The organism is Actinomyces bouchesdurhonensis, from assembly GCF_963540955.1.
GTDB classification, from domain to species: domain Bacteria; phylum Actinomycetota; class Actinomycetes; order Actinomycetales; family Actinomycetaceae; genus Pauljensenia; species Pauljensenia bouchesdurhonensis.
In genome coordinates, this window is the sequence record NZ_CAUTSL010000003.1 from 1 (window position 1) to 57,671 (window position 57,671).

Sequence of the window (57,671 nt, forward strand, 5' to 3'; positions counted from 1 at the left end):
AAGTGCGCGAGGTCTTCCACCAAGACACACCCGCCCAAGGCCAACGCCTGGCCGCTCGTCTCATCCAGCGCCTACCAGCCTGCCCCATCCCCGAGATCGCTCGCCCGGGCCGAACCCTACGCAAGTGGAAGGACACACTCGACGCCTACTTCGACACAAGCGGAGGCAGCAACGGCCCCACAGAAGCCATCAACGGACATTATCGAGCTGGGCAGACGCACCGCCAGAGGCTACCGCAACCCCACCAACGACCAACTCCGAATGCTCCTCATCGCAGGAGGCCTAGACGCCTCCACCCACACCCAACTATGAAGAACCCCAAAATGCGAAGAGCCCCTTTAATCCGAAACCGACGGGATTCGCGGGGTACAACCACAAGAAAATGGCCCCCACACGAAAGCGGGGGCCAAAGCACGACGTCTTGAACGATGAACGGATTAGGAGCCGAACTTCGCGAGCAGCGCGAAACTGATGATACACACGAGCCACACCAGCAAGGTCCCCAATGTAATGCGATTCAGGTTGCGCTCGGCAACGCCGGAGGAACCCGCCGATGAAGAAATACCGCCACCGAACATATCCGACAAGCCGCCGCCCTGTCCCTTGTGCATCAGGATGGTCAGGGTCAGCAAGATGCTGGTCAGGAAAATGAGCACGATCAGCACGTTATTCAGAATGGTCACGGTGGGTCCAACTTCTATCGCGGTCACGCCCCGATCCGGGGCACGTACATAGCAAGTGTAACGGAGAATGACGGCGGGGCCAACCGGCACTCGCCGGATGGCCCCGCACCACGTCTGCTTGGCAGCCCAGTTAAGGTGTGCCAACTAGAACGTTGTCACCACTCAGGCATAGAAGTTCGCCATCGCGGCGAAGGAATCAGCCTTCAGGGAAGCGCCGCCGACGAGACCACCGTCAACGTCGGGCTGGGCCATGAGTTCCTTGATGTTACCGGGCTTCGCAGAGCCGCCGTACAGAATGCGGGTCGCCTCGGCCGTCTCGGTGCCGAAGTCCTCGGCGAGCGCCGCTCGGATGGCGCCGCACACTTCCTGTGCGTCCTGCGCAGAGGCAGTCTCGCCTGTGCCAATAGCCCAAATGGGCTCGTAGGCGATGACGATCTTTGCTACCTCTTCGGCCTTCCAACCGGCGAGTGCGGCGCGGATCTGGCCGAGCACGAACTCGACGTAGGTGCCAGCCTTACGGACCTCGAGGGCCTCGCCGCAGCACAGAATCGGAGTCATGCCAGCGTCGAAGACCTTACGCGCCTTCGCGCCAACCAGCTCGTCGGACTCATTGTGGTACTCACGACGCTCAGAGTGACCCATCACGACGTAGGTCACACCAAGCTTGCTAAGCATCTCAGTGGAGATTTCACCGGTGTATGCGCCGTTGTCGTGGATCGACACATCCTGTGCACCATACTTGATGCCCAGCTCGTCGGCGTCAACGATGGTCTGGACGGTACGAATGTCGGTAAACGGCGGGATGACCAGGACCTCGCACTTGGAGTAGTCGTGTCCCGCGTCGGACAGCGCCATTGCCAGGCCCTGGACGAGATGATTGGCCTCGAGGTGATCGAGGTTCATCTTCCAGTTGCCAGCCATGAGGGGGGTACGTGCCATGAGTCAGTCCTCCAGAACTGCGATACCGGGCAGGACCTTGCCTTCGAGGAGTTCGAGGGAGGCGCCGCCGCCAGTGGAAATATGGGAGAAGGTGTTCTCGTCGAAGCCGAGGAGGCGCACGGCCGCAGCGGAGTCACCGCCGCCGATGACGGAGAACATAGAACCCTTCGAGAGGGCTTCAGCGACCGCGCGGGTACCGCCGGAGAAGGCGTCGAATTCGAAGACGCCCATGGGGCCGTTCCACGCAACAGTCTTCGCGGTTGCCAGTTTGTCGGCGAAAAGCTTCGCGGACTTCGGGCCGATGTCCAGACCCATCTGATCGTCGGGGATCGCATCCACCTCAACGACAGTGGCAGGGGCATCCGCCGCGAACTCGGGGGCTACGACGACATCGATGGGGAGCACCAGGTCAACGCCGCGTTTGGCAGCCTCAGCAATGTAGCCCTTGACGGTATCGATCTGGTCAGTCTCGAGCAGGGACTTGCCAACAGAGTAGCCCTGTGCGGCCAGGAAGGTAAAGGCCATGCCGCCACCGATGAAAAGCATGTCGGCTTTCTTCAACAGGTTAGCGATGACGCCGAGCTTATCGGAGACCTTGGAGCCACCAAGGACAACGCCGTAGGGGCGCTCGGGATCGCCGGTGACCTTGGACAGGGACTCGATCTCCTTGAGAACCAGAAGACCAGCGGCCGAGGGCAGAAGCTTGGCGATGTCGTAGACGGAAGCCTGCTTGCGGTGCACCACACCGAAGCCATCGGAGACAAAAGCGTCGCCGAGCTTGGCGTACTCACGGGCGAGTTCTTCGCGTTCCTCGTCGACCTTGGAGGTCTCGCGGGGATCGAAGCGAACGTTTTCGAGCAGGGCGATCTCGCCATCACCCAGGGCGGCGACCGTCTCAGTAGCGGAGGGGCCAACGGTATCGGCGGCCAGGGTAACTTTCACGCCGGAGAGCTCAGCGAGGCGCGCGGCGACAGGGGCCAGCGAGAAAGCGGGATCGACCTTGCCCTTCGGGCGACCGAGATGGGCCAGAATAACGACCTTGGCACCGGCATCGGTCAGGGTCTTCAGGGTGGGCAGAGCCGCGCGAATACGGCCATCGTCGGTGATGACGCCGTCCTTAAGCGGAACGTTGAAATCAGAGCGAACCAAGATGCGCTTACCGCGCAGGTCGCCGAGGGTGGAGATAGTCCTCATCGAAGGATCCTTTCGATTGGATAAAGGCGGTAGTGATGTGCGAGATGCCCGTGCACGTGCGTGCACGGGCATCTCACTATCAGCTCATGGCTGGTTTGTCAGCACGCTCAGGCGAGCTTGGAGCCAACGAGAGCGGTGAGGCGAACGAGAGCGTTCGAGTAGCCCCACTCGTTGTCGTACCAGGACAGGACCTTAACGAGGTTGCCGATGACCTTGGTCTCGGTGGCATCGAAGATCGAGGTGTGCGGATCGCCCATGATGTCGGTGGAGACGATCGGATCCTCGGTGTACTCGAGGACACCCTTGAGTTCACCCTCGGCGGCGGCCTTAACGGCAGCCTTAACGGCCTCGACGGAGACCTCCTTCTTCGCGATGAAGGTGAGGTCGGTCAGGGAGCCGGTCGGAGTGGGGACACGGACGGCGAGGCCATCGAACTTGCCCTCAAGCTCGGGCAGGACCAGGGCGACGGCCTGGGCGGCACCGGTCTTGGTGGGGATCATGTTCAGGGCAGCGGCGCGGGCGCGACGCAGATCCTTGTGGGGAGCGTCGAGGACACGCTGGTCACCCGTGTAGGAGTGGATGGTGGTCATAATGCCACGCTCGATGCCGAAGTTCTCTTCGAGGACCTTGGCGAGGGGGGCGAGGCAGTTGGTCGTGCAGGAGGCGTTCGACACGATGTTCATCGTAGCGCCATCGTACTTGTCCTCGTTCACGCCCATGACGAAGGTGCCGTCGACGTTCTTCGCGGGAGCGGAGATGACGACCTTCTTGGCGCCAGCGTCCAGGTGAGCCTTGGCCTTCTCACCGTCGGTGAAGAAGCCGGTGGACTCGACGACGACCTCAACGCCGAGTTCGCCCCAGGGCAGATCGGCGGGGTTACGCTGAGCGAGCACCTTGATGTGCTTGCCGTTCACGACGATACCCTCATCGTCGTAGGAAACCTCACCGTTGAAGCGGCCCGTGATCGAGTCGTACTTCAGCAGGTGAGCGAGGGTCTTGTTGTCGGTCAGGTCGTTAACGGCGACGATCTCGATGTCCGCGCCCTGCTCGAGGGCGGCGCGGAAGAAGTTACGGCCGATGCGGCCGAAGCCGTTGATGCCAACGCGGGTGGTCACTATGGTTCCTCCTGCTCGTGCCCCTCACAGGGCACGGTTTTCGATGCAACCGGGCGTGCGGGTTGCCAGCCCGGCCCGCAGGTTTCTGCGGTTCCAGCAGTTCCTAATCTACACCCGAAAGCGGACTCTGTCACACCCCAATTTCGAAATTTGTACGTGGGCTAATTCTCGTTTGAACTGGGACGAACGTAACAGGCGCGGAAACTTCAATCTTCTTCAAGCATCTCGAGAGTCAAGGCCGATTCCGTATCTGGAATTCCGCGTTCGTGCGCAACCTTGTCTGCGAGTGCGAGGAGACGGCGAATACGACCTGCGACGGCGTCTTTCGTCAGAGGAGGGTTCGTGTGTTTACCCAGTTCTTCGAGCGATGCCTGCTTGAACTGCAGGCGCAAGGTACCGGCCTCGAGCAGGTGAGATGGAACATCATCTCCCAGAATTTCGAAGGCACGCTCGACGCGAGCTCCGGCCGCAACGGCTGCTCGTGCAGAACGACGCAGGTTCGCGTCATCGAAGTTAGCCAAGCGGTTTGCACTGCCACGTGCCTCGCGACGTTCACGTCTCTCCTGCCATGCCTCGAAGGTGTGAGGTGCCCCCATTGCGGCGATGAGTGTGCCGATTGCATCGGAGTCGCGCACAGAGACCCTGTCTGCGCCGCGCACCTCTTTGGAACGGGCGAGCGCACCAAGCTTGCGCGCGCAGCCAACCATCGCCAGCGCAACCTCGGGACCTGGGCAGGTGATTTCGAGGGAAGAAGAACGACCGGGCTCCATGAGTGATCCGCGAGCTAGGAAGGCGCCGCGCCAGATGGCTGCTGCCTCAGCGGTTCCAGAGGCGACAAGCACGGGGGGAAGCCCACGGACCGGACGCCGCATGGAGTCAACCAGGCCGGTCAGGCGCGCCAAGTCGTCTGCCTTATGAACGACGCGCACGACGTAGCGCTTGCCGCGACGCAGAGAAGAACCCGAGACTACGACGACGGTGGATTCCGCGTTGTAAAGAGCATGAAGGTAGGTGCGTAGCCGACGTGCGGCAACGGGAGAGTCGAGCTCCGCCTCCACGAGAATGCGTCCGCCAACAAGGTGCAGTCCGCCCGCGAAGCGAAGCATTGCGCTCACTTCGGCGGCCACCACTGATGGCGTGGTGATGACAGCGCGCGCAAGCTCGTCCTTCATGTCTGATGTCAGGGACACAGGTTCTCCCTATGGTGTGATGTCGTTGGTCAGCGTGCAACAGGTTCTAAGGTAACCACGTTTCGGTCTGGCCGACCTCACCAAGGAAGCCGTCAAATGCGTCACGCAGTGCGGCGGCGAGGCGCAGCGGGTCGTGGTGAGGGGCACCGTCTCCGGTACGGACCTGACGCAGAAGCACGCGGGCGCCGAGTTCCTCGGCGGCCACAATGAGATCGTCGATGTCATCGCATGCTGTGGGATCGGCGACGACCACATCGAGTTTGAGTGCCGGGGCATACTCGCGCAGCACCCGCACGTGGTCGGCGGTCGACATCGTGTCGGTTTCACCGCGCTGGCGCGCAAGGTTGAGCACGAGCGCGCGGTGCGCATCGGTCGTTGCCAGCGCACGGTTGATGTCAGGGACCAGCAGGTGCGGAATGACGGAGGTGTACCACGAGCCAGGGCCGAGCACGACCCAGTCTGCTTCGGAGATTGCATCGATGACGGCGCTGGGAACCGCTGGCGTTTCCGGCGTGATACGCACATATTCAACGGTTCCGGGTGCAACGGCAACCTTGGATTGCCCGGCGACGACGTAGCGTCGGCCCCCGTCGTTCATTTCTGCTTCGATGTCGATCGGCGTGGTTGACATGGGTAGGACACGCCCCTGCGCACCGAGCAGGCGTCCCACCCAGTCGAGGCCTTCGACAGGATCGTCAAGAAGCTGCCAGAGTCCGGAAATCAAAAGGTTGCCCAGCGCGTGCCCGTTGAGGGGGCCGCTCGTATCGAGGCGCAGCTGCATAACGTCACGCCAGGTCAGTCCCCATTCTGATTCTTCGCACAGAGAGGCCAAAGCCATGCGTAGGTCGCCTGGGGGGAGGATCGGCATTTCTTGGCGCAGACGACCGGAGCTGCCGCCGTCGTCTGCGACGGTGACGATAGCTGTCAGGGCGCGGGTGATGTGGCGAAGTGCCCGCAGGGTGGCGGACAGGCCGTGCCCGCCACCTAGGGCAACGATGGACTGGCCGGATTCTCCTCGTTGGACCCAGCCAGCTGCATCAAGATAGGGCATTATTCTCTCCCAATGTCGCGGTGCATGACGCGCACCGAGTGTCCGTGCTCGCGCAGGCGTTGCGCGATGGCTTCGGCGCATGCAACGGAGCGGTGTTTTCCGCCGGTGCATCCGATGGCGATCGTGACGAATGGCTTCAATTCTGCCAGATAGCCGGCGAGCATGGGGGCTAAAAGGTCGGCATAGCCGAGAGCGAAGTCACGCGCACCCGGCTGGGAGAGCACATAGTCCGCGACGGCCTGGTCTTTGCCGGTCAAATGCCGCAATTCGTCGACCCAGTAGGGATTCTTCAGGAAGCGCACGTCGACGACGTGGTCAGCGTCGAGGGGAAGCCCGTGTTTGAATCCGAAGGATTCGACGGTCACCTGCAGCGGTCGCTTCTCCCCCGCGACGATGTCGCGGATGCGGCGGGTCAAGTCGTGCACGCTCATCGTGGAAGTGTCAATAACTTCATCGGCGGTGCGGCGCAGCGGCGCGAGCAGGCGCATCTCTGCTTTGATGCCGTCCATCAGTGTGCCAGCGCCCTGGAGTGGGTGGGGGCGGCGGTTGGATTCGTATCGTCGCACGAGGGTTTCGGGGCTGGCCTCTAGGAAGATGATGCGGTAGACGATGCCAGCTCCTTTGAGCTGTTCGAGGGTCACGTCCAGGGTGCGAAAGAAGGTACGTGAGCGCATGTCGACGCCGACAGCGAGACGGTGGACGCCTGCCGCGGGGTCGTTGGACATCATGCCGACCAGGGCGGGCAGCATCGACGGGGGCAGGTTGTCGACGACGTACCAGTCGAGGTCTTCGAGGGCTCGCGCAGCGCCGGTGCGGCCCGCTCCCGAGTAGCCGGTGATGATGAGGACTTCGTTGGAGGCGCGGGGCTCGTACTGGACGCGCATCATGTCGCGCACGGGGATGCCCTCGGGGAAGGTGCGCGGGTTTTCCTCCCCCGTGGACGAGGCCGGGGCATCGGTCGCGCGGGGCGCACCGTGGGGTGCATGGTCGGTCATAATGTCCTCCTTGGGAGCGGGCTCTTCGCGTGCGGGGGTTGTGTTAGACGCTGGCGGAAGCAGCGTCGTTGATTGTGATGGCGGCTGCGGCGCGTCGGGCGATGACGCGCGATTCCTTGGGGGTGGTGGCGGTGGCGGCGACAACTCCGACGCGCCTGCCGACGCGGCTGATCGGTTTGCCGAAGAGGCGCACGATGTCGGCGGTTGCCAGAGCGGTGGCGACGCCCCGGTAGGCCGGGGATTCGATGGCCCGCACGGACTTGATGACGGCGGAGGCGCCGGGGCTGGCCAGGGCCGTGGAGGTGGGTAGGCCGAGGATGGCGCGCGCGTGGAGCTCGAACTCGGATTGGCGCTGGGTGACCATGGTGACCATGCCGGTGTCGTGGGGGCGGGGCGAGAGTTCGGAGAACCAGACCTGGTCGCCACGCACGAAGAACTCAACGCCGAAGACGCCCAGGCAGGGGCCGTTGCCGTGCTCGGCGAGGGCGTCGGTGACTTCCTTGGCCATCTGCCGGGCGGAGGCGAGCGCCTCCTCGCTCATGGCCATCGGCTGCCAGGACTCGACGTAGTCGCCGTCCTCCTGGCGGTGGCCAATGGGCACGCAGAAGGAGGTGAGGACGCTGGAGCTTGCTGCGTCCCACGAGCGCACGGTGAGCAGGGTGATCTCGTAGTCGAAGTCGATGCCCTCCTCGACGATGACCACACCGGTTGTCGCACGCGCATCCTCCTCGGCGTGCGCCCACGCGGCCTGCGCCTGCTCGGGGCCTCTCACGCGAGACTGCCCGTGGCCGGATGAGGACATCGTGGGTTTGACGAAGGCAGGGTAGCCGACCTCGTCGAGAGCCTCCGCCAGCTCTGCCTCGCTGAGCGCGAAGCGGAATGCGGAGGTACGCACGCCGGGCAGGGCAGCCGCCAGGGTACGGATGCGCTGACGATCCATGGTGGCCTGGACGGCGAAGGCGTTAGGGACCACACGCACGCCGCGCTCCTCCGCGGCGGACAACTCATCCGTGGCGATGGCCTCGACTTCGGGAACGATCAGGTCGACCTCGACCGCATCCAGGACCTCGCGCAAGGCTCGCCCGTCGCTCATGTCGAACACCAGGGAGGAGTCGGCGACCTGCATCGCGGGCGCACCCTCGTAGGAGTCTGCGGCAATCACCGTGCAACCGTAGCGCTTCAGGGCGATCGTCACCTCCTTGCCGAGCTCGCCGGAGCCCAGGAGCAGCACCCGCGCAGGAAGCGGCATCGGAAGCATCGTGGTCATGGTGTGTCCTCCCTTGACGATGCTGCAAGCCTATCGCGGATCGAAGCCGCGAGGGCGGGTCCCACGCCCTTGACCTCGGCAATCTGCTCGAGACTCGCCTCCCTCATGCGCTTCACGGAGCCGAAATGCTTGAGCAGCGCCGCCTGGCGGGCGGGTCCAAGCCCCGGGATGGAGTCCAGCACCGAACGCCGCTGCGCCTTCGATCGCCTCTTGCGGTGCTTGGTGATCGCGAAGCGGTGGGACTCGTCGCGCAGATACTGGAGGAGATACAGAGCCTCCGAGGTACGCGGCAGGATGAGGGGGAACTCGTCGCCGGGGATCCACACTTCCTCCAGGCGCTTGGCCAGGCCTACGACGGGCACGTCCGCGCCCACGGCGTCCAGGGCGGCGCGCGCGGCGTTGACCTGCGGGAGGCCTCCGTCGACGAGCACCAGGTCGGGCCTGTACGAGAAACGCTTGGGACGCCCGGTCGTCTCGTCGATCGGACCCGAGGCGAAGGCGACGCCATCCTCGTCCTCACCCTCAACGCCCGCCTCCTCGGCGAGCAAGCGCGAGAAGCGACGGGTGAGGACCTCGTTCATCGCGCTCGTGTCATCGGGCGTACCGCTGCCGTCCTGACCGCGAATATTGAAGGTGCGATACGCGTCCTTACGAGGCATCCCATCCTCGAAGACCACCATGGAAGCCACCTGATTCTCGCCTCCCGTGTGCGAGACGTCGTAGCACTCGATGCGCAGGGGCGCACCCGGCAGGTCCAGGTTCTCGGCCAGCTCCTCCAGCGCCTTCGAGCGCGCCGTGATGTCGCCCGCGCGTTTCGTGCGATGCAGGGCGAGTCCCTGGCGCGCGTTCTCCGTCACCGTTGCCATAAGCTGGGCCTTCGGACCGCGCCTGGGCACGTGGATCGACACGGACACGCCGCGCACCTGTCCCAGCCAACGCGCGATCGTCTCGGCATCCTCGGGCACGACCGAGACCAGTACCTCGCGCGGGATCGCCGAGGTCGGGGTGTGCGCGACGTCGTCCACGCTCACCGCCGCCACCTTCGCCGCACTCCCCGCCCCGGCCTCGTCCATCGACGCCGAGGAATACACCTGCTCGAGGAGGCGGGACATGAGCGCCTCCTCCCCCGCCCCGTCCACGCGCTCAATCACCCAGCCGCGCGTGCCGCGGATGCGCCCGCCGCGCACGTGGAAGACGTAAACGGCCGCGTCCAGGTCGTCGCTGACGAGAGAGAACACGTCCGCGTCCGCCCCGTCGTCGAGCACGACCGCGTTACGCTCGAGCACCGTGCGCAGCGCCTTGACGTCATCGCGCAGCTTCGCGGCGCGCTCGAAGTTCAGCTCCACCGACGCCTGGCGCATCTGCTCCTCCAGGTCTCGGATCACCGGGCCCGTGCGCCCCTCCATGAACTGGCACAGCCCCTCGGCGAGCTCGCGATGCTCCTCCATCGAGATGCGCCCCACGCACGGCGCCGCGCACTTGTCGATGTAACCGAGCAGACACGGACGCCCCTGAGCCTTCGCACGCTGGAACACGCCCGCCGAGCACGAGCGCATCGGGAAGACGCGAAGGAGCTGATCGATCGTGTCGCGAATCGCCCACACCTGAGTGTACGGGCCGAAGTAGCGCGACCCGGCCCTCTTGCGCTCACGCGTGACCTGCACGCGGGGGAAGCGCTCCCCCATCGACACCGCCAGGTAGGGATAGGACTTGTCGTCCTTAAACATGACGTTGAAGCGCGGATTGAACTCTTTAATCCACGTGAACTCCAGCGTGAGGGCCTCTACTTCGGAGCGCACGACGGTCCACTGCACGGCGCTCGCGGTCGTCACCATCTGCTGGGTGCGCGGGTGCAGATTCGCCAGGTCCTGGAAGTAGTTGGTGAGGCGGTTGCGCAGGTTCTTGGCCTTGCCGACGTAAATGACGCGCCCGTCCGGGTCGGAGAATCGGTAGACGCCCGGCGAGGTCGGAATGTCTCCCGTGCGGGGCCTGTACGTCGAAGGATCTGCCACGTTTCCAGGGTACGAGGCCGTGGCTGTGTGCGCCCGATGCCCAGTGTGCGCGTGCTCTATGTCATGAATCCTTTGAATGGTGAAACTAATACGCGAAGCGGCCACCCGAGGGCTTATACTGTATTTGGTTACGAGTTGACTAATTCTTGACCAATGAGTAGAACCCATTCCCACAAAGAAGGACGTTCATGTTCACCTCCAACGAAGAGGTCGCAGCCTTTATCTCCGAGCAGAACATTGAACTCGTCGACGTGCGCTTCTGCGACGTCCCCGGTGTTCAGCAGCACTTTACGATTCCGGTGAGCGAATTCCTGGACGCCGCTTTGTCGGATGGCCTCATGTTCGACGGATCCTCAGTGCGCGGCTTTACAGCCATCCACGAGTCCGACATGAAGCTCATCCCGGACGTCTCCTCCGCGTTCGTCGATCCCTTCCGCGACCGCAAGACCCTGGTCGTCAACTTTTCAATCGTCGATCCCTTCACTGACGAACCCTTCTCACGCGATCCTCGCCAGGTGGCCGCCAAAGCCGAGGCCTACCTACGTTCCACCGGCATCGCAGACCAGTGCTTCATCGGCGCCGAAGCCGAGTTCTATCTCTTCGACGACGTACGCTACCAGGTCAGCCCCCACAACACCTTCTTCTCCGTCGACTCCCCCGAGGCGTACTGGAACACCGGTCGCGTCGAAGAGGGCGGCAACATGGGCTACAAGGTGCCCGTCAAGGGCGGCTACTTCCCGGTCTCCCCCGCCGACAAGTACGCGGACGTACGCGACGAGATGAGCCGCCTCCTTGAAGAGGTCGGCCTGACGATTGAGCGCGCCCACCACGAGGTCGGCTCGGGCGGCCAGCAGGAGATCAACTACCGCTTCGCGACACTACAGACCGCAGCTGACGACATGATGAAATTCAAGTACGTCGTCAAGAACTCGGCTCTCGAGTTCGGTCATTCCGCTACTTTCATGCCCAAGCCCCTGTTTGGGGACAACGGTTCGGGCATGCACACGCACATGTCACTGTGGAAGAACGGCGAGCCCCTGTTCTACGACGAGCGCGGCTACGGCTCCCTGTCCGACACGGCGCGCTGGTTCATCGGCGGTCTGCTCGAGCACGCGCCAGCCCTCCTGGCCTTCACGAACCCGTCGGTGAATTCCTTCCGACGCCTGGTTCCCGGCTTTGAGGCACCTATCAACTTGGTCTACTCCGCCCGCAACCGCTCAGCATGCATCCGCATTCCCGTGACCGGCACATCCCCGAAGGCCAAGCGCGTGGAGTACCGCGTACCGGACCCGAGCGCGAACCCATATCTTGCTTTCTCCGCGTGCCTCATGGCGGGTATCGACGGCATCAAGCGCCGAATCGAGCCTGCCGCACCAATCGACAAGGACCTCTACGAGCTGCCTCCCGCTGAATACCAGGACATCGCGAAGCTGCCCAGCTCGCTTGAAGCCGCCCTCGACGCGCTGCGTGAGGATCACGAGTTCCTCACCGAGGGCGATGTCTTCACCCAGGACCTGATTGACACGTGGCTCGAATACAAGGAGACGAACGAGGTGGCGCCGATGCGAGCCTACCCACACCCCTATGAGTACCAGATGTACTACGATCTGTGATCTAGTCGTCACTTGTAAGGCCCCTGCCCCGTTTTTGGCGCAGGGGCCGCGCAATACCCAGTAGACTCACATCGAACCTGTTGTTCAGTCTTTGAACCGACAATTCCGGAGGACACGATGAAGCGCATGCGAGACGGCTCCTACACGATCAAGCCGACCTACAAGGTCGGGGAACACGAAATCATCCCCGACATGCTCGCTAAGCGGGCCACCAAGTTCCCCAAGCAGGTCGTCGTCGAACAGCGTTCCTCCGTCGGCTCTACACGCTCATTGACTGCCAAGGAACTCCAGCGCCAAGTCGACTACACCGCGTGCGGCCTCATCGGCCTCGGCGTGCAGGCGGGAGACGCGATTGCGATCCTCGCCCCGACCTCGTACGAATGGCTCCTCCTGGACCTCGCCCTCCTCTCGATCGGCGCGATCACCGTCCCGATCTACGAGTCCGATTCCGCCTCCCAGATCGAGCATATCCTCACCGATGCTCACGTCACTCGCGTTTTTACTGCGACCACCCAGCAGGCAGAACTCGTACGCTCGGTCACCCCCACTGCCACGCGCGCAGTCACCTCCTTCGACCAGGGAGCCATGCGGGCGATCGCGCGAGCCGCCACCAATGTCACCATCAACGACGTTGAGAAACGCCGCGCCACCGTAACTTCCTCTGACATCGCGACCATCATCTACACCTCCGGAACAACCGGAAATCCCAAGGGCGTGGCCCTCACGCACGCGAACTTCATCGCTACCGCGCAGGGTGCCCGCCAGGTACTCGGCCAGGTCATTGACTCCCCCGAGACCCGCCTGCTGCTATTCCTCCCAGTCGCCCACGTGCTCGCCCGCCTCGTCATGCACGTCATCCTCTCCGGCCAGGGCGTGCTCGGTTTCTCCCCCTCCATCAAGAACCTCCTGCCGGACATCCAAGCCTTCAAGCCCTCCGTGCTCCTCGTCGTACCACGCGTGCTGGAGAAGGTCTACAACGCGGCCTCCTCCAAGGCGGGCGGCGGCATCAAGGGACGCATGTTCGCGTGGAGCGCCAAGCAGGCCCGCACCTACTCCCTCGCGTCCGAGAAGACCTTCGGTCCGGGTCCCTTCAAGAAGATCCGCCACGGCATCGCCGACGCCCTCGTCCTGAAGAAGATCCGCTCGGTGCTCGGCCCCAACCTGCGCTACATCGTCTCCGGCGGCGCCCCCCTGGCCACCGATCTCGCCCACTTCTACGCGGGCATGGGCATCACCCTCATCCAGGGCTACGGCCTGAGTGAAACCACCGGACCAATCGCTGTCCAGCACATCGGCAAGAATCCCGTTGGCACCGTCGGCTTGCCCCTGCCGGGCAACTTCATCAAGATTGCCAAGGACGGCGAGATTCTCGTGCGCGGGCAGTCCGTCATGCCCGGCTACTACCACCTTCCCGAGCAGACAGCCGAGGTTATGCCCGACGGCAAGTGGTTCCATACGGGCGACCTCGGTTCGATCGACCGCAAGGGCCAGCTGACCATCACCGGTCGCAAGAAAGAACTCATCGTGACGGCGGGCGGCAAGAACGTCTCCCCCGAGATCCTCGAAGATTCACTGGCAACCCACCCTCTCATCGCCAACGTCATCGTGGTGGGCGACCAACGCCCCTTCGTGGGCGCACTCTTCACACTCGACGCAGACATGCTGCCAGACTGGCTGGCCAAGCATGGCCTGCCGCAGTGCTCGCCCACCGAGGCCGCCGAGTTACCCGCCGTGCGCGAATCCCTCGAAAAGGCTGTCGAACGCGCCAACAAGGCCGTTTCCCGCGCCGAGTCAATCCGAAAGTTCCGCATCATCGACGCAACCTTCACCGTGGAGAACGGCTACGTGACGCCGTCGATGAAGCTGCGCCGCCGCAAGGTCCTGACCGACTACGCCTACGAGGTCGACGCACTATACGGAGGCCCAGTCTTAGCGGAACCCGCAAAGAAGCGCGGTCTCTTCTCTCGCTTGAAGAAGCACTGAACCCCACATACAGCGCCCCGCGCTCACCCCACGAAAGGACCGTAATGACGGTACGCAGACTCGCCGATGGCTCATGGGAGTCAGTTCCAACACGCGAGGCTACCGAGGACATGAACCTGCCCAAGATGCTCCACCAGCGCGTGCAGCGTCACCCCGGGCAGTTCGCGATCGAGCGCCGATCCAACGTCGGCGCGTGGCGCCGCGTGACGATGGAGACGTTCCTCGGCGAGGCCGACTCGATCGCGCGTGGCCTCATCGGCATCGGCCTCGAGGCGGGCGACCACCTGGCGATCCTGGCCCCGACCTCGTATGAGTGGGTCCTCATCGACGTGGCTGCCCTGTCCTGCGGTGCGATCACGGTCCCCATCTACGAGACGGATTCTGCGCAGCAGATCGCTCACATCCTGGCCGACGCTGACGTGCGCATCGTCATCACGGCGACGACGCAGCAGGCCGAGCTGGTCGAATCCGTGCGCACCGAGGGCGTGCGCCACATTCTGTCGCTCGATCGCGGCGCAGAGCGCGTCCTGACGGGCGCAGCGCAGGGGGTGACGGTCGAACAAGTGCGCGAGCGCACCGAGGCCGTCACCCTCGGCGACGAAGCGACGATCATCTACACGTCGGGTACAACCGGCATGCCCAAGGGCGTGGTCCTCACGCACGGTAACTTCATCTCGCCGATGCTGCAGGCCTACGACTTCCTGCCCCTGCTCATCAACGATCCGAAGTCTCGCTCCCTGCTCTTCCTGCCGGTCGCCCACGTGCTCGCGCGCTTCGTCATGTACTGCCTGCTCGCGGGCCAGGGTGTCACCGCTTTCTCGCCGGACACCCGCAACTTGGTTGACGACATCGCGACTTTTAAACCGACGATGCTCCTAGTCGTCCCGCGCGTCATGGAGAAGGTCTACAACGCTGCGGCTGCGAAGGCTGGCGGCGGCGTGAAGGGACGCATGTTCTCCTGGGCAGCCAAGCAGGCGCGCGCCCTGTCCAAGGCCACCGCATACGCGGACTCTCCCCTGCCCGAATCCGCGGTCGCCGGCCCCGGCCCGGACACGACGCCCATCCCCGACGCCTCGGCGATGCCCTCCCCCGGCCCGTCGTCCGCGCTGAAGCTGCGCGCCCGCCTCGCCGACGCGCTCGTCCTATCGAAGGTCCGCGCGATCCTGGGCCCGAACCTGCACACAATCATCTCGGGCGGCGCGCCCCTGGCCCTCGACCTCGCGAACTTCTATCGAGGCCTGGGCATCACGCTCCTCCAGGGCTACGGCCTGTCCGAGACGACCGGACCGATCTCCGTGGAAACGCCGCAGGACTTCCCCCCGGACTCGGTGGGCTTCCCGTGGCCCGGCAACCGCATGACGATCGCCCCCGACGGCGAGCTGCTCGTACGCGGTATCTCCGTGTCGAAGGGCTACCACAACCTGCCCGAGGCCACGGCCGAGGCCTACGTCGACGGCTGGTTCAAGACCGGCGACCTCGCCTCCATCGACGATCGCGGTCACCTGCGTATCACGGGACGTAAGAAGGAACTCATCGTGACGGCGGGCGGCAAGAACGTCTCCCCCGAGATCCTCGAGGATTCCCTCTCAACGCACCCGCTCATCGCGAACATCATCGTGGTCGGCGACAACCGCCCCTACATCGGCGCGCTCATCGCCCTGGACACAGAAATGCTGCCCGAGTGGCTCTCGCGCCACGGCCTGCCCGTCGTCGACGCGGCGCAGGCCGCGACCCTGCCCGAGGTGCGCGAGTCCCTGGAGAAGGCGATCGCCCGCGCCAACAAGGCGGTGTCTCGCGCCGAGTCGATCCGCCGCTACCGCATCGTGAATGCGGCCTTCACCGTGGAGAACGGCTACATGACGCCCTCCCTCAAGCTCAAGCGCCGCCGCGTCCTGGCCGACTACGCCGGTGAGGTCGACGCCCTGTACGCGTCGGGCGAGGCCGCGAAGAACAAGGAGAAGAACCAAGAGTAAACCGGCCGCCAGCGCGGGGGTACCACACAGATGAAGCGGCCTCGGCCTCGTCTCAGTGACGAGGCTGGGGCCACTTCATGCGTTCAGGCTCCCTAGTCCGCGGTGTTGCGTCCCACGACGAAAGCGGCGAAGAGCGCGAGGAGGAAGGCAACGCCGATGACCGGCATCGGGATCCAGAAGAGCATTCGGCGCGCGATCTCCAGGGCGGCCGAGGCGACGACGCCGACTGTCAAGAACATGTGGAAGGCGCGCGCCCACACGAAGCCACCGGATTCCGAGCTCCACAGGGACACGAGCGTCATGATCAGGAACACGAGCACAACCGCATAGATCGCAATGACCGTCCCCAGCTGCCACACGTGGCGAGCCTCCGCATGAGCCGTCACGCTCAGGCACAGGTTGCCCAGCCCGGCGACGAAACCGCAGCCCAGCCCATAGACGCGGCTGCGCCCGGCGCCGTGGGCCACGAGAGCCTTGAGGGCGAGGCCGCCCGACACCACCATGAGCGCCAACACGATCAGGTGGACCCATGCTGGCCAGTAATAAGAGGAGCCGTAGAGACCGTATGCGGGATTCATGAGGTCCATACTAACCATTACTTGCGCGAGCTCGCGGCGTCGCGCGCGGCCTCCTTCGCGAGGACCTCGGCCAGGTACTGGCCGGTGAATGATTCCTTCACCTTCGCGACCTGTTCGGGCGTCCCCTGCGCGACGAGAGTGCCGCCGCCCGCGCCGCCCTCGGGACCCATGTCGATGATCCAGTCGGCGCTCTTGATGACGTCCAGGTTGTGCTCGATGACGATAACCGTATTCCCCTTGTCCGCCAGGGACTGCAGGACCAGCAACAGCTTGCGGATGTCCTCGGAGTGCAGGCCGGTCGTGGGCTCGTCGAGCACGTACACCGTGCGGCCGGTCGAGCGTCGCTGCAGCTCGGAGGCCAGCTTCACGCGCTGGGCCTCGCCGCCCGACAGAGTCGTGGCGCTCTGACCGAGGCGCACGTAGCCCAGGCCCACCTCCACGAGCGTGTTGAGGTGGCGGGCGATGCGCGAGATCGGGGCAAAGAACTCCGCGGCCTCCGAAATGGGCATGTCGAGCACGTCCGCGACCGTCTTGCCCTTGTACTCAACCTCGAGGGTCTCGCGGTTGTAGCGCGCGCCATGGCAGACCTCGCAGGGCACGTACACGTCAGGCAGGAAGTTCATTTCGATCTTCAAGGTGCCGTCACCCTTGCAGGACTCACAGCGCCCGCCCTTCACATTGAAGGAGAATCGGCCCGGGCCGTAGCCGCGTACCTTCGCCTCCTGCGTCTCGGCGAACAGCTTGCGGATCTGGTCCCACACGCCCGTGTAGGTCGCCGGGTTGGAGCGCGGCGTGCGACCGATCGGACTCTGATCCACGTGCACGACCTTGTCGAGCTGGTCAATGCCCGTAATCGTGCGGTGGCGACCGGGAACCATGCGCGCGCCGTTGAGGCGCGAGGCCAGGGTGCGGTACAGGATGCCGTTGACGAGCGTCGACTTACCGGAGCCGGACACGCCTGTGACGGCCGTAAAAACGCCGAGCGGGAAGGACACGTCGATGTCCTTCAGGTTGTTTTCCCGCGCGCCCTTGACGGTCACGACGCGCTTCTTGTCGATCGGGCGACGCGTCGGCGGCACAATGATGCGGCGCTTGCCCGACAAGTACTGTCCGGTCAGCGACTTGCGGTTCGTCAGCAGCTCGGAGAGCGGACCCGAGTGGACGACCCACCCGCCGGTTTCGCCAGCACCGGGGCCAATATCGACGATCCAGTCGGCCGCCTCCATCGTCTCCTCGTCGTGCTCGACGACGATGAGCGTGTTGCCCAGATCCCGCAGGCGCTCCAGGGTGGCGATGAGCTTGCGGTTATCGCGCTGATGTAGACCAATGGAGGGTTCATCCAGAACATAGAGAACACCAACGAGGCCGGAACCGATCTGCGTCGCCAGGCGGATACGCTGCGCCTCACCACCCGACAGTGTTCCAGCGCTGCGCGAGAGCGTCAGGTAGGTGAGCCCGACGTCCACGAGGAAAGCCAGGCGGGCCTCGATCTCGGTGAGGATCGGCTCGGCGATCGAGCGTGCGCGCTGCTCGAGTTCGACGTTGGCAAGGAAAGCGCGCGCCTCCGAGATGGACATGTCGGAGAGCTCGGCGATCGACTTGTCCCCGATGTGCACGGCGAGAACCTCAGGCTTCAGTCGCGCACCGTGGCACGTCGGGCACGGAATCTCACGCATGTACGAGTCGAGCTTCTCGGACACGGCGGCCGACTCAGTCTCCTCGCGCTTGCGCTCGATGTAGTTGACCGCCCCCTCGAAGCCGGTCGTGTAGGAGCGCTCGCGCCCCCAGCGGTTGCGGAACTTGACGGTGACCTCGTAGTCCTTGCCGTACAGGACAGCGTCCTTGACCTTTTTGGGAAGGTTCTTCCAGGGGGTGCCCATCGCGAAACCCAGCTCCTTGGAGAGAGACTCGAGGAGCTTCTTGTGGTATTTGAAGTTCGAGTTCCAGGGGATCACCGCGCCGTCGGCGAGGGAGAGTTCCTCGTCGGGGACGACCAGCTCGGGATCGACTTCGAGGCGGAAGCCCAGGCCCGAGCAGTCCGGACAGGCGCCGTAGGGGGCGTTAAAGGAGAAGGTGCGCGGCTCGATCTCGTCGAGAGCGAGCGGGTGATCGTTGGGGCACGCGCGCTTCTCCGAGAAGCGACGGCGACGCTCAGGGTCGTCGGCGTCCAGGTCCACGCAGTCGATGACAACCAGGCCCTCGGAGAGGCGCAGCGCTGTCTCCACGGAATCGGTCAGGCGTTGGCGCATGCCCTCACGCACAACCAGGCGGTCGATGACGACCTCGATCGTGTGCTTAAGTTTCTTCTCCAGCTTCGGGGCGTTCTCGAGGCGCACGGCCTCCCCGTCGATGATCGCGCGGGTGTAGCCCTCGGAGCGAAGCTCGTCGATGAGGTCCTGGTACTCGCCCTTGCGCCCGCGCACAACCGGGGAGAGGACCTGGAAGCGCGTGCCCTCATCCATCGTGCGAACGCGATCGACGATCTGCTGGGGTGTCTGCGCCTGAATGCGAGCCCCACATTCGGGGCAGTGCGCGACGCCGGCGCGGGCGTAGAGCAGACGCAGGTAGTCGTGGATCTCCGTGATTGTGCCGACGGTTGAGCGCGGGTTACGCGATGTCGACTTCTGGTCAATGGAAACCGCTGGTGACAGGCCTTCGATGAAGTCCACGTCCGGCTTGTCCATCTGGCCCAGGAACTGACGCGCATAGGAGGACAGCGACTCCACGTAGCGGCGCTGCCCCTCGGCGAAAATGGTATCGAACGCCAGCGATGATTTGCCCGACCCAGACAGGCCCGTGAAAACGATCATTGCGTCGCGAGGAAGCTGCAGGTTCACGTCCTTGAGGTTGTGTTCGCGGGCACCCTGGATAATTAGCTTGTCATGCACCCCTCGATCCTATCCGCCCCCTAGGCAAAAGCGCGGATCAGGGCTAGTGTTATGCGTATGGCATACTATGCAGTTGAATACGTGTACAACCCCTCGATGGCCGCAACGATGGACGAAGTCCGCCCTCGGCACCGCGCATTCCTGTCCGGACTGCTCGAACAGGGGATCAACGTCGCATCGGGTCCGCTCGTCGACGAAGTCCCCGGAGCACTCCTTCTCATCAAAGCCGAGAGCGAAGCCGACGTCGAACGCGTCCTCAATGAGGATCCTTTCTACGTCGCTGAGGTCATTCAGGCGCGCCTCATCCGCGAGTGGAATCCCGTCATCCGGGTGTTCTGATCGCACGTCGCGAACGAGGCCGGGGCCGGGTTGATACCCGACACTGGCCTCGCCTCGTCCCCGCTCCCCTACTCCTGGAGCGAACGAGCAAACTGGTGCGCGTAGAAGATACGTTGAGCGATCTCAATGAGGGCAGCCGAACAGGCACCGACGCACAGGATAACGAGCCACTCGTATCCGTTGGGCGCGACCATCGAGAAGAAGTCACGCACCGGAGCAATGAGCACGCCGCCGACCGTCGCGGAGATGACGCTCGCCAGCAGGACCCACTTCCACAGCGACAGGGGCCGCGAAGTGATCACGAGCAGCCAGATGGCGCCTAGCATGAGGGACAGGATCGCGGCCGTCGACTCACGCGCCTGGGGCGGGCCATCCACAATGCCGAAGGCGACAAGGGCAGTAGTCGCCAAGATGACGCCCGTCGGCATCGCGAGCGACAGGGTGCGCCTCAGGAATCCGGGCACGTAGCGGCGTGGGTTGGGCCACAGCGCCAGGAAGAAGGCGGGGATCCCGATCGTCAGTGAGTCAATGTAGCTGAACTGGCGGGGCAGGAACGGATAGCGCCAACCGACCAGGGCGGTGACGATCACCAGCACCGCCGCGTACGTGGTCTTGGCGAGGAACAGCGAGGATACGCGCTCCATGTTCGCGATGATGCGTCGCCCCTCCGACAAGACCCCGGGCAGGACCGAAAACTTCGAGTCAACGAGCACGATCTGTGCGACCGCCTTCGTGGCCTGCGTGCCGTTACCCATCGCGATGCCAAGGTCGGCGTCCTTGAGCGCCAGGGCATCGTTCACGCCGTCGCCCGTCATGGCCACGCAGTGATCGCGCGCCTGCAGGGCTCCCACCATGGCCCGCTTCTGCTCGGGCGTCACGCGCCCGAACACGTCGTGACTCTCGATCGCGTCGTTGAACGCCTCCGAGGTCAGGTCCTCAGGAAGGTCGCGCGCGTCCATGAGGCGAGCGGGAGAACCGTCGGGTGCCGTCAAGCCCGCCTGCGCGGCAAGCGCCCCAACCGTCGTCGGGTTGTCGCCCGAAATGACGCGCACATGCACTCCCTGCGAACGGAAGTAGTCCAGCGTCTCGGCCGCATCCTCACGCAGGTCCTCCTCCAGAACCACGAGGGCGGCCACCGCCCGACGTGCGGGCAGCTCGTCGTCGACCACGGCCTCGTCAGCACGCACCAGCGCCACGACGCGGGAGCCCTGCGCGGCAATGGCGCGCACCCGCTCCAGGAGAACCGCGTTCGTCGCCACGGCCTCGTCGATAACGAACTCGGGAGCACCCAGGATCCACGACTCGCGCCCGGTCCCCCACGCGCTCCACTTGCGGGCCGAGGAGAAGGGAACGGACCACTCGATGCGCTCGAAGGCCCCGGCCTGCTCGGCTTCTCCCAGGTGCTGCCAGATCGCCTCGGCAGTGGCATTGGTGCGGTCGCTCGAGGCGCTCGCGAGGGCGCGCAGCACCGCCTCCGTGTCCCCCGAAACCACGTCGACCTCGCGCACGCGGATACCACCCGTCGTCAGCGTGCCAGTCTTATCCAGGCACAGGCAATCGACGCGGGCCAGCACCTCGACGGCCGGAAGCTCCTGAACGAGGACGCCCCGGCGTGCCAGTGTCGCCGATCCGATCGCGAAATTCATCGACGTGAGCAGCACCAGGCCCTGGGGGATCATGCCGATGACGGAGGCGACCGACAAGACAAGAGCCTCGCGCCAATCCCCGCCCGATCCTCCGGCAATACGGTTCTGCGAGTAAAAGGTCATCGCAACAACCGGGAGCAACATGACGGAGACGACCTGCAGCACGCGGTTGATCGACACCTGGATCTCGGACACGGTACGGGTGAAGGCGCGCGCCTGCTCGGACAGGCCCTGTGCGTACACGCGCTCGCCGACCGCCGTGGCCACCATGCAGCCCGAACCGGCCACCACGCTGGTGCCCGCCAGGAGCTGGTCGCCCTCTTTCTTCTTGACGGGGTGCGACTCGCCGGTGAGCAGCGACTCGTCGATCTCGAGGCCCGCGGAGGCCAGGACCGTCCCGTCCACGCTCACCTGATCGCCGAGCGTCAGCTCGATAACGTCGTCGAGCACGACGTCGCGAGCCGGAATGACCGACAAGGTTCCATCGCGCAGGACGCTCGCCTGCGGGGCGTCCACAATCGCCAGCGAATCCAAGGTGCGTTTCGCGCGCAGCTCGGACACGATGCCGATGACCGCGTTGATCACCATAACTCCGCCGAAAATGCCGTCGCGCAGGTCACCGAACAACAGCACGATGATCGACGCGCCCACGATGATCGCGTTAAAGAGCGTCAGCACGTTCTCTCGAACGATAGACGCCACGGAACGCGACGTGCGGTCCTTCACGCGGTTGACCGCGCCGCGGGCGACGCGCTCCGCGACCTCTGCCGCACTCAGGCCGCGCTCGCCGAGGCGCGTCACGTCAGCGCTCACGGGCATCCCCCTCATCCATCGCGGTACGTATCAAAGACGCGACAACAGTCACCGCCAGCGTCACGACGATGACGCCCAGCGATACCGACACGGAAATGTTGGGCGCCCACTCCACACCCCGCCCGCTGTTGATAAACGGGAGGGTGTTGGCGTGCAGCGCCTCCAAAATCAGCTTGACGCCGATGAAACTCAAAATTACCCCGAGGCCGTAACCCAGGTAGACGAGCTTGCTAAGTAATGCATCAACGAGGAAAAACAACTGACGCAACCCCATTAGGGCAAACACGTTGCAGGCGAACACCAGGAAGGCCTGCTGCGTGATGCCGAAGATCGCGGGAATCGAATCGAAAGCGAACATAAGATCCGCGGACCCCAGAGCCAACACCACAACGGCCAACGGTGTCAGATAGGTATGCCCACCGTGACGATACAGGAGACGATTACCGACAAACCCATCCGTAATCGGCAAAACATGACGCACGAGACGAATGAAGCCGTTCTCGTGGTACTCCTCGTCTTCCTCTTCGCCCCGGGCAGTCTCCCGAACTTGCGACACGGCGGTCCACAGCAGCCACGCGCCAAAAATAAAGAACACCCACGAGAAGCGAGAGACCAACGCGGCGCCGAGCAGGATGAAGGCGAGCCGGAGCAACAAGGCAATAACGATGCCGAGCAGCAGCGCCTTCTGCTGATTCTCCCTGAGCACCCGGAACGCCTTGAGGATGAGAATGAAAACGAAGAGGTTGTCGACCGAGAGCGACCACTCCATCGCCCAGCCTGCGTAGAACTCCTGCGCGTACAGCCACCCGTTCGTCAGCCAGATACCGACGCCGAAGAGGGCAGCGAGCCCCACGTAGAAAAGGGTCCATCGGCCCGCCTCAGCGGCCGTAGGCGGATGCGGGTTGCGTGCGTGCCCGAGGAAGTCGATGACGACGAGTCCGATGGCGACGAGCGCCAGGATCCCCCACGCCCACGGGTGAATAACCATGAGTACCTCTTAACTATTCGTCCGGGAAATTTTATCGCCCTCAGGCGGCGCTGTCGTCGCTTCCACGGCGAACACGAGACGCGGCGAGCGAAGCTGCGACCGTGATCATGATCGTGACCACGATGAATCCGAGTGAGAAGGCGATCGACGGCTCGGGGACCATCGTGATCTCGTGACCGCCGTTAATGAAGGGCAGCTCATTGGTGTACAGCGCGTGGTTGATGAGCTTGAAGCCGATGAACCCGAGAATCGCGGCGAGGCCGTAGTGCAGGAACACGATGCGGTCGAGCAGGCCGTCGATGAGGAAATAGAGCTGACGCAGCCCCAGCAGCGAGAACGCGTTGGCGGCGAACACCAGGTAGGCCTCGGAGGTCAGCGAGTAGATCGCGGGGATCGAATCGACGGCAAACATGACGTCGGCGGTACCGATCGCGATGACGCACAGCAGCATCGGCGTGATATACGTGCGTCCACCGTGGCGGTACAGCATGCGCGAGCCGATGAAACCGTCGGTGACGGGCACGACCTTCGACACCCAGCGCACGATCGACGGCGGGCGGTAGTCCTCGTCCTCCTCGTCGCCGCCGATGCCCTCACGAACCTGACTGATTGCGGTCCACATGAGCCACGCGCCGAAGAGGTAGAACACCCACGAGAAGTTCTCGATGAGCGCGGCGCCCGCGAGAATGAAGATGAGGCGCAGCACCAGCGCGATGACGATGCCCGCCAGCAGGACCTCCTGCTGATTCTTGCGGGGCACGCGGAAAGTCGACAGGATAATGACAAAGACAAAGAGGTTGTCAATGCTTAGCGCCTTCTCGGTGATGTAGCCGCCCAGGTATTCCTGTCCGTATTGCGGCCCCCAGAGCGCCCACACGATGCCGCCAAAAATCAGGGCGATCGCGATGTAGGCGATGGACCACCAGGTCGCTTCCTTGAGCGTTGGTTCGTGGGGGGTGCGGACGTGGCCGACGATGTCGACGACGATCATGGTCACGATGATGCCGGCCAGGACGATCCAGGCGAGCGCGTGCACGTGCATACGTGGGGCCTCCGGTACGAGTCGGGTACCGGAGGTCTCCTCCCGCCAGAAATCCTGGCCGGTGACGCCGGAGGCCGCGCCGCGTGGGCGGGCCGTCGTGATGACGACGCCACTGTTGGTGGGAGTACTCCCCTCCGCTAACACTTCTAGTCTAGTCAGACACAGCGACGGGCGCGCTCACCCAGGTAAGTGGCGTCTGTCGCTCACCGAATCGTGGGCCACGGGGACGAGGCCGCCGCGTGCTCGCGTGAGCCTGCCGACGGCGTCTGGTCGGCTCAGTGGGCGCGCTTCATGGCGCGCAGTTCCTTCTTGAGATCCTCGATTTCGTCGCGTAGGCGCGCCGCGACCTCGAACTGGAGGTGCTGGGCGGCGGTCATCATCTGGGCAGACAGCTCCTCGATGAGTTCGGCAAGCTCAGCCTCCGCGCGCTGACCAGGATTCGAGACGGCAGGCGTCGCAGCCGCACCTCGGTCGCGCGCGCTCTTCTCCTTGCGGTACCCGCCCTCGAGGAGGGTCTGCGTGTCAACCTGCTCGCGGGCGAGCATGTCGGTGACGTCCGAGATCTTCTTACGCAGCGGCTGCGGGTCGATGCCGTGCTCCTTGTTGTAGGCGATCTGGATCTCGCGGCGACGCATCGTCTCGGAGATGGCCTCGTTCATGGAGTCCGTCATGTTGTCCGCGTACATGTGGACTTCGCCGGACACGTTTCGTGCGGCGCGACCGATCGTCTGGATGAGCGAGCGGGTCGAGCGCAGGAAGCCTTCCTTGTCGGCGTCGAGGATGGACACGAGGGAGACCTCGGGCAGGTCCAGGCCCTCGCGCAGCAGGTTGATGCCCACGAGCACGTCGAAGGTACCCAGGCGCAGTTCGCGCAAAAGCTCGACGCGGCGCAGCGTGTCGACGTCGGAGTGCAGGTACTCGACTTTGACGCCGCGCTCGGCCAGGTAGGTCGTGAGCTCCTCGGCCATCTTCTTCGTGAGCGTGGTGACAAGGACGCGCTCGTCTCGTTCGACGCGCAGGCGCACCTGTTCGAGGAGATCGTCGATCTGCCCCTCGGTGGGCTTGACGACGACGAGCGGATCGACCAGGCCCGTCGGGCGGATGATCTGCTCGACCACCCCGTCGGAGCGCTCAAGCTCGTAGGGGCCGGGCGTCGCGGACAGGTAGACGGTCTGGCCGATGCGCGCCGTGAACTCGTCCCACTTGAGGGGGCGGTTGTCCATCGCGGAGGGCAGGCGGAACCCATAGTCGACGAGGGTGCGCTTACGCGACATGTCGCCCTCGAACATCGCGCCGATCTGCGGGACGGTCACGTGCGACTCATCGATGATGAGCAGGAAGTCGTCGGGGAAGTAGTCCAGCAGCGTGTGCGGCGGCGTGCCGGGTCCGCGCCCGTCGATGTGACGCGAGTAGTTTTCCACGCCCGAACACGACCCGATCTCCTTGAGCATCTCCAGGTCGAAGGTCGTGCGCATGCGCAGGCGCTGTTCCTCGAGGAGCTTGTTCTGGCCGCGGAACCACGCGAGGCGGTCATCCAGCTCTTCTTCGATGGAGGCGATCGCCTTCTTCATGCGTTCCTCGCCGGCCACGTAGTGCGAGGCCGGGAACAGGTAGGTGTGGTCGACCTGGTCGATCACGTCACCAGTGAGCGGGTGTAGCACCGCGAGGGAATCAATCTCGTCACCGAACATCTCAATGCGAATCGCGAGCTCCTCGTAGACGGGGATGATCTCGATCGTGTCGCCGCGCACGCGGAACGTGCCGCGCGTGAAGGCCATGTCGTTACGCACGTACTGCATGGCGACGAAGCGGCGCAGCAGTGCGTCGCGGTCGATGATCATGCCGCGCTCGAGTTCGATCATGCGCGCCACGTATTCCTCGGGGGTGCCGAGGCCGTAGATGCAGGACACCGAGGAGACGACGACCGTGTCGCGGCGGGTGAGCAGGGAGTTCGTGGCGCTGTGCCGCAGTCGCTCGACCTCATCGTTGATCGAGGAATCCTTCTCGATGAACGTGTCCGTCTGGGGGACGTAGGCCTCGGGCTGGTAGTAGTCGTAGTAGGACACGAAGTACTCGACGGCGTTATTGGGCAGCAGCTCGCGGAACTCGGCCGCAAGCTGCGCGGCGAGCGTCTTGTTGGGTTCCAGGACCAGCGCGGGACGCTGAAGCTCTTCGATGAGCCAGGCGGTGGTCGCGCTCTTGCCCGTGCCAGTGGCACCCATGAGGACGACGTCCTGCTCGCCGTCGCGAATGCGAGCGGCCAGCTCACGGATCGCCTTGGGCTGGTCGCCCGACGGCGTGTAGGGGGAAATGACCTCGAAGGGCTTGTCCTGGCGGATGACGGGGGTTTCGCTCACTCCCCTACGCTACCGCCCGCGCCCTGGCGGCGCGCGAAGAACCCGCCCGGGTGCGCGGCGAGCGAAAGTGCGCCCCAGCCTCGTTCATGGCCCCCTAAAGGTCGGTGGTCAGCCAACACTCCCACACCTGCGTGCACACCTGCGCCAGATCGTCCGTGCTTCCGCAGTTATCGATCCACACGTGCGCGATTGCGCGGCGCTGCTGCGACGAGGCCTGGGCGCGGATGCGGGCGCGCGCGTCCTCGGGCGACACTCCCCTGCCCTCCAGGCGCGCGATCCGTGCCTCGAGGGGGGCGTCGACGATGACGACGGCGTCGAAACGCTCCGCCCCTGCCCCCTCGAGGAGAAGAGGGACGTCATAGACGGCGAGCGAACCGGCGGGGGCAGCGCTCAGGATCTCCCAGGCGCGACGCTCGATGGCTGGGTGCGTGATGGCGTTGAGTGCTGCGACGCGCTCCTCGGCTCCCTCGCCCGCGAACACACGCCGAGCCAGGCCCGCACGATCGAGAGTCCCGTCAGGCCGAATCAGGTCCGCCCCGAAGCGCGCGGCAACCTCGGCGAGGGTACCCTTCCCAGGCTCCATTATCTCGCGCGCGATGGCATCGGCGTCCGCGACGACGGCGCCCAACGAAGCGAAGGTGGCAGTCACGGTGGACTTACCGGAGCCAATCCCACCGCTGACCGCGACCACGCGGGAGGGCCCCGCTGTGCGAGCCGGACCCAGGGGGCGCAGGAGCGTGGCGGAGCATCGCCCGCACGAAAGTGACGTCGTCATCGCACCAGCGTATCCTTCCTGCGGTTGCGTATACGTACCCTCATGCAAGAATTGGTGCTGTTAAAGCCCCCACACAACACAGTGAGTAGCAGTGACGAACACAGTCAACGACGGTTCCACCCAGCGCTCAGGTACCGCGGTCCTTATCGCGACCTCACTGACGCTCTTCTCCATGTTCTTTGGGGCCGGTAACCTTATTTTCCCGCCGATCATGGGTGCGTCCGCCGGCTCGAACGTGACCCCCGCGATGATCGGCTTCCTTATCGGCGGTGTCGCTCTCCCCGTCATCTCGATCATCACGATCGCCCTGTCCGGCACCGATATCCGCGACCTCGTCAGCCGCGCCGGAAAGTCCTTCGGCCTCGTTTTCTCGGTGTTGGTCTACCTGTCCATCGGCGCGTTTTATGCCCTCCCGCGGACGGGTGCCGTCTCCTTCTCGACGGCTATCGCGCCCGTCATCGGTACGAAGTCAGTGCTCGCCTCGGTCCTCTTCAACTTGATCTTCTTTGGGATCGCCTTTTACCTGTGTTGGAACCCGACAAACATTATCGACAGCCTCGGCAAGGTGCTCACACCTATCCTGCTGGGCCTGCTCGTCCTCCTCGTGTTTCTCTGCCTGGCATCACTGCCGGCTTCGCACGACGCACCCACCGGCGAGTACGTCCACAACCCTCTGGCCGCCGGCCTGTTGGAAGGCTACATGACGATGGATTCCATCGCGGCTTTGGCCTTCGGCATCATCGTCGTCACGTCGCTGGGGCACACCGGCGGCGGCATCGGCGCCAAGGTCGTGCGCCGCACCTCCACCGCGGCACTCATCGCTGGTGCGCTCCTGGGCGTGGTCTACGTCGGCCTGGGCCTGATCGGACACGTCATCCCCAACGCGCAGAGTTACACGGACGGCGCGAGCCTCCTGGCCGATGCGGCGCGCTCGACGATGGGCTGGCCGGGTCACATCGTCTTCGGTCTCATCGTGCTCACAGCCTGTATGACGACCGCGGTGGGACTCATCGCCGCCACGTCGGAGTTCTTTAACCGTCTGCTGCCCTCGATCTCCTACCGGGCGTGGATGATCCTCTTCACGCTCATCTCCTTCGTGCTGGCGTCCGCGGGCCTGTCGTCGGTGCTCGCGATCGCGGTGCCGATCATCACCTTCCTCTACCCGATCGCCATCACGGTCGTCTTCATGACGATCGTGACCCATCCCTTCCGCCTGGCCACGCCCGCGACCTGGACCTTCCGCCTGGGCGCGTGGATGGCCGCCGCGTGGTCGGGGGCGACGACGCTCGCGCAGGTCGGCGTCGCCACCGACCGCTTCAACTCCCTGCTCATGTTGAGCCCGCTCCAAGCCAACCAGCTCGGCTGGATCGTGCCGACGCTCTGTGCCGCAATCGTCGGCGCATGCGCGGACGTGGCACTGTTGAAGCGATCTGCTGCCTGACTTCCATCAATCACTAACCCGGCGCATCGGCGAGCGGGGTCTCGTTGAGCGGGATCTCGTTGTCTGTGCGCCGCGGCCACGACGCAACCCCGAGCAAAAGTCGCACGTAATTTACAACGGTCAGTTTTCGACTCCCTCTCAAAACGTTGCAATTCCAACGAAGCGACTTCAATGTTTGAAATACTCGCAGGGGAATTACGTGCGAGATTGCTGAGCAACCAGGCCGGTCGAAGATCTGGATAAGGCAGGACTTGGCGGCAGCCAGAAATCAGACAAAAAGTGGTGGCCCCCAGGAAAACCTGGGGACCACCACTCATGCGTTCACTGACGTGAACTGACGATTCGAAGCTCAGTCACAACGACCGATTCAGTTGTTCGTCAGCTTCTCACGCAGCGCGGCCAGGGCCTCGTCGGACGCAAGGGTGCCCTCGTTGTCGACCGGGGTCGAGTAGGAGGCCTGCTCCTCGATGGAGGGAGCCGCTTCGGCGTCCTCTTCGAGGGCCTTGCGGACCTGAGCCTTGTGGGCCTCCCAGCGGGCCTGAGCCTCGGCGTACTGAGCTTCCCACGCCTCGCGCTGAGCGTCGAAGCCTTCCATCCACTCCTGAGTCTCCGGATCGAAGCCCTCAGGGTACTTGTAGTTGCCGTCCTCGTCGTACTCGGCGGCCATGCCATAGAGCGAAGGATCGAACTCTTCAGAGTTCGGGTCGACGCCCTCGTTAGCCTGCTTGAGGGACAGGGAGATGCGGCGACGCTCCAGGTCAATGTCGATGACCTTGACGAAGACCTCTTCGCCGACCTTGACGACCTGGTCCGGCAGCTCGACGTGGCGCTGAGCCAGCTCGGAGATGTGGACGAGGCCCTCGATGCCGTCCTCGACGCGCACGAACGCGCCGAAGGGGACCAGCTTGGTGACCTTGCCGGGCACAACCTGGCCGATGGCGTGGGTGCGGGCGAAGGCCTGCCACGGATCTTCCTGGGTGGCCTTGAGGGACAGGGAGACGCGCTCGCGATCCATGTCGACGTCGAGAACCTCGACGGTGACTTCCTGGCCAACCTCGACGACCTCGGACGGGTGGTCGATGTGCTTCCAGGACAGCTCGGAGACGTGAACCAGGCCGTCGACACCGCCAAGATCGACGAAGGCGCCGAAGTTGACGATGGAGGAGACGACGCCGGAGCGCACCTGGCCCTTCTGGAGGGTGTGCAGGAAGTTCGTGCGGACCTCGGACTGGGTCTGCTCGAGCCATGCGCGGCGAGACAGGACCACGTTGTTGCGGTTCTTGTCGAGTTCGATGATCTTCGCTTCGATCTCGCGACCGATGTAGGGGGCGAGGTCGCGGACGCGACGCATCTCGACGAGAGAGGCGGGCAGGAAGCCGCGCAGGCCGATGTCGAGGATCAGGCCGCCCTTGACGACCTCGATGACGGTACCGGTAACGACGCCGTCCTCTTCCTTGACCTTTTCGATCTTGCCCCACGCACGCTCGTACTGAGCGCGCTTCTTCGACAGGAGGAGACGGCCTTCCTTGTCTTCCTTCTGGAGGACGAGCGCCTCGATCTGGTCGCCCACGGCAACGACGTCGTCGGGGTTGACGTCATGCTTGATGGACAGCTCACGAGAGAGGATGACACCCTCGGTCTTGTAGCCGATGTCAAGGAGGACCTCGTCGTGGTCGACCTTGACGACAGTGCCCTCGACGATGTCGCCATCGTTGAAGTACTTGATGGTCTCGTCGATGGCTGCGATCAGGTCTGCTTCCGAACCAATGTCGTTGATAGCGACCTGCGGCGTATTCGTGGTCATGTAGTAGTTTCTCCGAAACGGACTGGATAGTAGATGGACAGTTCCAGCGCCTGCGGACGAATGCGGATGCACCTGTCCCCAGGCACCGCGGTCCAGTTTAGCAGCCTTGGACGCGCAAATGTGACGAATGTAGCGCCACTTTACGTGGCGTGCGTCGCCAAGTCGGCGCCTAATGGGCGGCGAGCTGCCACGACGCGCCGATGCCGACGGCGACGTCCAGGGGGACGGACAGCGTGACAGGCGATGCCATCTTGGCCCGGACGAGCTCTTCGACGGCCTTCTCCTCGCCGGGGGCGACCTCGAGGAGGAGTTCGTCGTGGATCTGCACGAGGAGGCGCGAGGCCAATCCGGCCTCGCTCAGCGCGGAGGCGACGTCCAGCATGGCGATTTTGACGATGTCGGCGGCGCTGCCCTGAATGGGCGCGTTGAGCGCGGCGCGTTCGGCCATTTCTCGGCGCTGGCGGTTCGTCGAGCGCAGGTCGGGCAGGTAGCGGCGGCGTCCGAACATGGTCTGCGTGTAGCCGTCGGCGCGGGCCTGGGTGACGAGGCCCTCGAGGTAGTCTCGGACTTTGCCGAAGCGCTCGAAGTAGCGTTCTCGCAGGGCTGCCGCCTCGGGGACGGGGATGCCGAGCTGGGCGGCCAGCCCGTAGGAGGACAGGCCATAGGCGAGGCCGTAGGAGGTGGCTTTGATGCGCGAGCGCTCCTCGCCGGTGACGTCGGCGACGGGCGTGCCGAAGACCATGGATGCCATGGTGCGGTGCAGGTCCTCGCCGGAGTTGAAGGCCTCAATGAGCGCCTCATCTCCGGAGAGGTGGGCCATGAGGCGCATTTCGATCTGCGAGTAGTCGGCGCTCATGAGGGACTCGTAGCCCTGGCCCGCGACGAAGGCGCCGCGGATACGCATACCGTCTGCACTTCGCGCAGGAATATTCTGCAGGTTCGGATCGGAGGAGGCCAGGCGTCCGGTGGCAGCGGCAACCTGGGAGAAGGTCGAGTGGATGCGGGAATCGGATGCGATGGTGGCGGACAGCGAATCCACCATCTGCTTGAGCTTAATACGATCGCGGTGGGTGAGGAGGAATCCGAGGAAGTCGTGCCCCGCTCCCCCGCGCTCCTCAGTTTTGGCCCACAGGTCCGCCAGCGCGTCGGCGTTCGTCGTGTAGCCAGTCTTCGTTTTCTTCGTCTTAGGCAGGCCAAAGTGGTCGAAGAGAATCTCCTGAAGCTGCTTAGGGCTGGAGAGGTTGACTTCGCGTCCGGCGGCCATCCAGGCTCCTTCACGCGCGGCATCGACGGCCTTGCCGAGTTCAGTTGACAGACCGTCAAGAACGTCCGCGTCCGCGGCGATACCGATAGTCTCCATCTCTTCCAGCAGAATCGACAGGGGCATCTCCATGTCGACGAGGAGTGACGTCTCCCCTCTCTCATCGAGGGTTGCGCGCAGTTTGTGGGCCAGCGGGTGGAGCGCGGCGGCCAGGCGGCCCGCGCGCACCTGCGCGGCGCTGGGACCGGCGCCGATCTCATCCATGTCGAAGAGGGCGTCAGCTGCACGCGTCTCTTCCTCAAGAACGAGACCGAGTACGCGGGAGACAACGTCCTCAAGCTTGTGTGAACGCTGATCGGGGTGGGCAAGGTAGGCCGCAAGCATCGTGTCGAAGCCGACCTCACCGAGCGTCCAGCCGCGCGCCGCCAGGGCGTGTCTCGTTCCCTTCGCGTCGTGAACGATCAGGGACGAGGCCTGGGCGAGAACGTCGGCCACAGCCCGCTCCTGCGCTGGGCTGAGTTCGGCGGGGTCAACAACGAGCGCGTCATTGGTACCAGCGAGGACGAGGCGCGAGACGTCGCCGCGGGTCGGGCGTACATCGCCTTCGATAAGGAGAGCGAGGGGCGCTCGCGCTGAGGTCCAAGCAGTGATGTCACACGAGGCGTCGGCGAGATGAACCTCAATCTGCGCCTCAGACGCGGAGGATTCCACGGCCTCGACAATGGGCCTGTCCCTCATGCCGATGCCCGATACCTCACGGACCTTTGCGCGCAGGTGAGCGAATTCGAGGGAGTCGAAGAGCCGGTCAACAGCAGCCAGGTTCGTCGGGCGCCGGGCCAGATCAGCGGGACCGACTTCTAAGTCCATGTCGGTCAAGAGTCGGTTGAGGCGACGATTACGTATGACGTCGTCCATGTGCTCGCGCAGGGCCGCCCCTCGCTTACCACCGATCTCGTCGGCGCGCGCCAGGAGATTGTCCAGCCCGCCGTACTTGTTGATCCATTGGGCGGCTGTCTTAGGCCCCACTCCGGGCACGCCCGGCAGGTTATCCGACGTCTCCCCGACAATCGCCGCAATCTCCGGGTAGCGCTGTGGAGGCACCCCGTACTTCGCTTCGACTGCCGCAGGCGTCATTCGGCGCAGGTCGCCAGGACTCGCGCCCGGGTACAGCACGGTGACGTTATCCGTCACCGTCTGGAACGAATCGCGGTCACCAGAGACAACAAGGACGGTCGCGCCTTCATGGCCCGCCCGGTAAGCCAGAGTCGCTAGGATGTCGTCCGCCTCGAAGCCTTCGCGCGAGAGCGACACAATGCCCATCGCATCCAAAACTTCCCGTATCAGCTCCACCTGTCCCTTGAATTCCTCGGGAGTCGCATCACGTGTCCCCTTGTACTCTGGGTATTCTTCGGTCCTAAATGAGTGCCGCGACACGTCAAAGGCCACCGCCACATGCGTCGGTCGCTCCGTCTGAAGTAGGCGCGTGAGCATTGACACGAAGCCGTACACCGCGTTCGTATGTTGCCCAGTCGCAGTTACGAAGTTATCCGCGGGGAGCGCATAGAACGCGCGAAACGCCATCGAATGGCCGTCAATAATCAGCACAGTGTCACTCACACATGACACCCTAGATGCCATGACACACGATCACCAGACGAAACACACCATAGCGTCCACGCCTGATCCCCTCGCCCGGGGCGGTTGGGTGGGTGCCCACTGGCCAGGGACACTCATGGAAGTCACCGGCATGGAAGTGCTCGAGCACACGGCTGCGCGCACCGTGATCTCGATGCCCATTGACGGCAACCGTCAGAGCGCCGGAATCCTCCACGGTGGAGCATCGGCTGCCCTCGCTGAGACCGCAGCCTCCTTCGCAGCTCAGATTCACGCGCGCGAGACAAACCCAGGCAAGCAAGCCTACGCGGTCGGCACCGAGCTCAACGCCTCTCACATCGCCGCCGGGCGCAGCGGAATCGTCACTGCGACAGCGACGGCGGTGCACCTGGGTCGTTCTTCGACCGTACACACCGTGGAGATCCGCGATGAGGCCAACCACCTCGTTTCGGTGGCACGCGTCACCAATCGCATCCTGGTGCGTTCCGCGCACGCCTGACACCTCGATGGGCACCGATCTTGGGACAGTGAAGGCGGGGAGATCCTATGACTCTCCCCGCCTTCACACTCATGTATTCGATTAGTCGTCGACCTGGTTGATGACAGCGTCAGCGACCTCTCGCATAGAGAGGCGACGATCCATTGATGTCTTCTGAATCCAGCGGAACGCCTCCGGCTCACTCATACCCATGTTCTTCATGAGCAGTCCCTTCGCTCGGTCCACGCGCTTGCGGGTCTCGAAGCGATCAGTCAGATCGGCGATCTGATCCTCAAGGGACTCAATCTCAGCGTGACGCGACAGGGCGATCTCAACAGCGGGAATCAGGTCGGAGGGACTAAAAGGCTTAACGACATAGGCCATCGCACCGGCGTCCCGCGCACGCTCAACGAGTTCGGTCTGCGAGAATGCGGTCAGCATCACCACCGCACAGGAAAGTTCCTGCAAAATCTTCTCGGCTGCTGTGATGCCATCCATCTTCGGCATCTTGACATCCATCACACAAAGATCAGGCTCGAGCTCCAGGGCCAGCTCGACAGCCTCTTCGCCATCGGCAGCTTCGCCGACGACTTCAAACCCCGCCTGGGTTAGAGTCTCAACGATGTCGAGACGAATCAGCCCTTCGTCCTCAGCGACGAGAACGCGACGTGGTTCAGCCTGCTGTTCAGTCATTGTCATATTCCTCAGTTTGATCGGTGTGCTCAGCTGCTCTATCCTGGGTTTCGCACAAGCGAAAGCCCCGATAGCCCAACTGGCAGAGGCGGTCGGCTCAAACCCGGCTTGTTGTGGGTTCGAATCCCACTCGGGGTACCACCATTGGAGTACGTCACTAATGGTACCGGCAAACAGGTACCGACGCGACGCTGTGACCATTATTGATACGAGTATATTTCGCGTACGAACGGGGGCCGACAAGCAACGCTTGTCGGCCCCCACCGTATCTCTCAGGCGACGACGCTCAGCTCCAGTCCGAGGTACTCAGCTGCCGCCCCCCTACGGGTCGGCTCGTCGAGATCGGCGATCGCCTGCTTGACTCTCGTATCATGGAAGTCAGCAAACCACGGCTCAACGGCTCGCGAGAGCTGCGCGACCTCCAAGTTGTTGGCCACGCGGCCAAACAGAGTGTCGTGGACCGACACGGTCCGGATATTCGTATTCATTTCTTCCTCCTTCTTCAATTGTGGGCGCGCGGAAACGTGCTTTGATCGCACTGGCATTCCGCTGAGCGCCCGCAGCAAGCTGCTGCTCTAGCCGCACCGTCGTTGGTGCACCCACACACGTCGTAACGCGTATCCGAGTACTCTATTCCACCGATTTAGTTTTGTCCACATGAATGTACAGAAGGTCCAACAAACGACAGTGGTGGGGTGCCGACCGAGTCGGCACCCCACCACGAGCGCGTCTCACACTTAGCGAGTCCCACCAATTGCGTAATCGGCCTCGTCTCCAACTTCGTGAATACGCAGCATGTTAGAGGAACCGGGGATGCCGGGCGGCATGCCGGCGACGATGACGAGCTGTTCGCCAATCTCAGCCAACCGGGCGGACTGCACAACTTGGTCGAGTTGCCACACCATATCGTCCGTATGCCGAACCTCGGGAACACGGTACGTCTGGATGCCCCACGACAAGGCCAGGCGACGACGCGTCGATTCGAGCGGCGTGAAGGCCAGCATTGGGATCGGTCGACGCATACGCGACAACAAGCGAGCCGAGGTGCCTGACTGGGTGAAGGTCACCAAGTAACGGGCATCCATATGTTCGGCGATACGAGCGGCGGCCTCACAGATGACCCCTGCGCGATCAGCGAAGAAACCGGGAATCGAAGCGATGCGTTCACCGCCATTCTCCTCGGTGGACTCGATAATAGCGGCCATTGTTCGCACTGTTTCGATAGGGAACGCCCCTACAGAGGTTTCACCCGAAAGCATGACTGCGTCGGCACCGTCAAGAATCGCGTTGGCGCAGTCGGAGGCCTCAGCGCGGGTCGGTCGCGGATTCTTGATCATGGAGTCCATGACCTGGGTGGCCACGATGACGGGCTTTGCAGCAATGCGCGCCAACTCAATTGCGCGTTTTTGGACCAGCGGCACTGCCTCAAGAGGCATTTCAACACCCAGATCACCGCGGGCGACCATGATGCCGTCGAAAGCCTCCACGATCTCTTCGAGGGCCTCAACAGCCTGCGGCTTCTCGATCTTAGCGATGACCGGAATGCGTTTGCCCATCTCGTCCATGATTGCATGAACGTCCTCGATGTCTTTGGCGGAACGCACGAAGGACAGGGCGATGAAGTCGGCATCCTGCTCTATACCCCACCGCAGGTCTTCCTTGTCTTTCTCAGACAGGGCAGGCACAGAGACAGCGACGCCAGGCAAATTCAGGCCCTTATGGTCGGAGACCATGCCAGGGACCTCAACTCGAGTCACGACGTCGGTCTCAGTGACCTCAAGAACACGGACAGCGACGTTACCGTCGTCAATGAGCAGGCGGTCGCCGGGAGCACAGTCACCGGGCAGTCCCTTGAAGGTAGTACCAACGAGTTCCTTCGTTCCAGGAACGTCGCGGGTCGTGATCGTGAAGGTGTCACCGATCTTCAGCTCCTGTGGGCCGTCCTGGAAGGTCTCCAGCCGGATTTTCGGACCCTGAAGGTCGACGAGAATCGCGACCGCGCGGCCCGATGTCGCAGATGCCTTTCGAACGCGCGAAATGACGGCCTCATGTTCCTCAGCCTTTCCATGCGACCGGTTGATACGCGCGACATCCATGCCGGCGTCCACCAGCGCCTGGAGCTGCTCAGGAGATTCTGTGGCAGGTCCAATAGTGCAGACAATCTTAGCTCGACGCATGAGGCTAAGTTTACCGCCCAGTCACCCACTGACCCCTCAGGAACTCGACGCGCGCGACGTGATCATTCCCATGAAATAGGGGCTGACGGGACTATTGACATAGTGCGAATGCGATGGAATCGCTTATGGGCATTCCCTCTCTGCCTCCGAGTCAGCCTCGCAACGATTTTCGACGCCAGCACCGTCACGCATTGAAGCCTCTTCAGGAAGCTGCGTGTCTTCCGATTCCTCGATGTCACTCGTCGTCGCTCCGGCGTCCTCCGCCGGTTGACCGACGCACACAACCTCGCGGGGTCTACCCAGACGACCAGCGACCAAGTAGAGTGCCAGTCCAACGGCAAAGACCACCAGAGAAGTCCACACGTTCAAACGCAGACCAAGCACCGTGTGCGCGTCGTCAATACGCATCATCTCGATCCAGCTGCGACCAGCGGTGTAGATCATTAGATACATCCCAAAGAGCTGCCCGGCAGCAAAGCGTCGCCGCCTCTCAAGCCAGACGATGAGCGCGGCGCCGGCCAGATTCCACAGGCTCTCGTATAAGAATGTAGGATGAAAAAGCGTTCCCGCGGCGTAGCCGATGGGCATGTGCGCCGCGTCGATTTGGAGCCCCCACGGCACGGTCGTCGGCCCGCCGAAAAGCTCCTGGTTGAACCAGTTTCCCCACCGACCGATCGCCTGGGCGACAAGCAGCGCTGGTGCCAGCGAATCGGCGATCGGACCGAAAGCAACGCGTGCCCGCCTAACCGCGATGAACGCACCGAGAGCGCCAAAGGCGACCCCTCCCCAAATACCGAGGCCACCACGCCAAATTTGCAACGCAAGAACTGGATCGCCTCCGGGTCCAAAATAGGCCTCGGGGGACGTCACGACATGATAGAGGCGCGCGCCGACGACACCGAACGGGATCGCCCACAACGCGACATCGTAGATCGTGTCGGCGTTGCCTCCGCGCGCCACGTAGCGGCGTGCAGTCCACCACACGCCGATGACCATGCCAACGGCGATAATAATGCCGTAGGCACGCAACGGAACTGACCCGAGGTACCACACGCTCTGGGATGGAGAGGGGATACCCGCGGCAACGGATACACTCACGCGCGGACCCCACTCACACCCGCTTTGAGTTCGCTGGCCAGCGCACTCAACGCCTTCAAGCCGCGGTCGAGGTCCTCATCGAAGAGTGTCCTCACAAGCGCGGACCCAACAATAACTCCGTCCGCGTACGCGCCGATTTCACGCGCCTGCGCGCCCGTGGAGACGCCGAGGCCCACGCACACTCGCTGAGCACCCGCTGCACGCGTGCGCGCCACGACATCCTTGACATGCTCACCCACTGTTGCGCGAGCGCCCGTGACACCCATCGAGGACGCCGCGTACACCCAGCCCCGAGAATGCTCGGCGATCAGCTTCAGTCGGCGTTGCGGTGACGAAGGCGCAGTCAGGTAGATACGCTCAAGGTCATATTTGTCCGAGGCCGCCTCCCACTCGGCGCCCTCTTCGGGAGGCAGATCGGGCGTAATGAGGCCCGAACCGCCCACTGCTGCGAAGTCCTTGGCGAAACGTTCAACGCCCCACCACTCAACAGGGTTCCAGTAGGTCATCGAGGTCGTCGAAACACCGTACGAGGTCAGTTCATCCACCGCGTGAAAGAGATCCTCCAGGTGCGTGCCATGCTCGAGGGCCGCGACGCTCGCGCGCTGAATGGTGGGACCGTCCATGCCGGGATCCGAATAGGGAAAGCCCAGCTCAATGGCGTCGACGCCAGCGTCCGCGAGGACCTTGCCAGCACGAATTGAGTCGCCGACGGACGGGAACCCGACAGGCAGGTAGGCAATCAATGCGGCGTTGCCACGCTCCAGTGCCGCATCGATGGCGACAGCGCTATGGGGTGCTCGCGTCATCTCACTTCTCCTCTTTCTCATCCAAGACGGCCACGCCGGACGGGCCAGCACTGGGGTCAATCACCTGCAGCTTCGCATGTCCGTATCCGAACCAGCGCGATGCGGTATCCACATCCTTGTCGCCGCGCCCTGACACGGTCACGATGGCAATGGGTTCACCTCCCTGCTCGAAGGACCCCTCAGCCTTGACCTTCATGCGGGCCCACGCACGCACTCCTGCGAGCGCGTGAGCGGACTCGATGGCCGGGATGATGCCCTCCGTGCGCGACAAGTGTAGGAAAGCATCCATGGCCTCGGCGTCGGAAATGGGCATGTAGGAGGCTCGGCCGCTCCGGGCAAGCCAGGCGTGCTCGGGGCCAACACCCGGGTAGTCGAGGCCCGCGGAAATCGAGTGCGAGGCCTTCGTCTGACCATCGCGTTCCTGCAGGACGAAGGTGCGTGCTCCGTGGAGTACTCCGACCTGGTCAGCCGTGATAGATGCGGCGTGGCGCCCGGTCTCAAAACCGTCGCCAGCGGCCTCACAGCCGAGCAGCTCGACACTCGGATCGTCGATGAAGGCCGTGAAAGAACCGATCGCGTTCGAGCCTCCGCCCACGCAGGCGACAACGACATCGGGCAAACGCCCCTCGGTTGCAAGCAGCTGGGCGCGTGCTTCGTCACCGATGACACGCTGCAGGTCACGCACGAGTTCGGGGAAGGGATGCGGCCCGGCAGCCGTCCCAAAGATGTAGTTCGTCGTCTCCACGTTGGTCACCCAATCACGGAAGGCCTCATTGATGGCGTCCTTAAGCGTCGCTGACCCAGCCGTCACGGCAATGACCTCAGCACCCAGCATCTGCATGCGCGCGACGTTGAGTGCCTGTCGCTCAGTGTCCTCGCGACCCATGTAAATCGTGCAATCCAAGCCAAGGAGTGCGGCTGCCGTCGCGGTGGCCACGCCGTGCTGGCCCGCACCCGTCTCAGCAATGACACGAGTCTTACCCAGTTCCTTCGTCAGGAGAGCCTGGCCCAGCACGTTGTTAATCTTGTGCGAACCCGTGTGGTTGAGATCCTCACGCTTCAGGAACACGCGAACGCCACCCAGGTCAGCAGCAAAGCGCGGAGCCTCGGTGAGCAGAGACGGACGCCCCGCATAATTGACGAACAAGTCACGCAAGCGAACCTGGAAAGACCTATCACGCCACAGGCGCTTCCATGCGGCCTCTACCTCTTCGAGCGGCCCCATCAACGATTCAGCAACGAAGCGCCCGCCAAAATCACCGAAGTACGGTCCAGGGGTAAAGTTCTCAGCGCTCATCGCAGTCCTTCCTGACGCGCAGCGGCAACGCGCGCTTTCCGATCGGTGCGCAGCGCGGGGTGTTGCCCCGCACTCACCATGTCCTGAATGCTCGCACGGGGATCGCCCGACGTAACGAGCGCCTCACCAACGAGCACGGCGTCCGCGCCCCACTTGGCATACTCGAACACATCGTGCGCTGTAGCCACGCCCGACTCCGCGACTGCCACAACATCCTGTGGGATCACGTCAATGACCTGCTCAACGGTGGAGCGATCGACCTCAAGGGTTTTCAAATTACGAGCGTTCACGCCGATAATAGATGCGCCCGCTTCGAGCGCTCGTAGTGCCTCCAGACGCGAATGGGTCTCAACCAGCGCTTCCATTCCCAGCGAACGCGTGCGCTCCAGCAACGAGACAAGAACGCTTTGCTCCAGCGCAGCCACGATCAGTAGCACGAGGTCCGCTCCGTGCGCACGCGCCTCGTGGATCTGATAGGGAGTCACGATAAAGTCCTTGCGCAGCACGGGAATCTCAACCGCCGCACGCACCGCATCCAGGTCGGCCAGTGAGCCCTTAAAACGGCGCTGCTCGGTGAGCACAGATACCACGGAAGCTCCCCCGGCCTCGTATACCGAGGCCAGAGCAGCCGGATCCGGTATCTGCGCGAGCGCGCCCTTCGACGGGGAGGAACGCTTGACTTCCGAGATAATCTTGACCGCGCCATCACGATTGCGTAGCGCACCGAGTGTATCCTTCGCCTCTGGCGCAGCAGCAGCCATTTCCTTGACACGGCTCAGAGGAACGCGTTCCTCGCGTTCTGTCAGGTCTTCGAGGACCCCCGCAATTATGTCATCGAGAACGCTCACGACGCTCCCCTTTCACCGGAAAACAGTTGGACTCCATCAAGGCTAGCGAATAATACGGACACCCGGGCGGCGCATCCGACCGCGCGTCTCACGACAGTGCAGACAGCGTCGAGGCGCGCACAACCGCCTCAACGGCGGCTGCAGCCTTGTTGCGCGACTCCTCATACTCGAGGGCGGGTACCGACTCTGCGACCACGCCTGCGCCTGCTTGAACGGAGGCAACACCGTCCTTGAGCGAGGCCGTGCGGATGGCAATCGCCAGGTCAGCGTCCCCCGACAGATCGAAGTAACCAACAACGCCACCATAGAGGCCACGCGCAGCCGGCTCGAAGTCGTCGATCAGTTGAATTGCACGAGGCTTGGGCGCGCCCGAGAGGGTGCCCGCAGGGAAGGTCGCCACCAAGGCATCGAGTGCATCCGCATCCGCACGCAGCAGGCCGGTCACCGTCGAGGAAATGTGCTGAATATGGGAGAAACGCTTAAGCTCCATGAGGGTTGCGACCTCAACAGTGGCCGGATCGCACACCTTCGACAGGTCATTGCGCGCCAAGTCAACGAGCATAACATGCTCCGAGAGCTCCTTGGGATCCTCGAGAAGCTCAGCGGCAAGACGGTGATCCTCCGCTGAGTTCACACCGCGCGGGCGCGAACCTGCGATCGGGTACGTCCACACGCGGCGACCCTGCGCCTTGACGAGCGTCTCCGGGGAAGAACCAACGACCTCGACGTGACCACCTCGATCGTCGGGCAGGTCAAGGTAGTACATGTAGGGTGAGGGATTGACCGTGCGCAGGACGCGGTAAACGTCGACACCGCTGGCGTTCGTGGAGACGTCGAGGCGCTGAGAAAGCACGATCTGGAAGGCATCCCCATCCGTAATCGCGCGCTTGGCTGCGTTGACAGAAGCCTCAAAGTCTGCACGTACCGTACGCTGACGAATGACCGGGGGTTTCTGGCCGCCTACACCTAGGACAGCTGGAGCGATGGGCGAGGCCAGCTGGGTCGTCATGGCATCAAGGCGCTCAACCGCACAGTCGTAAGCACCATCCACACCTTCATCCGAACCGTTGAGGTTCCACGCGATCGCCATCAGGTACACCGACCCTGTCGCATGATCGATTGCCGCAACCTCAGTTGCTAGGACAAGCATTGCATCGGCAACGTCGGATTCCTTCGGCGCAGTCGCCCCCAGAGTCGGCTCCCATTCAGAAATGATGCCCCATCCGAGCGAACCGACAAGTGCACCCGTCATGGGAGGAAGCCCCTCGATTGCAGGGGCGGCAAGCTGCTCCAGCGCAGAGTGCACGACCTCCAGGAACGATCCCTCTCGTAGCGCCCCCTGCGGGTGCGCACCCACCCACCGGGCATGACCATCGCGGGCAACGATAGCCCCGGCGCTGGATGCGCCAACGAACGACCATCGTCCCCAGGAGCCGCCGTGCTCGGCAGACTCGAGGATAAAACTGCCGTAGTCGCCATGAGCGAGCTGACGGTAAACACCGACCGCGCTGAGTTCGTCGGCAAGAACTCGGCGCACAACAGGGATCACACGCCTGGACGCGGCTAGGGAGGCAAAGACGTCGCGAGGCGGCCACGTCTGGCCCCATTCGAGGCTGACAGACTCGGACTGATGCGAAGGCGTCGAAATACTCACCGTGTCATTGTCCCATCCCGGGCTTGCTCCGTCCCGGCGGGTCCACGATAAGGCCACGTGAGACTGGCCTACAGCCAGTCGGGCACCACGCCCCAGGCGATTGTTCCGGCCAGCGCAGAACCGATCATCCACGGCCCCATTGCGACACGTGATTTCGTGCCCGCAGAGCCAACGACGATGTTCCACAGGGCCGCCACACCCGCAGATACGAAAGAGAGCGCCAAGGCAAAAACGGCAGCGTGAAGGCCGACGGAACCGACCATCGCCCCAAGGACAGGAGCGAGTTTGACATCACCACCACCCATTCCGCCCGGAAGACGATTCAAGATCGCGACCGGAATAAACCAAATGAGCGCACCGACAGCGAAGCCTAAGAGCCTATCGAGCCACATCGGAGAGATGAGGCATCCGACTACTGCTCCGATGACTACGCCAAGCCCCATAGCGACCGTATACATGTTGGGTAGACGGTGCGTTCGCGCATCCACATAACCACTCAATGCACCAATCATGGCGACCGTCATGACCGACGGCATACCCGGACGCATCTGTGCGCCCACGAAGAAAACAGCTCCGACGATGCCCGCCACCCACACGATGGCGTTACGCGAGAGCGGCTTTTGACTCACCTCGATGAAATATCGGCGCTGGACTCGCCAGCCGGAGTGCCACAGCCACCACAGGATGATGATCCAGGTGAGGAATCCCGACACAAGAGAAAGGTCGGCACTGATGCGAGGGGAAAGCCACTCGACGATCACGGTCGTCCCTCTCCCCTGTCCGCGTATGCTCGACGCGTTAATTCGTCTTCCAGGGCGGCGCGCATAACTTCCGGGTCGGGACTGTGCCCTGTCATCAACTGAACCTGTGCGGCCCCCTGGTAGATCAGCATATCCGTCCCTTCAGCAACGACAGCTCCGGCACGCTCATAGGCGGCCCGAAGTGCCGTCTCACGAGGGGCGTAGACAACGTCGAGCAGAATCTGCCCCTGGCGGGGGCTGAGCACCTCAGCAAGCGAATCTGCGACACCTGCGGGCAGAGTTGAGATCAGGACGTCGCGCGAAGCAGCCGCGGCGGCGACCGCCTCTGTGTCCGACCACATGACCTGATCGATCGTCACGCCGAGCCGCGAGGCGGCAGCAATGACGGAACCCGGGCCACCGAATCGTCGAGCTGCCACGGTGGTGTTGGTAATACCGAGTTCTCCCAGAGCGGCCAATGCAGACGAGGCTGTCGCGCGGGCGCCGAGCACGAGTGCACTCGACGGCTTTGGGACTCCCGCGTCGTCGCATGCCCTGCGGATCGCTGAGGCGATGCCGGAGACGTCCGTGTTGAATCCAGCGAGCATCCCGGCCGAGGGCACAACCGTGTTCACGGCTCCAACCGCAACCGCTAGCGGGTCGATTGCGTCAAGCAGCGGCATCACTGCCTGCTTGCAGGGCATGGTGACGGACAGACCACGGAATGAGTCGTCAAGCCTGTCAATGAAGCTTGGCAGGGCTTCCTCGGTGACGTCGCACCGCCGATATTCCCATCCGGCGATCCCGAGTTGCCTCCACGCCGCCCGATGAATCACCGGGGAGAGTGAGTGCGCGATCGGTGAGCCGATGACGCCTGCCCACGTTGTCATGACTGCGGGCTGCACTGGTCGGCGTGTGTCTTGCAGTATTCGACCAGTTTCTCTTTGTTTTTCTCGTGATCAGTTGAATTGGATGCAAAGAGTGTCTCGCCGGTCGTGAGGTCGACGGTCACAAAGTAGAGCGAGTCGCCCTCTGCGGGATTCAAGACGGCTTTAATGGCCTCAAGACTGGGCTGGTTGATCGGAGTGGGCGGCAGACCCGCATGCAGGCGAGTGTTGTAGGGGTTGTCAGCGTCCAGGTCGGCCTGGGTGGGCAGACCGCCTTCCTTCCCAACACCGTACAGCGTCGTGGAATCCATGCCGAGAACTCCCTTCGTCTCTCCCTCGGTGTCGGCCAGTCGATTGTCGATGACGCGGGCGACCTGTGGCATGTACTTCTTATTGCTGCCCATTTCACCTTCGACGATCGACGCCTTGGTTAGCACGGTCTCGCGGTCCGCGGCGGGTACGCCGAGCTTGTCGAGTTCATCGACCGTTGCCTTGACCATGCGGGCGATGACGGTCGTTGGCGTGTCGTCCTCACCCACCTCGTACTCGCCGAAGTGTAGCCATCCTTCGGCGCTGCCGTTGGCTTCGGCGGGCAGACCGATGCCGACGGTGTCAGCGAAGGCTGCGTCAACGTCATTCGCTGAAACATCCATGACCTCAATGATGCGTTTCTTGATCACAGAGAGTCGTTCACCCGATAGCACGGTGACTGTTGAATCGACGCGGTTCATGGGATCAAGGAGGACAGCGAGGGCATCGGCAGCGCTCATCTGGAGCTTGAATCGATAGGTACCGGGGTTGATCTGGCGGGCTGCACTGTTTTTCTCGTACTGGCGCACGAAAGCACCCACGGACTTGACGACCCCGGCCTCGTGGAGAGCCTGACCAATGTCGCGTCCCGTCGAATTATCCGCGATAGTAACTTCAACGTTTACTGTTCCGGGACCCGGATAGTCGTCGGAGGCCGTCACTGAGGAGTTGAGCTGTGAATATGCCACGTATCCAGCTCCGCCGACGAGACCAAGGACGAGGAGGATCACAAAGAAAGAACGGATACGGCGGCGACGCTTACGTTTGCGGGCCGCACGCCTCTCGCTGGCGATTCTGCGCGAGCGCATTCCAGTCGTTTCGGTGGGGGCTTCGGCGCGCTTCCAGGCCGGTCGCGCGTCGTCGTGGCCGACGCCATCTGGTTGCGTCGATACAACCGCTGGTTGGCTACGCGTCGACCTGCGGGTAGGGAAGCCTCGTACCGGCGTGGGGGTGGGGTCGGACGAGGCCGGAGCTGGCTTCACGGTACCGCGCACCGGTGTGGGGGTGGGGTCGGACGAGGCCGGAGCTGGCTTCACGGTACCGCGCACCGGTGTGGGGGTCGGATCCGATGGAGTGGCGACCTGTTCCTCGTTGGGAGCGTCGGAATAGACCTTGGGCTGGCCAGAGTGAATCTCACGGCGTGAGCGGAAAGGATACTTGGGGGGCGTCGTCATTACTTCGCTCCTTCACTGGTCTCGGGGATGATCTCCTCCCCCGGCTCCCGAGCGCTCATACGCTCCAGTTCCAGGGCCTGTTCAAGGATGATCTGCGCCGCAACCTGGTCGATAACGCTGCGGTGTTCGTTTTCCGGTATGCCGGATGCTCGCAGGCGCGCGTGCGCCTGGTTGGAGGTCAGACGCTCGTCGACCATAGCAACACGGACGTGGGGGACGAGCGTCTTCAGGCGGCGCGCGTATTTACGCGCGCCCTTGGCGGAAATTCCTTCCCCACCGCCCAAATGCCTGGGCAAGCCGACGATGACTTCAATGGCATCGTGCTCGCGGACGATGCCAGCGAGAGCGGATAGGTCTGACTGATCTGGGGCACGCGTGAGGGTGACAACCGGCATCGTCAAAATGCCGTCGGGGTCGCACCGACTGACGCCGACACGAACAGTGCCGACGTCCACGCCGATGCGTACTCCCCGACGCATACTCACAGGGACTCGATTTCCTTGCGGACAGCGTCAAGCGCCGCCTGAATGCCCTCGGGTTTAGAGCCACCGCCCTGAGCGATGTCATCGCGGCCTCCACCGCCACCACCCATGTACTTGCCGACGGCGCGCACGAGCGCGCCCGCTTTCACGCGAGCCTCGCGAGCAGCTTCGTTCGTAGCGATGACAAGGGAAGGCTTGCCACCCACGACACCCGCCAGAGCCACGACGACGCCACGCTCGTTGCCCATACGCTCGCGCACGTCCAGAGCGAGCGTGCGCAGCGCATCAGCTGAGGGCATCTCGCCGACGCACGACGCGACAAGGCTGAACTCGCCCACACGCTCAGAGGCAGCGGCCAGCTCAGCTCCGCGGCGCAGTGCCTGCTCAGTGCGGACCTTGTCCAGCTCTTTCTCGGATTCACGCAACTTAACCAGGAGAGATTCGATCCGATCCGGCAGTTCGTCTGCTCGGCCACCGATGAGCTGGGACAGCTGGGAAACCAGCGCATGTTCCTTCGCCTGGAACTCGTAGGCACCGGAGCCAACAAGGGCCTCGATGCGGCGCACGCCGGAGGCCACGGAACCCTCGCCGAGAACCGTCACTCGACCGATGTGGCCCGTACTGGGAACATGCGTGCCACCGCACAGCTCACGATCGAAGCCATCGCCGATCGTCACGACGCGCACCTCAGACCCGTATTTCTCGCCGAAGAGGGCGATCGCGCCCATCTCCTTCGCCTTGTCGATGCTCATGACCTCGGTCCTCACAGGCAGATCCTCAGCGAGCTTCTCATTAACGAGGGACTCAATGTCGCTGAGCTGAGAGGAGGCTAGCGCGCTGGAGTGACGGAAATCGAAGCGCAGACGCGATGGCGAGTTCTCCGACCCCGCCTGATCAGCGTGCTCGGAGACGACCGAGCGCAATCCCGCGTACACCATGTGCGTCGCAGTGTGTGCGCGTGCGATGGCAAGGCGACGCTCACCGTCAATCTCGGCATACGCCTTCTCGCCTACCATCACGCCACCCTCAGTCAGTGTGCCACGGTGGACACTCAGGCCTCGGATCGGGGCCTGCACGTCGTTGACCTCCACGACACCGCCGCCCGCCAAGCGGATGGTGCCATGGTCGGCCAGCTGGCCACCCATCTCTGCGTAGAAGGGGGTACGGTCAAGGATCACCTCGACCTCGGCGGGAGCGGTAGCAGCGGGGGCCTCCACGCCATCAACGAGGAGCGCCTCGACCGTTGCCTCAGATGCCTGCTCGGTGTAACCAAGGAACGTCGAACCCCCTCCCATCGCCTTTTCAATGTCGTGGAAAATGCGCACATCCGTGTGTCCGGTCTTCTTTGAGCGGGCATCAGCGCGGGCGCGTTCTTTCTGCTCCTCCATGAGAGTGCGGAAGCCCTCCTCGTCGACGCTCACACCCTGCTCAGCTGCCATCTCGAGGGTCAGGTCGATCGGAAAGCCGTAGGTATCGTGCAGCGAAAAGGCGGATGCACCCGAAATCATAGGCGTACCCTTGGTTTCCTTCGCCGATGCCACGGCGGCATCCAGGATTGTCGTGCCGGCGCTCAGCGTACGACGGAACGCCTCTTCCTCCGCGTAAGCGACCTCAGAAATCGTCTTCCAATTCGTCTCAAGCTCCGGGTAGGACGCCTTCATCGCGTCCTTCGACACCGTCAGCAGCGTCGGCATGGTCGCCTCGTCAACCCCCAGCAAACGCATCGAACGAACCGCGCGGCGAATCAGGCGGCGCAGCACGTAGCCTCGACCGTCGTTGCCTGGACGCACGCCGTCGCCGATCAGCATGAGGGAGGAGCGCACGTGGTCGGCAACCACACGCATTCGCACATCATTGTCGTAGGCCTCGCCAGCTTCGGGACCCGCAGCGCCCATACCATAGCACTTGCCGCTCATCTGCATTGCGGCTTCAATGACGGGGAACACCTCGTCAATCTCATACATGTTCGGCTTGTCCTGCATGACGAAAGCAAGGCGCTCCAGCCCAGCACCCGTATCGATCGCCTTCTGATCGAGTTCTCCGAGCAGCGGATAGTCTTTACCGGTGCCCTCGCCGCGCATGAACTGATCAAACACCAAGTTCCAAACCTCTAGGTAGCGGTCACCGCCGGGATCCACAGCGCCACCCACGGCCTCGGGACCGTAGGCTGGGCCACGGTCATAGTGCCACTCAGCGCAGGGACCCGCAGGACCAGGCTGACCCGTGTCCCAGAAGTTCTCCACGCGTGGCAGGCGCACAATGTGCTTCGGATCCATACCAACCTGTTTGGTCAGGACACTCAAAGCTTCCTCATCCTGATCCCAGATCGTCACCCAGAAACGATCACCATCAAGACCATACTTGCCTTCGTCTCGCGAACCCGTCAGCAGATCCCACGCGAAATTAATAGCACCTTCCTTGAAATAATCGCCGAAGGAGAAGTTGCCGTTCATCTGGAAGAACGTGCCGTGGCGGGTCGTCTTACCCACGTTGTCGATGTCGTTCGTCCGAATACACTTTTGCACCGATGTGGCACGAGGCCACGGAGCAGGTTCAACTCCCATGATGTAGGGAATGAACGGAACCATGCCCGCGATCGTAAAAAGAATTGACGGCTCCGGAGACACCAAGGAAACGGAAGGACACACCTCATGGCCCTGCTTCTCGAAATAGTCGAGCCAACGTGTGCGGATTTCAGACGTACGCATAGTGCCTCATGTTAGTCGGTCCCCGCCCGTTAGGGCACATCGGCACGCACGAGCGGACTGTGGGATGAAGAAAACCGTGCCCCCGAGCTTTCGCTCGGGGGCACGGTTTTAACAGATGTCAACGCGAGTAGTGCTCGACGACCATCTGAACGTCGACGGTCACGGGAACCTCTGCACGCTTGGGACGACGCACCAGGGTCGCCTTCAGGCGAGCAAGATCAACATCCAGGTACTCGGGGACGGCAGGCAGTACGTCGCGGTGAATACCCTCAGCGGCGATCTCAAAGGGAACCGTCGTCTGCGACTTGGGCTTAACCTGCAGGGTCTGACCGGGCTTGACACGGGACGAGGGACGGTCGACGATCTTACCGTCAACGAGAATGTGACGGTGAACGACGAACTGGCGGGCCTGCTGGATGGTGCGCGCAAAGCCAGCGCGCAGGACAAGGGCATCCAGACGCATCTCAAGCAGCTCAACCAAATTCTCACCGGTCAGACCGGCGGTGCGGCGAGCCTCTTCGAAGGTGCGGCGCAGCTGCGACTCACGGATACCGTACTGGGCGCGCAGACGCTGCTTTTCCTTCAGACGAACAGCGTAGTCGGAATCCTGACGGCGGCGGGTACGACCGTGCTCACCGGGGCCATAGGGACGCTTCTCGAAGTAACGGACAGCCTTGGGCGTCAGGGCCAGGCCGAGGGCGCGGGACTCACGCACCTGCTTACGGGAACGATTCGTTGCCATGGTTCTTCTTCCTGTTTCTCATGTCATGTCGGGGTGGTTGCCCGACATGGGGCCAACTCCAGGACCAGTGATGGTCCGTCGGCTACGACCCCAGGTGTCCGCTGGCGCGGACAACTGTTCTATCCTAGCGTCTCTTCAACAGATTGCGAATCACACCGAGCCGCTTCGTGAGTATTGCCTCATGCCCATTGTCCGTCGGCACGTAGTAACAGGCCCCCTCCAGGTCATCGGGAAGGTACTGCTGCGCCGCCACATGGTGAGGACAGTCATGAGCGTACAGGTATCCATCACCGTGACCCAACGCCTTCGCACCCGCATAGTGCGCGTCGCGCAGATGTTCGGGGACACTTCCCCCGCGGCCTTTTCTCACATCTGCCAGCGCGCGGTCGATCGCCAGATAGGTGGCATTGGACTTCGGAGCAGTTGCCACAGCAACAACGGCTTGTGCAAGGAGCAAGCGCGCCTCAGGCATGCCGATCAGGGCAACCCCCTGAGCAACGGAAACGCATGTGGACAACACCTCCGGAGATGCCATGCCGACCTCCTCCGAGGCCGCGATCATGACACGCCGAGCAATGAAACGCGGATCCTCCCCCGCCTCGATCATTCGAGCAAGATAGTGCAAGGACGCATCCACATCCGAACCGCGCATCGACTTAATGAAAGCGCTTGCCACATCGTAATGCTGATCGCGCCCCCACCGCACGAGCGTTTGATTGGCTGCTGCCTCGACGGAGGCAACCGTGATCTCGCCGGAGCCATCATCACTGGCTACCCCCGCTGCAGCTTCCAGAAGCGTCAAAGACTTACGTGCATCACAGCCCGCCAGACGGACAAGCCCCTCTACTGCCTCCTCTGAGATCGAGAAACGACCGCCAAACCCACGCTCGTCGTCGATCGCGCGTCGAATTAACCCCTCAAGCGCGTCGGGTTCAAGCGGGCGAAGCGTCAGCAACAATGAACGGGATAGGAGCGGGGCAATGACCGAAAAGGAGGGATTCTCGGTCGTCGCCGCAACCAAGACAACCCAACTGTTCTCGACGGCCGGCAGCAGCGAGTCCTGTTGCGATTTCGAAAAGCGATGGACCTCGTCGATGAACAGGATGGTTTCCTCTGCATTGCTCGTCAACGCGCGTCGTGCATCATCGACGACGCGGCGAACGTCACCCACACCCGACGATACGGCTGACAGCTCAACGAATCGACGACCGGACGCTCGCGCGATGAGATACGCGAGCGTCGTTTTGCCAGTACCAGGTGGACCCCACAGGATGACCGACGAGGGGGCCACCCCATCGCGCGATTCACCTGACAAGAGCCGACGTAGAGGCGCCCCTTCTCCAAGGAGATGAGATTGCCCGACGACCTCATCCAAACGCGTGGGACGCATACGAACGGCGAGGGGCGCGCCCGCGCAAAACGCGGGCACGCCCAACTCATCGAAAGAATCGGAATCAAACAGATCCATAACACCTAGACTACGTCAGGGTGACCCCATGTGAGGAGGACCCGATCTTCGGACCGGACAGAACCTGAAGAACGACGAGGCCCCCGAGGATCAGCATGCAGGCGCCAGCACCCAGCAGGTAACCATTGAGGCCCTCAGATTCGTCACCGGCATTCGAGGATGACAGAACCTCCGCGTGGAGCTTGACGGACCCGGATGCGTCAACCGAGCTTCCGGGAGCACCAGCACTGAGCGTCGAAGCAACCTTAAACTCTGCCCAGCCGACGAGCTCGTGTGAACGGTTGGCCACAACGACCTTGTAATCGCCCATTGGCAGGCCGTTGACATCCATCGTTACCCGGTTATCGTCTGCCACCTGCAGCCACCGAGCCTCACCTGTCTGCATGATGTTCGCGCTCACCCACTCGCCGACAGTGGCCTTGTCAGCAGGAACGTTGATGGTCAACTGGCCAGCTGTGAATGCGGCGCTCACACCACCCTTGTTGGCATCGGTGAGCTGCGATTCGTCCGTCACCGGGGACACAGGGGTATCCGATGGCTGAGGCGAGTGAGCGGCGGTAGATGCCGAGGGGCTAGCTGACGGACTCTCGGAGGGCGTCGGGGTAGGCCGAACGACAGGAAGAGCGGGATCGTCAGGCGTAGGTGCGGGTTCGGTCGAAGGCTGCGGATCGGGCTGCGGGGCAGGGTCAGTGCTCGACACGGGATCGGGCGATGCCTGCGGATCGGGCGAGGGCTGCGGATCGGGCGAGGGCTGCGGATCGGGCGATGCCTGCGGATCGGGCGAGGGCTGCGGATCGGGCTGCGGGGCAGGGTCATTGCTCGGCTCCGGCGCAGGATCGGGCGAAGGCTGCGGATCGGGCTGCGGAGCAGGGTCAGTGCTCGGCTCCGGCGCAGGATCGGTCGAAGGCTGCGGATCGGGCTGCGGAGCAGGATCTGTCGTCGGCTTATCTGCCGGATCGGGGGGATCAGTCCGGCCCTCGTTATTGGGGGCGAACACCTTGACAGAGTAGCTCCGCTTGGACACGGGCGTGCGTTCGTCCTTGTAGATCACAACAGTGACACTGTGTTGAGTGCCGGGCTGCCACGTCGTGCCCTGAACGTTGTTGGTGTCGTTCGGCACCGGGACGACCATAGTGCTGTTATTGAGCGCGGCGGCCATCCACAGACCGTGAGCATCGGCAGTCACGATCTCGCCATGACGTTCAAACGTCGGCTTCTCCTTAGGCGTGACACCTCCGTCATCCAGAACGACCGCCCAGTAGCCTGTCGTGCCGTAGTCGGCCTCAAATTTCGCAGCGTTTTCGAGGCTAATGCGGAAAGAGGTGTTGGGGATAGCGTAATGCTCGTCATTAGAATCAGCGCGCGCGGTAAAACCGGGGATCGCGAGCGCGACCGCCGCAAACAAGCATAGGGCCATGAGTATACTCATCGCCCGACTGCGGCCAGCAAACCCTCTCCCTCCAAGGGCTGAGGTTGCCCGTCCGTGCTGCATAGCGGTTCTCCTTCAAGGAAGTAATGCTCAGAAGATACTGTTTAAAACCAGAGTAACAGGTGTGACGACTGATTGCTAAATCCCAACGCACACCACGCGGTCAATCACAATGTCGTTGGCGCCGGGGCAAAGCAAGACACAATTAATGCACTCCCCCGTGTGACCTGCGCACAATGCTGACCGTCGCAACGGCACCCAGGAGGGTGAGAAGCCCACCGCCCGCGAGTATCCATCCGTTGAGGCGCCCCTCCTCTTCACGGGCAGCTTCCTCGTTTGCCTGCTGCTCAGAGCGGGCCTTTGGGCCGATCTGCGAGGCAGAGACACTCTGCGGTTCCGTTGACGAGGTGGGGTCGGGGGTTGGGATGCCCGCTGTCGCAGGAGAACCCGGCCTAGACCCGATGGCAGGACCGGAGGGTGCGCTCGGCGCGGGGGAAGGAAGAGACGACGATGCCTGGGAATCGCTCATGTTGTCCGCCGACGCACCTTCGTTGGGAGCCTGAGGGGTACTCGCACCGGGGGCGGTCGCAGCGGACTCCCCCAGACCACTGGCGGGTGCGGTTAAGGGAAGGGCAGGTGTTTCATCGCCCCCGAGCTCATCAGTGCCGGGAGTTGTAGAGGTGTCATCGTCGCTATCGTCGAAGTTATCAGGCAGGGCAGGCTTGGCGTTGGCACCCCCGAGCGTGCAGGTCAGAACCGGTATGTCTTCCTCGGCGACCCTCACCACCGCTTCAACAGAGGTTTCATTAGCGCTATCACCAATCGCGATCTGATGAGTGGAACCCGCGCGCCAGCTCGCGGGAATCGCTATGTCCGTCACGAAGGAGCCGTCAGCACCCACCTCGGCGACAGCCCATGCGCTCTTGTTGCGCACGACGACTGACGGAACCCACGTCGGGAGTTCAGTATCGGCAGGACGTAGTTCCTTCCCGCCGTCGAGTGTCATGATCACAAAGGCACGGCCATCATCGGAGGTAGGAGTCCAGCCACTGCCTTCGAGGTGCAGGGCGTCACCCGCATGCAGGATAGATGAGACTCGCACGGTCGCTTCTCCCTCCGTGATCTCGAGGCACGAGGCCGCGGTATCCGGGACTCCGTCAATGCTGTATGCGGGGGTGGCGGTAATACAAATGCCCGCGCTGATTGAAACAGAAGTGGTCAGTGCAAGAACGGACGTGCACAGCCTCTTGCTATGCGCGATTGACCGTTTCGTCATGCCTGCCGTCTTCCCTCTCGTCACGATTTTCTCGAATAAACCGCGCATTCCAGCACAGAGTAATCATGTCAGTGTCCGAGTAACTATCGGCCACACGACTCATCTTATTATTGTAGGCGCGAGACACAATTGCGAACAACAAGCAAATTCCTGGAAGTGTGCGAAAAAAACTGATTTCTCGCCAATTTTATTAAATTTGACCAGGAATTGTGACTTATATTATCGAGCAATCATGCTGTCTGATGACCTCCTGGTCAGCATTTGAGATTTCGAGAAACCCTTCTGCGACACTAACGGCACGGGACCACGAGCGGCGCATCCGTCTTATGATCATCGATGATCACATCGGAGACATCAAAACGCGCTTAATCAGCTCAGGGCCACATCGCGTCCGCGCCGATCGGGGACACCCAGGGCGAGAACGGTCACGGCGACGCCGACGATGGCGCGGATTCGCGTCCATAGGTGCTCGGGTGCCTCAATACAGTCGATCTATTCGGGAACAAAGGTGCGCCTAACCTACAGGTCGAATATGACATGACCTATCTCATCAATGCTCAGGATGTGAGCGGCCACCACCCGTCGAGCGCGCGCAGGAGCCCCTCGCGCCACCAGGCGACATCGTGGCCGCCGCGATAGTGATCCAGCTCTACAGCTGCCCCCAAGTTCCGCAGAAGTTCCGCGCACTCATCGACGACCGGGCGCATCGTCTGCTCCAGCGTTCCCACCTGCAGACGCAGCGTCACCCCGGCGCGTGGCCTCACCCATCCAGCGCGCAGGTCACCCATCAGCGTTCCATCACCCACACCACGATGTTCCCCACCCCACCAGAGGGACGGCGACTGAGCAATGACCACATCGACGTCTATATCCGTTCGCAACGCAGCCTCGAGGACGGCGAGTCCACCGTACGACTGACCGGCGATTGTCACTGGACCCACCCCTACCTCGTCACAAATCGAGCGGATCAGCGCCTCAACGAGAGCCACATCAGTCAGCACTGCCTCGCGCTCCCTCGCAGCCCCAACATCAATCGTTATAACGCGCAGGCCGCGATAGCGCCGGGTCAACCACCCCACCCCGTTAGCTCTCCAGATCTGCCCATCGAACAACATGAGAGTACGCACCGGCGCACCCTCGCCGTCATGCACGACCACGACGCGCTGCCGCGGCGACGCCCCGTCGGGCGCGAGCGGCACCGCGCACTCCACCTCGCGTGCTGCGCGCATGTCCGACGAAACTCCTTCAACCGCGGGCCAGACAAGACACGCATCCGGACCGGCGAAGAGGGAGGCAACATGCCCCCGCCCATTGACGAGCGCACGCGGATGGGAGCGATCGCGCACCGCCGAGGCGAGGACGCGCGCCCACGCACGCCGATCATCCGCCACGCGCGAATCAAGCCCACCTGGCCCGACCAGCACGAACTGGTAACTCACGATGACATCGGCGGGCAGAGCGCACGACAACACCCATGGCTCCACTCCGCGCACCCGCTCCATACGAAAGAGCTCCAGGCGATCGCGCGCCCGATCCGTCACCGTATTGAGGACCAGATAGGCCCCCGAGGCACCATCCCCGGCGCATCGGAAGGTCACCCGAACGGCCTCACGGCCATCGATCACCATCCGCGCGCCGACAAGCGGCCCGGTTGAGACGCCAGCGCGCAGCAACTCGGAGCGCTCCGCAGCGAGCCGGAAAAAACCCGTCTCAGAAAACGAAGGTGCGTCGATGATCGGGCGATCAGTCAAAGAGCGAGATGTCGCCCGCGCCCACGCGAGCAACAACCGCGTCGCCGCCCGCAAAGTCGATAACCGTCGTCGGCTCAGCCACGCCGACCGGCCCAACGACGACGAGATCAACCTGGTGACCGATGCGCTCATCCACGTCGAATCCATCCGTCAGAGGCTCAGTCTCACCGGGCATGATGAGAGTCGAACACGCGAGGGGCTCGCCGAGCGCCTCGACGATCGTCTGCGTGATGACGTGATCCGGAATGCGCACGCCGACCGTGTGCTTCTTCTTGTTGAGCATCACGCGCGGTACCTCCTTGGTGCCACGGAGAATGAACGTGTAAGGTCCGGGCGTCAGGGCCTTCATCGTGCGGAACTCGTGATTATCCACGATTACCAGCTCACCGAGCTGAGCGAACGAGTGACACAGCAATGAAAAGTTGTGCTTGTCGTCGAGCTTGCGCACCGCGCGAATCGTATCCATGCCCGACTTATTGCCGATCTTAGTCGCGATCGCATAACCGGAGTCCGTGGGCAGCGCAATCGTGCCGCCGCGCTCCAGCAGGTCAACGACCGTGTTCACCAGACGTGCTTGAGGATTTACCGGATGCATCTCAACGTACGACATGACTCTATTGTGCACGAAACCCCCTCCGACCGGGGCCGGATGGGGGTTTCGTGGACAAGACTTCCGAGAGCTAGATCACTTCTTTGCTTCGTCGGTGGATTCCTCGCCGCGCTTCTTCGGCTTGGCATCCACGCCCGCCTCCTTACGCTGCGCGGGCGTGATCGGGGCCGGGGCCTCGGTCAGCGGATCGAAACCGCCACCGGACTTCGGGAAAGCGATGACGTCGCGGATCGACTCGGACTTCGTCAGCAGCGAGACGATACGGTCCCAGCCAAAAGCGACGCCGCCGTGCGGCGGGGCGCCGAACTTGAAGGCATCCAGCAGGAAGCCGAACTGCGCCTGGGCTTCCTCCTCACCAATCCCCATCACGTTGAACACGCGGTTCTGGATGTCGCGGCGGTGGATACGGATCGAGCCGCCGCCGATCTCGTTGCCGTTGCAGACGATGTCGTAGGCGTAGGCCAGGGCGTTGCCCGGGTCCTTGTCGAAGGAGTCGATCCACTCGGGCTTGGGCGAGGTGAAGGCGTGGTGGACAGCCGTCCACGCGCTGTGGCCCAGCGCGACATCGCCCTCGGCCTCGGCATCGCCGGTGGGCTTAAAGAGCGGGGCGTCCACGACCCAGGTGAAGGCCCAGGCGTCGGGATCAATGAGGTCGCAGCGCTTGCCGATCTCCAGGCGGGCAGCGCCGAGCAGCTCGCGCGAGGGGGTGGGCTTGCCTGCTGCGAAGAAGATGCAGTCACCGGGCTTGGCGCCGGTGGCGGCCGCCAGGCCCTCGCGTTCGGCCTCGGTGATGTTCTTGGCCACGGGTCCGCCCAGCGTGCCATCCTCGGCGATCGTGACGTAGGCCAGGCCCTTGGCGCCGCGCGCCTTGGCCCACTCCTGCCACTTGTCGAAGGTGCGACGCGGCTGCGAGCCGCCACCGGGCATGACGACGGCGCCAACATACGGCGCCTGGAATACACGGAACGTCGTGTCCTTGAAGTACTCGGTGAGTTCGGTCAGCTCCAGGCCGAAACGCAGGTCAGGCTTATCGGAGCCGTAACGCTCCATCGCATCCTTGTAGGTCATGCGCGGGATCGGCGTGGACAGATCATAACCGATGAGCGCCCAGACGTTCTTCAAAACGTCCTCGGCGACCTCGATGACGTCGTCTTGGTCCACGAAGCTCATCTCGATGTCAAGCTGGGTGAACTCGGGCTGGCGGTCGGCGCGGAAGTCCTCGTCGCGGTAGCAGCGCGCGATCTGAAAGTAGCGCTCCATACCTGCCACCATGAGCAGCTGCTTGAAGAGCTGGGGCGACTGAGGCAGGGCGTACCAGGAACCCGGGGACAGACGGGCAGGGACGATGAAGTCGCGGGCACCCTCGGGGGTCGAACGCGTCAGGGTCGGGGTCTCGATCTCGACGAAGTCGCGAGCGTAAAGCGCCTCACGGGCGGCGCGCGAGACCTTGGAGCGCAGACGGATCGCGTACTGCTCGGGTTC

44 protein-coding genes, 1 tRNA gene and 1 pseudogene (1 of these 46 running past the window's edge) are annotated in these 57,671 nt (G+C 63.2%); 8 read left to right on the forward strand and 38 right to left on the reverse strand.

The annotated features are described in order from the left end of the window. Nucleotides 1–312, forward strand: a pseudogene (locus tag RYL44_RS00850) (transposase); the annotation flags it as partial. 125 nt (nt 313–437) lie between these two features. On the opposite strand, the gene secG reads toward RYL44_RS00850, so the two are convergent. From secG to uvrC, 9 genes are all read right to left on the reverse strand, one after another. Next, a complete protein-coding gene (gene secG / locus RYL44_RS00855) occupies nt 438–683 on the reverse strand; it encodes a preprotein translocase subunit SecG (protein ID WP_073983328.1) in 246 nt (81 codons plus the stop codon). Nucleotides 684–845: 162 nt separating this feature from the next. After that, nucleotides 846–1,622 (reverse strand): triose-phosphate isomerase, encoded by a 777-nt coding sequence (gene tpiA / locus RYL44_RS00860; protein ID WP_073983329.1) that lies wholly within the window; start codon nt 1,620–1,622, stop codon nt 846–848. Nucleotides 1,623–1,625: 3 nt separating this feature from the next. Continuing rightward, nucleotides 1,626–2,816 (reverse strand): phosphoglycerate kinase, encoded by a 1,191-nt coding sequence (locus RYL44_RS00865; protein ID WP_073983330.1) that lies wholly within the window; start codon nt 2,814–2,816, stop codon nt 1,626–1,628. A 107-nt stretch (nt 2,817–2,923) separates the two neighbouring features. Further along, a complete protein-coding gene (gene gap / locus RYL44_RS00870; protein ID WP_314974807.1) occupies nt 2,924–3,931 on the reverse strand; it encodes a type I glyceraldehyde-3-phosphate dehydrogenase in 1,008 nt (335 codons plus the stop codon). A 206-nt stretch (nt 3,932–4,137) separates the two neighbouring features. Next, nucleotides 4,138–5,121, reverse strand: a complete 984-nt coding sequence (gene whiA / locus RYL44_RS00875) for a DNA-binding protein WhiA (protein WP_073983332.1) — start codon at nt 5,119–5,121, stop codon at nt 4,138–4,140. A 46-nt stretch (nt 5,122–5,167) separates the two neighbouring features. After that, complete coding sequence (locus tag RYL44_RS00880) at nt 5,168–6,172, reverse strand: gluconeogenesis factor YvcK family protein (protein ID WP_073983333.1); 1,005 nt, start codon at nt 6,170–6,172, stop codon at nt 5,168–5,170. Beyond that, nucleotides 6,172–7,167, reverse strand: a complete 996-nt coding sequence (rapZ, locus tag RYL44_RS00885) for an RNase adapter RapZ (protein ID WP_314974808.1) — start codon at nt 7,165–7,167, stop codon at nt 6,172–6,174. Before rapZ ends, RYL44_RS00880 begins: the two co-directional genes overlap by 1 nt. A 43-nt stretch (nt 7,168–7,210) precedes the next feature. After that, nucleotides 7,211–8,434: a formate-dependent phosphoribosylglycinamide formyltransferase gene (gene purT, locus RYL44_RS00890; protein ID WP_314974809.1), complete on the reverse strand. Its 1,224-nt coding sequence runs from the start codon at nt 8,432–8,434 to the stop codon at nt 7,211–7,213. Next, a complete protein-coding gene (uvrC, locus tag RYL44_RS00895) occupies nt 8,431–10,446 on the reverse strand; it encodes an excinuclease ABC subunit UvrC (protein ID WP_314974810.1) in 2,016 nt (671 codons plus the stop codon). The genes purT and uvrC overlap by 4 nt, the downstream gene beginning before the upstream one ends. Before the next feature lie 188 nt (nt 10,447–10,634). Between uvrC and glnA the strand changes: the two genes are divergently transcribed. From glnA to RYL44_RS00910, 3 genes are all read left to right on the forward strand, one after another. Then, nucleotides 10,635–12,059: a type I glutamate--ammonia ligase gene (gene glnA / locus RYL44_RS00900; RefSeq protein ID WP_314805648.1), complete on the forward strand. Its 1,425-nt coding sequence runs from the start codon at nt 10,635–10,637 to the stop codon at nt 12,057–12,059. Between the two features lie 117 nt (nt 12,060–12,176). After that, nucleotides 12,177–14,042 (forward strand): AMP-dependent synthetase/ligase, encoded by a 1,866-nt coding sequence (locus RYL44_RS00905; RefSeq protein WP_314974811.1) that lies wholly within the window; start codon nt 12,177–12,179, stop codon nt 14,040–14,042. 44 nt (nt 14,043–14,086) lie between these two features. Then, entirely contained in the window at nt 14,087–16,015 is a 1,929-nt protein-coding gene (locus tag RYL44_RS00910) for an AMP-dependent synthetase/ligase (protein WP_314974812.1), read from the forward strand. Nucleotides 16,016–16,107: 92 nt separating this feature from the next. Here RYL44_RS00910 and RYL44_RS00915 read toward each other — a convergent pair whose 3' ends face one another. After that, nucleotides 16,108–16,593, reverse strand: coding sequence for a polysaccharide transporter (locus RYL44_RS00915; protein ID WP_314974813.1), 486 nt, complete (start codon nt 16,591–16,593; stop codon nt 16,108–16,110). 17 nt (nt 16,594–16,610) lie between these two features. Then, nucleotides 16,611–19,481, reverse strand: a complete 2,871-nt coding sequence (gene uvrA / locus RYL44_RS00920) for an excinuclease ABC subunit UvrA (protein ID WP_314974814.1) — start codon at nt 19,479–19,481, stop codon at nt 16,611–16,613. Nucleotides 19,482–19,538: 57 nt separating this feature from the next. Between uvrA and RYL44_RS00925 the strand changes: the two genes are divergently transcribed. Beyond that, on the forward strand, nt 19,539–19,820 hold the full coding sequence (locus RYL44_RS00925; RefSeq protein WP_073983341.1) for a YciI family protein: 282 nt from the start codon (nt 19,539–19,541) through the stop codon (nt 19,818–19,820). Nucleotides 19,821–19,888: 68 nt separating this feature from the next. On the opposite strand, the gene RYL44_RS00930 is transcribed toward RYL44_RS00925, so the two are convergent. From RYL44_RS00930 to coaE, 5 genes are all read right to left on the reverse strand, one after another. Next, the gene (locus tag RYL44_RS00930) at nt 19,889–22,285 is read right to left on the reverse strand and encodes a cation-translocating P-type ATPase (protein ID WP_314974815.1); all 2,397 of its coding nucleotides are present in this window, start codon (nt 22,283–22,285) and stop codon (nt 19,889–19,891) included. Next, entirely contained in the window at nt 22,269–23,267 is a 999-nt protein-coding gene (locus RYL44_RS00935) for a TerC/Alx family metal homeostasis membrane protein (RefSeq protein ID WP_314974816.1), read from the reverse strand. The genes RYL44_RS00930 and RYL44_RS00935 overlap by 17 nt, the downstream gene beginning before the upstream one ends. Before the next feature lie 40 nt (nt 23,268–23,307). Beyond that, a complete protein-coding gene (locus RYL44_RS00940) occupies nt 23,308–24,309 on the reverse strand; it encodes a TerC family protein (protein ID WP_314974834.1) in 1,002 nt (333 codons plus the stop codon). Between the two features lie 275 nt (nt 24,310–24,584). Then, entirely contained in the window at nt 24,585–26,666 is a 2,082-nt protein-coding gene (gene uvrB, locus RYL44_RS00945) for an excinuclease ABC subunit UvrB (protein WP_314974817.1), read from the reverse strand. A gap of 94 nt (nt 26,667–26,760) precedes the next feature. Continuing rightward, on the reverse strand, nt 26,761–27,441 hold the full coding sequence (gene coaE / locus RYL44_RS00950) for a dephospho-CoA kinase (protein ID WP_314974818.1): 681 nt from the start codon (nt 27,439–27,441) through the stop codon (nt 26,761–26,763). Nucleotides 27,442–27,532: 91 nt separating this feature from the next. On the opposite strand from coaE, the gene brnQ reads away from it, so the two are divergent. Next, nucleotides 27,533–28,882 (forward strand): branched-chain amino acid transport system II carrier protein, encoded by a 1,350-nt coding sequence (brnQ, locus tag RYL44_RS00955; protein WP_314770453.1) that lies wholly within the window; start codon nt 27,533–27,535, stop codon nt 28,880–28,882. Nucleotides 28,883–29,249: 367 nt separating this feature from the next. Here the strand turns inward: brnQ and rpsA are convergent, their stop codons facing one another. After that, nucleotides 29,250–30,686 carry a 30S ribosomal protein S1 gene (gene rpsA / locus RYL44_RS00960; RefSeq protein ID WP_073983347.1) on the reverse strand — a complete coding sequence of 479 codons (1,437 nt, stop codon included), beginning with the start codon at nt 30,684–30,686 and terminating at the stop codon, nt 29,250–29,252. Between the two features lie 169 nt (nt 30,687–30,855). Then, a complete protein-coding gene (gene polA / locus RYL44_RS00965; RefSeq protein ID WP_314974819.1) occupies nt 30,856–33,585 on the reverse strand; it encodes a DNA polymerase I in 2,730 nt (909 codons plus the stop codon). On the opposite strand from polA, the gene RYL44_RS00970 reads away from it, so the two are divergent. Beyond that, on the forward strand, nt 33,584–34,060 hold the full coding sequence (locus RYL44_RS00970; RefSeq protein WP_073983349.1) for a PaaI family thioesterase: 477 nt from the start codon (nt 33,584–33,586) through the stop codon (nt 34,058–34,060). The two genes, polA and RYL44_RS00970, sit on opposite strands and share 2 nt — an antisense overlap. Before the next feature lie 81 nt (nt 34,061–34,141). On the opposite strand, the gene RYL44_RS00975 is transcribed toward RYL44_RS00970, so the two are convergent. Further along, the gene (locus tag RYL44_RS00975) at nt 34,142–34,732 is read right to left on the reverse strand and encodes an ANTAR domain-containing response regulator (protein WP_073983350.1); all 591 of its coding nucleotides are present in this window, start codon (nt 34,730–34,732) and stop codon (nt 34,142–34,144) included. Between the two features lie 64 nt (nt 34,733–34,796). Here RYL44_RS00975 and RYL44_RS00980 point away from each other — a divergent pair. Beyond that, nucleotides 34,797–34,873: transfer RNA gene (locus tag RYL44_RS00980), tRNA-Leu, on the forward strand. Nucleotides 34,874–35,004: 131 nt separating this feature from the next. Here RYL44_RS00980 and RYL44_RS00985 read toward each other — a convergent pair. The 19 genes from RYL44_RS00985 to aspS form a co-directional block, all read right to left on the reverse strand. Next, nucleotides 35,005–35,220 carry a hypothetical protein gene (locus tag RYL44_RS00985; protein WP_073983351.1) on the reverse strand — a complete coding sequence of 72 codons (216 nt, stop codon included), beginning with the start codon at nt 35,218–35,220 and terminating at the stop codon, nt 35,005–35,007. 249 nt (nt 35,221–35,469) lie between these two features. Next, nucleotides 35,470–36,909, reverse strand: a complete 1,440-nt coding sequence (gene pyk, locus RYL44_RS00990; RefSeq protein ID WP_073983352.1) for a pyruvate kinase — start codon at nt 36,907–36,909, stop codon at nt 35,470–35,472. A 123-nt stretch (nt 36,910–37,032) separates the two neighbouring features. Next, nucleotides 37,033–38,007, reverse strand: coding sequence for a prolipoprotein diacylglyceryl transferase (gene lgt, locus RYL44_RS00995; protein WP_276739658.1), 975 nt, complete (start codon nt 38,005–38,007; stop codon nt 37,033–37,035). Further along, a complete protein-coding gene (gene trpA / locus RYL44_RS01000; RefSeq protein WP_314769485.1) occupies nt 38,004–38,813 on the reverse strand; it encodes a tryptophan synthase subunit alpha in 810 nt (269 codons plus the stop codon). Before trpA ends, lgt begins: the two co-directional genes overlap by 4 nt. A 1-nt stretch (nt 38,814) precedes the next feature. Continuing rightward, nucleotides 38,815–40,110, reverse strand: a complete 1,296-nt coding sequence (gene trpB, locus RYL44_RS01005) for a tryptophan synthase subunit beta (protein WP_314769486.1) — start codon at nt 40,108–40,110, stop codon at nt 38,815–38,817. After that, nucleotides 40,107–40,958 (reverse strand): indole-3-glycerol phosphate synthase TrpC, encoded by an 852-nt coding sequence (gene trpC / locus RYL44_RS01010; RefSeq protein WP_073983356.1) that lies wholly within the window; start codon nt 40,956–40,958, stop codon nt 40,107–40,109. The genes trpB and trpC overlap by 4 nt, the downstream gene beginning before the upstream one ends. Nucleotides 40,959–41,046: 88 nt before the next feature. Then, the gene (locus RYL44_RS01015; protein ID WP_314974820.1) at nt 41,047–42,612 is read right to left on the reverse strand and encodes a chorismate-binding protein; all 1,566 of its coding nucleotides are present in this window, start codon (nt 42,610–42,612) and stop codon (nt 41,047–41,049) included. A gap of 68 nt (nt 42,613–42,680) precedes the next feature. Beyond that, nucleotides 42,681–43,373, reverse strand: coding sequence for an A24 family peptidase (locus tag RYL44_RS01020; protein ID WP_314974821.1), 693 nt, complete (start codon nt 43,371–43,373; stop codon nt 42,681–42,683). Beyond that, nucleotides 43,370–44,242 (reverse strand): shikimate dehydrogenase, encoded by an 873-nt coding sequence (locus tag RYL44_RS01025; RefSeq protein ID WP_073983565.1) that lies wholly within the window; start codon nt 44,240–44,242, stop codon nt 43,370–43,372. Before RYL44_RS01025 ends, RYL44_RS01020 begins: the two co-directional genes overlap by 4 nt. Further along, entirely contained in the window at nt 44,239–45,723 is a 1,485-nt protein-coding gene (gene mltG, locus RYL44_RS01030; protein WP_200783487.1) for an endolytic transglycosylase MltG, read from the reverse strand. The genes RYL44_RS01025 and mltG overlap by 4 nt, the downstream gene beginning before the upstream one ends. Further along, nucleotides 45,723–46,208 carry a Holliday junction resolvase RuvX gene (ruvX, locus tag RYL44_RS01035; RefSeq protein WP_276739635.1) on the reverse strand — a complete coding sequence of 162 codons (486 nt, stop codon included), beginning with the start codon at nt 46,206–46,208 and terminating at the stop codon, nt 45,723–45,725. The genes mltG and ruvX overlap by 1 nt, the downstream gene beginning before the upstream one ends. Continuing rightward, nucleotides 46,205–48,913, reverse strand: a complete 2,709-nt coding sequence (alaS, locus tag RYL44_RS01040; protein ID WP_276739632.1) for an alanine--tRNA ligase — start codon at nt 48,911–48,913, stop codon at nt 46,205–46,207. The genes ruvX and alaS overlap by 4 nt, the downstream gene beginning before the upstream one ends. Nucleotides 48,914–49,031: 118 nt before the next feature. Continuing rightward, nucleotides 49,032–49,655, reverse strand: a complete 624-nt coding sequence (gene rpsD / locus RYL44_RS01045) for a 30S ribosomal protein S4 (RefSeq protein WP_276739629.1) — start codon at nt 49,653–49,655, stop codon at nt 49,032–49,034. A gap of 124 nt (nt 49,656–49,779) precedes the next feature. After that, on the reverse strand, nt 49,780–51,123 hold the full coding sequence (locus tag RYL44_RS01050; protein ID WP_276739626.1) for a replication-associated recombination protein A: 1,344 nt from the start codon (nt 51,121–51,123) through the stop codon (nt 49,780–49,782). 10 nt (nt 51,124–51,133) lie between these two features. Further along, nucleotides 51,134–52,540, reverse strand: a complete 1,407-nt coding sequence (locus RYL44_RS01055) for a type IV secretion protein Rhs (RefSeq protein WP_314974822.1) — start codon at nt 52,538–52,540, stop codon at nt 51,134–51,136. Nucleotides 52,541–52,757: 217 nt separating this feature from the next. Continuing rightward, complete coding sequence (locus RYL44_RS01060) at nt 52,758–53,828, reverse strand: hypothetical protein (protein WP_276739620.1); 1,071 nt, start codon at nt 53,826–53,828, stop codon at nt 52,758–52,760. Between the two features lie 557 nt (nt 53,829–54,385). Further along, a complete protein-coding gene (locus RYL44_RS01065) occupies nt 54,386–55,579 on the reverse strand; it encodes an enterochelin esterase domain-containing protein (protein WP_314974823.1) in 1,194 nt (397 codons plus the stop codon). Then, complete coding sequence (locus RYL44_RS01070) at nt 55,572–56,189, reverse strand: L-threonylcarbamoyladenylate synthase (protein ID WP_073983366.1); 618 nt, start codon at nt 56,187–56,189, stop codon at nt 55,572–55,574. Before RYL44_RS01070 ends, RYL44_RS01065 begins: the two co-directional genes overlap by 8 nt. Nucleotides 56,190–56,264: 75 nt before the next feature. Continuing rightward, nucleotides 56,265–57,671, reverse strand: the 3' portion of a protein-coding gene (gene aspS / locus RYL44_RS01075; protein WP_314974824.1) for an aspartate--tRNA ligase. The gene runs 399 nt beyond the window's last position; only the last 1,407 of its 1,806 coding nucleotides appear in the window; its start codon lies beyond the right edge, outside the window — the gene reads right to left on this strand; the stop codon is at nt 56,265–56,267.

What these genes read in the sequence shown, in the direction of transcription:
- tpiA (WP_073983329.1), bottom strand. Translation starts at nt 1,622, where the DNA reads ATGGCACGTACCCCCCTCATGGCTGGCAACTGGAAGATGAACCTCGAT.
- RYL44_RS00865 (WP_073983330.1), bottom strand. Translation starts at nt 2,816, where the DNA reads ATGAGGACTATCTCCACCCTCGGCGACCTGCGCGGTAAGCGCATCTTG.
- RYL44_RS00880 (WP_073983333.1), bottom strand. Translation starts at nt 6,172, where the DNA reads ATGCCCTATCTTGATGCAGCTGGCTGGGTCCAACGAGGAGAATCCGGC.
- rapZ (WP_314974808.1), bottom strand. Translation starts at nt 7,167, where the DNA reads ATGACCGACCATGCACCCCACGGTGCGCCCCGCGCGACCGATGCCCCG.
- purT (WP_314974809.1), bottom strand. Translation starts at nt 8,434, where the DNA reads ATGACCACGATGCTTCCGATGCCGCTTCCTGCGCGGGTGCTGCTCCTG.
- glnA (WP_314805648.1), top strand. Translation starts at nt 10,635, where the DNA reads ATGTTCACCTCCAACGAAGAGGTCGCAGCCTTTATCTCCGAGCAGAAC.
- RYL44_RS00905 (WP_314974811.1), top strand. Translation starts at nt 12,177, where the DNA reads ATGAAGCGCATGCGAGACGGCTCCTACACGATCAAGCCGACCTACAAG.
- RYL44_RS00910 (WP_314974812.1), top strand. Translation starts at nt 14,087, where the DNA reads ATGACGGTACGCAGACTCGCCGATGGCTCATGGGAGTCAGTTCCAACA.
- RYL44_RS00915 (WP_314974813.1), bottom strand. Translation starts at nt 16,593, where the DNA reads ATGAATCCCGCATACGGTCTCTACGGCTCCTCTTATTACTGGCCAGCA.
- RYL44_RS00925 (WP_073983341.1), top strand. Translation starts at nt 19,539, where the DNA reads ATGGCATACTATGCAGTTGAATACGTGTACAACCCCTCGATGGCCGCA.
- RYL44_RS00930 (WP_314974815.1), bottom strand. Translation starts at nt 22,285, where the DNA reads ATGCCCGTGAGCGCTGACGTGACGCGCCTCGGCGAGCGCGGCCTGAGT.
- RYL44_RS00935 (WP_314974816.1), bottom strand. Translation starts at nt 23,267, where the DNA reads ATGGTTATTCACCCGTGGGCGTGGGGGATCCTGGCGCTCGTCGCCATC.
- RYL44_RS00940 (WP_314974834.1), bottom strand. Translation starts at nt 24,309, where the DNA reads ATGCACGTGCACGCGCTCGCCTGGATCGTCCTGGCCGGCATCATCGTG.
- coaE (WP_314974818.1), bottom strand. Translation starts at nt 27,441, where the DNA reads ATGACGACGTCACTTTCGTGCGGGCGATGCTCCGCCACGCTCCTGCGC.
- rpsA (WP_073983347.1), bottom strand. Translation starts at nt 30,686, where the DNA reads ATGACCACGAATACGCCGCAGGTCGCTATCAACGACATTGGTTCGGAA.
- RYL44_RS00970 (WP_073983349.1), top strand. Translation starts at nt 33,584, where the DNA reads ATGACACACGATCACCAGACGAAACACACCATAGCGTCCACGCCTGAT.
- polA (WP_314974819.1), bottom strand. Translation starts at nt 33,585, where the DNA reads ATGGCATCTAGGGTGTCATGTGTGAGTGACACTGTGCTGATTATTGAC.
- RYL44_RS00975 (WP_073983350.1), bottom strand. Translation starts at nt 34,732, where the DNA reads ATGACTGAACAGCAGGCTGAACCACGTCGCGTTCTCGTCGCTGAGGAC.
- RYL44_RS00985 (WP_073983351.1), bottom strand. Translation starts at nt 35,220, where the DNA reads ATGAATACGAATATCCGGACCGTGTCGGTCCACGACACTCTGTTTGGC.
- pyk (WP_073983352.1), bottom strand. Translation starts at nt 36,909, where the DNA reads ATGCGTCGAGCTAAGATTGTCTGCACTATTGGACCTGCCACAGAATCT.
- trpA (WP_314769485.1), bottom strand. Translation starts at nt 38,813, where the DNA reads ATGACGCGAGCACCCCATAGCGCTGTCGCCATCGATGCGGCACTGGAG.
- trpB (WP_314769486.1), bottom strand. Translation starts at nt 40,110, where the DNA reads ATGAGCGCTGAGAACTTTACCCCTGGACCGTACTTCGGTGATTTTGGC.
- RYL44_RS01025 (WP_073983565.1), bottom strand. Translation starts at nt 44,242, where the DNA reads ATGACAACGTGGGCAGGCGTCATCGGCTCACCGATCGCGCACTCACTC.
- mltG (WP_200783487.1), bottom strand. Translation starts at nt 45,723, where the DNA reads ATGACGACGCCCCCCAAGTATCCTTTCCGCTCACGCCGTGAGATTCAC.
- alaS (WP_276739632.1), bottom strand. Translation starts at nt 48,913, where the DNA reads ATGCGTACGTCTGAAATCCGCACACGTTGGCTCGACTATTTCGAGAAG.
- rpsD (WP_276739629.1), bottom strand. Translation starts at nt 49,655, where the DNA reads ATGGCAACGAATCGTTCCCGTAAGCAGGTGCGTGAGTCCCGCGCCCTC.
- RYL44_RS01050 (WP_276739626.1), bottom strand. Translation starts at nt 51,123, where the DNA reads ATGGATCTGTTTGATTCCGATTCTTTCGATGAGTTGGGCGTGCCCGCG.
- RYL44_RS01055 (WP_314974822.1), bottom strand. Translation starts at nt 52,540, where the DNA reads ATGGCCCTATGCTTGTTTGCGGCGGTCGCGCTCGCGATCCCCGGTTTT.
- RYL44_RS01060 (WP_276739620.1), bottom strand. Translation starts at nt 53,828, where the DNA reads ATGACGAAACGGTCAATCGCGCATAGCAAGAGGCTGTGCACGTCCGTT.
- RYL44_RS01070 (WP_073983366.1), bottom strand. Translation starts at nt 56,189, where the DNA reads ATGTCGTACGTTGAGATGCATCCGGTAAATCCTCAAGCACGTCTGGTG.